The 55482-nt window shown below is 66.1% G+C and carries 58 protein-coding genes (1 of these 58 cut by a window edge); 17 read left to right on the forward strand and 41 right to left on the reverse strand.

Annotated elements, in window-relative coordinates; all coding sequences use genetic code 11:
* Positions 1 to 131: the 5' portion of a MarR family winged helix-turn-helix transcriptional regulator gene (locus NDN01_RS01125; RefSeq protein ID WP_272625305.1), read on the reverse strand. It extends 331 nt beyond the left edge of the window; only the first 131 of its 462 coding nucleotides appear in the window; the start codon lies at positions 129 to 131; the stop codon falls past the left edge of the window.
* A 154-nt stretch (positions 132 to 285) separates the two neighbouring features.
* Here NDN01_RS01125 and NDN01_RS01130 point away from each other — a divergent pair, with 154 nt between their 5' ends.
* Together NDN01_RS01130 and NDN01_RS01135 are read left to right on the forward strand one after the other, a co-directional pair.
* On the forward strand, positions 286 to 699 hold the full coding sequence (locus NDN01_RS01130) for an organic hydroperoxide resistance protein (protein WP_272625306.1): 414 nt from the start codon (positions 286 to 288) through the stop codon (positions 697 to 699).
* Between the two features lie 282 nt (positions 700 to 981).
* Positions 982 to 3243, forward strand: a complete 2262-nt coding sequence (locus tag NDN01_RS01135) for an NADP-dependent malic enzyme (protein ID WP_272625307.1) — start codon at positions 982 to 984, stop codon at positions 3241 to 3243.
* A gap of 41 nt (positions 3244 to 3284) precedes the next feature.
* Here NDN01_RS01135 and NDN01_RS01140 read toward each other — a convergent pair whose 3' ends face one another.
* Complete coding sequence (locus NDN01_RS01140; RefSeq protein ID WP_272625308.1) at positions 3285 to 4073, reverse strand: SDR family oxidoreductase; 789 nt, start codon at positions 4071 to 4073, stop codon at positions 3285 to 3287.
* 120 nt (positions 4074 to 4193) lie between these two features.
* The gene (locus NDN01_RS01145) at positions 4194 to 5354 is read right to left on the reverse strand and encodes an acyl-CoA dehydrogenase family protein (protein WP_272625309.1); all 1161 of its coding nucleotides are present in this window, start codon (positions 5352 to 5354) and stop codon (positions 4194 to 4196) included.
* A 199-nt stretch (positions 5355 to 5553) separates the two neighbouring features.
* On the opposite strand from NDN01_RS01145, the gene NDN01_RS01150 reads away from it, so the two are divergent.
* Complete coding sequence (locus tag NDN01_RS01150) at positions 5554 to 6384, forward strand: SDR family NAD(P)-dependent oxidoreductase (RefSeq protein ID WP_272628443.1); 831 nt, start codon at positions 5554 to 5556, stop codon at positions 6382 to 6384.
* Positions 6381 to 7856: an MFS transporter gene (locus tag NDN01_RS01155; protein ID WP_272625310.1), complete on the forward strand. Its 1476-nt coding sequence runs from the start codon at positions 6381 to 6383 to the stop codon at positions 7854 to 7856. The genes NDN01_RS01150 and NDN01_RS01155 overlap by 4 nt, the downstream gene beginning before the upstream one ends.
* Positions 7857 to 8052: 196 nt before the next feature.
* Here NDN01_RS01155 and NDN01_RS01160 read toward each other — a convergent pair whose 3' ends face one another.
* Complete coding sequence (locus NDN01_RS01160) at positions 8053 to 8511, reverse strand: hypothetical protein (protein WP_272625311.1); 459 nt, start codon at positions 8509 to 8511, stop codon at positions 8053 to 8055.
* 202 nt (positions 8512 to 8713) lie between these two features.
* On the opposite strand from NDN01_RS01160, the gene NDN01_RS01165 reads away from it, so the two are divergent.
* Positions 8714 to 9262, forward strand: coding sequence for a CHAP domain-containing protein (locus NDN01_RS01165; protein ID WP_272625312.1), 549 nt, complete (start codon positions 8714 to 8716; stop codon positions 9260 to 9262).
* Between the two features lie 36 nt (positions 9263 to 9298).
* On the opposite strand, the gene msrB is transcribed toward NDN01_RS01165, so the two are convergent.
* Complete coding sequence (msrB, locus tag NDN01_RS01170; protein ID WP_272625313.1) at positions 9299 to 9796, reverse strand: peptide-methionine (R)-S-oxide reductase MsrB; 498 nt, start codon at positions 9794 to 9796, stop codon at positions 9299 to 9301.
* A 237-nt stretch (positions 9797 to 10033) separates the two neighbouring features.
* On the opposite strand from msrB, the gene NDN01_RS01175 reads away from it, so the two are divergent.
* Genes NDN01_RS01175 through NDN01_RS01185 form a run of 3 tightly spaced genes read left to right on the forward strand, consistent with a single transcriptional unit; the run spans position 10034 to position 11784 of the window.
* The gene (locus tag NDN01_RS01175) at positions 10034 to 10498 is read left to right on the forward strand and encodes a carboxymuconolactone decarboxylase family protein (RefSeq protein ID WP_272625314.1); all 465 of its coding nucleotides are present in this window, start codon (positions 10034 to 10036) and stop codon (positions 10496 to 10498) included.
* 58 nt (positions 10499 to 10556) lie between these two features.
* Complete coding sequence (gene sigJ / locus NDN01_RS01180; RefSeq protein WP_443025273.1) at positions 10557 to 11381, forward strand: RNA polymerase sigma factor SigJ; 825 nt, start codon at positions 10557 to 10559, stop codon at positions 11379 to 11381.
* Between the two features lies 1 nt (position 11382).
* Positions 11383 to 11784, forward strand: a complete 402-nt coding sequence (locus NDN01_RS01185; RefSeq protein ID WP_272625316.1) for a hypothetical protein — start codon at positions 11383 to 11385, stop codon at positions 11782 to 11784.
* Between the two features lie 181 nt (positions 11785 to 11965).
* Here the strand turns inward: NDN01_RS01185 and NDN01_RS01190 are convergent, their stop codons facing one another.
* From NDN01_RS01190 to NDN01_RS01205, 4 genes are all read right to left on the reverse strand, one after another.
* On the reverse strand, positions 11966 to 14509 hold the full coding sequence (locus NDN01_RS01190; RefSeq protein ID WP_272625317.1) for a TonB-dependent receptor: 2544 nt from the start codon (positions 14507 to 14509) through the stop codon (positions 11966 to 11968).
* A gap of 494 nt (positions 14510 to 15003) precedes the next feature.
* Entirely contained in the window at positions 15004 to 16245 is a 1242-nt protein-coding gene (locus NDN01_RS01195) for a cytochrome P450 (protein WP_272625318.1), read from the reverse strand.
* 301 nt (positions 16246 to 16546) lie between these two features.
* Positions 16547 to 17788: an ABC transporter permease gene (locus tag NDN01_RS01200; protein ID WP_272625319.1), complete on the reverse strand. Its 1242-nt coding sequence runs from the start codon at positions 17786 to 17788 to the stop codon at positions 16547 to 16549.
* A complete protein-coding gene (locus tag NDN01_RS01205; RefSeq protein WP_272628445.1) occupies positions 17785 to 18720 on the reverse strand; it encodes an ABC transporter ATP-binding protein in 936 nt (311 codons plus the stop codon). Before NDN01_RS01205 ends, NDN01_RS01200 begins: the two co-directional genes overlap by 4 nt.
* Before the next feature lie 113 nt (positions 18721 to 18833).
* Here NDN01_RS01205 and queG point away from each other — a divergent pair, with 113 nt between their 5' ends.
* Together queG and NDN01_RS01215 are read left to right on the forward strand one after the other, a co-directional pair.
* Positions 18834 to 19955 carry a tRNA epoxyqueuosine(34) reductase QueG gene (gene queG / locus NDN01_RS01210; RefSeq protein WP_272625320.1) on the forward strand — a complete coding sequence of 374 codons (1122 nt, stop codon included), beginning with the start codon at positions 18834 to 18836 and terminating at the stop codon, positions 19953 to 19955.
* Between the two features lie 102 nt (positions 19956 to 20057).
* Positions 20058 to 20459, forward strand: coding sequence for an endonuclease domain-containing protein (locus NDN01_RS01215; RefSeq protein WP_272628447.1), 402 nt, complete (start codon positions 20058 to 20060; stop codon positions 20457 to 20459).
* Between the two features lie 20 nt (positions 20460 to 20479).
* On the opposite strand, the gene NDN01_RS01220 is transcribed toward NDN01_RS01215, so the two are convergent.
* Together NDN01_RS01220 and NDN01_RS01225 are read right to left on the reverse strand one after the other, a co-directional pair.
* Entirely contained in the window at positions 20480 to 20866 is a 387-nt protein-coding gene (locus NDN01_RS01220; RefSeq protein WP_272625321.1) for a hypothetical protein, read from the reverse strand.
* 13 nt (positions 20867 to 20879) lie between these two features.
* Positions 20880 to 21581, reverse strand: coding sequence for an EI24 domain-containing protein (locus NDN01_RS01225; protein ID WP_336298338.1), 702 nt, complete (start codon positions 21579 to 21581; stop codon positions 20880 to 20882).
* A gap of 76 nt (positions 21582 to 21657) precedes the next feature.
* Here NDN01_RS01225 and NDN01_RS01230 point away from each other — a divergent pair, with 76 nt between their 5' ends.
* A complete protein-coding gene (locus NDN01_RS01230) occupies positions 21658 to 22656 on the forward strand; it encodes an adenosine kinase (RefSeq protein ID WP_272625322.1) in 999 nt (332 codons plus the stop codon).
* Positions 22657 to 22745: 89 nt separating this feature from the next.
* Here NDN01_RS01230 and NDN01_RS01235 read toward each other — a convergent pair whose 3' ends face one another.
* From NDN01_RS01235 to hisB, 8 genes are all read right to left on the reverse strand, one after another.
* Entirely contained in the window at positions 22746 to 24335 is a 1590-nt protein-coding gene (locus tag NDN01_RS01235) for an amino acid permease (RefSeq protein WP_272625323.1), read from the reverse strand.
* A gap of 158 nt (positions 24336 to 24493) precedes the next feature.
* Positions 24494 to 24871, reverse strand: a complete 378-nt coding sequence (locus NDN01_RS01240; protein WP_272625324.1) for a histidine triad nucleotide-binding protein — start codon at positions 24869 to 24871, stop codon at positions 24494 to 24496.
* A gap of 109 nt (positions 24872 to 24980) precedes the next feature.
* Positions 24981 to 25301, reverse strand: a complete 321-nt coding sequence (locus NDN01_RS01245) for a phosphoribosyl-ATP diphosphatase (RefSeq protein WP_272625325.1) — start codon at positions 25299 to 25301, stop codon at positions 24981 to 24983.
* Between the two features lie 31 nt (positions 25302 to 25332).
* Positions 25333 to 25542, reverse strand: a complete 210-nt coding sequence (locus NDN01_RS01250) for a hypothetical protein (protein ID WP_272625326.1) — start codon at positions 25540 to 25542, stop codon at positions 25333 to 25335.
* A 137-nt stretch (positions 25543 to 25679) separates the two neighbouring features.
* Positions 25680 to 26450 carry an imidazole glycerol phosphate synthase subunit HisF gene (hisF, locus tag NDN01_RS01255; RefSeq protein ID WP_272625327.1) on the reverse strand — a complete coding sequence of 257 codons (771 nt, stop codon included), beginning with the start codon at positions 26448 to 26450 and terminating at the stop codon, positions 25680 to 25682.
* A 172-nt stretch (positions 26451 to 26622) separates the two neighbouring features.
* On the reverse strand, positions 26623 to 27357 hold the full coding sequence (gene hisA / locus NDN01_RS01260) for a 1-(5-phosphoribosyl)-5-[(5-phosphoribosylamino)methylideneamino]imidazole-4-carboxamide isomerase (RefSeq protein ID WP_272625328.1): 735 nt from the start codon (positions 27355 to 27357) through the stop codon (positions 26623 to 26625).
* Positions 27354 to 27965, reverse strand: a complete 612-nt coding sequence (hisH, locus tag NDN01_RS01265) for an imidazole glycerol phosphate synthase subunit HisH (protein ID WP_272625329.1) — start codon at positions 27963 to 27965, stop codon at positions 27354 to 27356. Before hisH ends, hisA begins: the two co-directional genes overlap by 4 nt.
* Positions 27958 to 28551 (reverse strand): imidazoleglycerol-phosphate dehydratase HisB, encoded by a 594-nt coding sequence (gene hisB, locus NDN01_RS01270; protein WP_272625330.1) that lies wholly within the window; start codon positions 28549 to 28551, stop codon positions 27958 to 27960. The genes hisH and hisB overlap by 8 nt, the downstream gene beginning before the upstream one ends.
* 86 nt (positions 28552 to 28637) lie before the next feature.
* Between hisB and NDN01_RS01275 the strand changes: the two genes are divergently transcribed.
* From NDN01_RS01275 to gmk, 4 genes are all read left to right on the forward strand, one after another.
* Positions 28638 to 29120, forward strand: a complete 483-nt coding sequence (locus tag NDN01_RS01275) for an SspB family protein (RefSeq protein WP_272625331.1) — start codon at positions 28638 to 28640, stop codon at positions 29118 to 29120.
* A gap of 123 nt (positions 29121 to 29243) precedes the next feature.
* Positions 29244 to 30629, forward strand: coding sequence for a class II fumarate hydratase (gene fumC, locus NDN01_RS01280; protein ID WP_272625332.1), 1386 nt, complete (start codon positions 29244 to 29246; stop codon positions 30627 to 30629).
* 223 nt (positions 30630 to 30852) lie between these two features.
* Positions 30853 to 31074: a hypothetical protein gene (locus NDN01_RS01285; RefSeq protein ID WP_272625333.1), complete on the forward strand. Its 222-nt coding sequence runs from the start codon at positions 30853 to 30855 to the stop codon at positions 31072 to 31074.
* Positions 31075 to 31125: 51 nt separating this feature from the next.
* Positions 31126 to 31791, forward strand: coding sequence for a guanylate kinase (gene gmk / locus NDN01_RS01290; RefSeq protein ID WP_272625334.1), 666 nt, complete (start codon positions 31126 to 31128; stop codon positions 31789 to 31791).
* A 30-nt stretch (positions 31792 to 31821) separates the two neighbouring features.
* Here the strand turns inward: gmk and NDN01_RS01295 are convergent, their stop codons facing one another.
* From NDN01_RS01295 to NDN01_RS01330, 8 genes are all read right to left on the reverse strand, one after another.
* Positions 31822 to 33228, reverse strand: a complete 1407-nt coding sequence (locus tag NDN01_RS01295) for a hypothetical protein (RefSeq protein WP_272625335.1) — start codon at positions 33226 to 33228, stop codon at positions 31822 to 31824.
* Between the two features lie 268 nt (positions 33229 to 33496).
* Positions 33497 to 34177 carry an ATP12 family chaperone protein gene (locus tag NDN01_RS01300; protein WP_272625336.1) on the reverse strand — a complete coding sequence of 227 codons (681 nt, stop codon included), beginning with the start codon at positions 34175 to 34177 and terminating at the stop codon, positions 33497 to 33499.
* A gap of 2 nt (positions 34178 to 34179) precedes the next feature.
* Positions 34180 to 34401 (reverse strand): hypothetical protein, encoded by a 222-nt coding sequence (locus NDN01_RS01305; protein WP_272625337.1) that lies wholly within the window; start codon positions 34399 to 34401, stop codon positions 34180 to 34182.
* Complete coding sequence (locus NDN01_RS01310; RefSeq protein ID WP_272625338.1) at positions 34398 to 35060, reverse strand: HAD-IA family hydrolase; 663 nt, start codon at positions 35058 to 35060, stop codon at positions 34398 to 34400. Before NDN01_RS01310 ends, NDN01_RS01305 begins: the two co-directional genes overlap by 4 nt.
* Entirely contained in the window at positions 35057 to 35668 is a 612-nt protein-coding gene (locus NDN01_RS01315) for an FMN-binding negative transcriptional regulator (protein WP_272625339.1), read from the reverse strand. Before NDN01_RS01315 ends, NDN01_RS01310 begins: the two co-directional genes overlap by 4 nt.
* Positions 35669 to 35744: 76 nt before the next feature.
* Entirely contained in the window at positions 35745 to 36848 is a 1104-nt protein-coding gene (locus NDN01_RS01320) for an RluA family pseudouridine synthase (protein WP_272625340.1), read from the reverse strand.
* The gene (gene crcB / locus NDN01_RS01325) at positions 36845 to 37222 is read right to left on the reverse strand and encodes a fluoride efflux transporter CrcB (protein WP_272625341.1); all 378 of its coding nucleotides are present in this window, start codon (positions 37220 to 37222) and stop codon (positions 36845 to 36847) included. The genes NDN01_RS01320 and crcB overlap by 4 nt, the downstream gene beginning before the upstream one ends.
* A gap of 135 nt (positions 37223 to 37357) precedes the next feature.
* Positions 37358 to 38128, reverse strand: coding sequence for a hypothetical protein (locus NDN01_RS01330; RefSeq protein ID WP_272625342.1), 771 nt, complete (start codon positions 38126 to 38128; stop codon positions 37358 to 37360).
* A gap of 136 nt (positions 38129 to 38264) precedes the next feature.
* On the opposite strand from NDN01_RS01330, the gene NDN01_RS01335 reads away from it, so the two are divergent.
* Complete coding sequence (locus NDN01_RS01335) at positions 38265 to 38486, forward strand: hypothetical protein (RefSeq protein ID WP_272625343.1); 222 nt, start codon at positions 38265 to 38267, stop codon at positions 38484 to 38486.
* A 76-nt stretch (positions 38487 to 38562) separates the two neighbouring features.
* On the opposite strand, the gene NDN01_RS01340 is transcribed toward NDN01_RS01335, so the two are convergent.
* The 14 genes from NDN01_RS01340 to NDN01_RS01405 form a co-directional block, all read right to left on the reverse strand.
* Positions 38563 to 39129 carry a glycine zipper 2TM domain-containing protein gene (locus tag NDN01_RS01340; RefSeq protein WP_272625344.1) on the reverse strand — a complete coding sequence of 189 codons (567 nt, stop codon included), beginning with the start codon at positions 39127 to 39129 and terminating at the stop codon, positions 38563 to 38565.
* 106 nt (positions 39130 to 39235) lie between these two features.
* Positions 39236 to 39664 (reverse strand): OsmC family protein, encoded by a 429-nt coding sequence (locus NDN01_RS01345; RefSeq protein WP_272625345.1) that lies wholly within the window; start codon positions 39662 to 39664, stop codon positions 39236 to 39238.
* Between the two features lie 88 nt (positions 39665 to 39752).
* Positions 39753 to 40064 carry a glycine zipper 2TM domain-containing protein gene (locus tag NDN01_RS01350; protein WP_272625346.1) on the reverse strand — a complete coding sequence of 104 codons (312 nt, stop codon included), beginning with the start codon at positions 40062 to 40064 and terminating at the stop codon, positions 39753 to 39755.
* A gap of 900 nt (positions 40065 to 40964) precedes the next feature.
* Positions 40965 to 41891 carry a bifunctional riboflavin kinase/FAD synthetase gene (locus tag NDN01_RS01355; protein WP_272628449.1) on the reverse strand — a complete coding sequence of 309 codons (927 nt, stop codon included), beginning with the start codon at positions 41889 to 41891 and terminating at the stop codon, positions 40965 to 40967.
* A 58-nt stretch (positions 41892 to 41949) separates the two neighbouring features.
* Positions 41950 to 43113: a dipeptidase gene (locus tag NDN01_RS01360; RefSeq protein WP_272625347.1), complete on the reverse strand. Its 1164-nt coding sequence runs from the start codon at positions 43111 to 43113 to the stop codon at positions 41950 to 41952.
* Between the two features lie 121 nt (positions 43114 to 43234).
* On the reverse strand, positions 43235 to 43720 hold the full coding sequence (locus NDN01_RS01365) for a dihydrofolate reductase (protein WP_272625348.1): 486 nt from the start codon (positions 43718 to 43720) through the stop codon (positions 43235 to 43237).
* Between the two features lie 54 nt (positions 43721 to 43774).
* Complete coding sequence (locus NDN01_RS01370; protein ID WP_272625349.1) at positions 43775 to 43909, reverse strand: hypothetical protein; 135 nt, start codon at positions 43907 to 43909, stop codon at positions 43775 to 43777.
* Positions 43910 to 44207: 298 nt separating this feature from the next.
* Positions 44208 to 45002, reverse strand: coding sequence for a thymidylate synthase (locus tag NDN01_RS01375; RefSeq protein WP_272625350.1), 795 nt, complete (start codon positions 45000 to 45002; stop codon positions 44208 to 44210).
* Positions 45003 to 45118: 116 nt separating this feature from the next.
* Entirely contained in the window at positions 45119 to 45487 is a 369-nt protein-coding gene (locus tag NDN01_RS01380) for a beta/gamma crystallin-related protein (RefSeq protein ID WP_272625351.1), read from the reverse strand.
* A 128-nt stretch (positions 45488 to 45615) separates the two neighbouring features.
* Positions 45616 to 46335 carry a class I SAM-dependent methyltransferase gene (locus NDN01_RS01385; RefSeq protein WP_272625352.1) on the reverse strand — a complete coding sequence of 240 codons (720 nt, stop codon included), beginning with the start codon at positions 46333 to 46335 and terminating at the stop codon, positions 45616 to 45618.
* The gene (gene prfB / locus NDN01_RS01390) at positions 46332 to 47459 is read right to left on the reverse strand and encodes a peptide chain release factor 2 (RefSeq protein ID WP_272625353.1); all 1128 of its coding nucleotides are present in this window, start codon (positions 47457 to 47459) and stop codon (positions 46332 to 46334) included. Before prfB ends, NDN01_RS01385 begins: the two co-directional genes overlap by 4 nt.
* A 197-nt stretch (positions 47460 to 47656) precedes the next feature.
* Positions 47657 to 50179, reverse strand: coding sequence for a penicillin-binding protein 1A (locus tag NDN01_RS01395; protein ID WP_272625354.1), 2523 nt, complete (start codon positions 50177 to 50179; stop codon positions 47657 to 47659).
* Positions 50180 to 50230: 51 nt separating this feature from the next.
* Entirely contained in the window at positions 50231 to 50623 is a 393-nt protein-coding gene (locus tag NDN01_RS01400; protein ID WP_272625355.1) for a hypothetical protein, read from the reverse strand.
* Positions 50624 to 50933: 310 nt separating this feature from the next.
* Positions 50934 to 52139, reverse strand: coding sequence for an N-acetylmuramoyl-L-alanine amidase (locus tag NDN01_RS01405; protein ID WP_272625356.1), 1206 nt, complete (start codon positions 52137 to 52139; stop codon positions 50934 to 50936).
* Positions 52140 to 52669: 530 nt separating this feature from the next.
* Between NDN01_RS01405 and NDN01_RS01410 the strand changes: the two genes are divergently transcribed.
* On the forward strand, positions 52670 to 55375 hold the full coding sequence (locus NDN01_RS01410) for an Rne/Rng family ribonuclease (RefSeq protein ID WP_272625357.1): 2706 nt from the start codon (positions 52670 to 52672) through the stop codon (positions 55373 to 55375).
* Positions 55376 to 55482 lie beyond the last annotated feature (107 nt).

Raw genomic sequence — 55482 nt, forward strand, 5'->3', positions numbered from 1 at the left:
TAGGTGAGGCCGAATTCCTCGAGCAGCGGCTTGTAGGCACGCCCGAACGCCAGGTTGGCCGAGTAGATCGAGAAGCACAGGAAATCGGACAATTTGAGGGTCGACAGGTCGACGGGAGCGGCGGCGGTCATGGCGGTTCCTTGACGGCGGCTTAGGTGCCGGACGTTCCTTCAATATAGATCGCATGCGATTAAATCGGAAGGGGGTTGACTCGACATTCTGCGGACCTATTTAGATCGCATCCGATTGAAACGGATACGATTGATATTGTGAAGGAGCCAGAGCATGTCCGAGACCAAGATTCTCTACACCGCCAAGACCCACGCCACCGGCGGCCGTGACGGCGCGGCGCAGAGCAGCGACGGCCGGCTGGACATCAAGCTTTCCTCGCCCGGTACGTCCGGTGGTGGCACCAACCCTGAACAGTTGTTCGCGGCTGGCTGGTCGGCCTGCTTCATCGGCGCGATGGGGCTGGTGGCGCGCGAACTGAAGGTCGCGCTGCCGGCGGATCTCGCGGTCGATGCCGAGGTTGACCTGGCGAATGATTCGAGCGGCTATTTCCTCCGGGCGCGGCTGAATGTCAGCCTGCCGGGCGTCGAGGGCGATGTGGCCCGTGCGCTGGTCGACGGGGCGCACCAGCATTGCCCCTATTCCAAGGCGACGCGCGGCAATATCGCGGTCGAGATCAACCTGATCTGAGTTTCCCCGTGTGGAGCGGGAAGGCGTGGGCGTCATGTGCCGTCCACGCCTTTTCTTATGTCGGGCGCAGGGGAGGAATCGTCATCGTCGTATCGGCGGTTACTTTTTGCCACTGACAGGCTTGTCCCGGCCAGCACCTTGCCGCAAGAGCCAGGGACCAGCATGCGCGGCAGGGTTGGCCCCGGAACGGGTCCGGGGTGACGTAGGGTCAACTTGCCTCTAAAGGCATTGATCCTATAGGATTCGCGCCCGCGTGATGGCGACGACGAAAGCGAGAGATGCATGGCCGAGGAATCGAACGTCCAGTTTTCCGAACGCGAGGCGCTGCTGTTCCATTCGGAAGGCCGGCCGGGCAAGATCGAGATCATCGCATCCAAGCCGATGGCGACCCAGCGCGACCTGGCACTGGCCTATTCCCCTGGCGTCGCCGTGCCGGTGCAGGCGATCTATGACGACCCCGCTACTGCATACGACTATACCGCCAAGGGCAATCTGGTCGCGGTGATCTCCAACGGGACCGCGATCCTGGGCATGGGCAATCTCGGCGCGCTGGCCTCCAAGCCGGTGATGGAAGGCAAGGCGGTTCTGTTCAAGCGCTTCGCCGATGTCGACGCGATCGACATCGAGCTCAAGACCGAGGATGTCGACCGGCTGATCGACGCGATCGAACTGATGGAACCGAGCTTCGGCGGCATCAACCTGGAGGACATCAAGTCCCCGGAATGTTTCGTGATCGAGCAGACGCTGCGCGAACGGATGAACATCCCGGTATTCCATGACGACCAGCACGGCACCGCGATCATCGCCGCCGCCGGCCTGATCAACGCGCTCCATCTGACGGGCCGCGACATCAAGGAGACGACGGTCGTGATGAACGGCGCCGGCGCGGCGGCGATCGCCTGCGCCGAGCTGATCAAGGCGATGGGCTTGCCGCACGACCAGCTGCTGATGTGCGACCGCACCGGCGTTGTCTTCCAGGGCCGCACCGACGACATGAACCAGTGGAAGTCGGCGCATGCGGTGAAGACCGACAAGCGCACGCTGGCCGAGGCGCTGGACGGTGCCGATGTGTTCATGGGCCTGTCCGCCGCCGGGGCGCTGCCCGCCGAACTGCTGATGAAGATGGCGGCCAAGCCGATCGTCTTCGCCATGGCCAATCCCGATCCCGAGATTTCGCCGCCCGAGGCGAAGCGCGCGCGGCCCGACGTGATCATCGCCACCGGCCGGTCGGACTATCCGAACCAGGTCAACAATGTGCTCGGCTTCCCGTTCATCTTCCGCGGCGCGCTCGATGTGCGCGCGACGACGATCAACGACGAGATGAAGGTCGCCGCCGCCGAGGCGCTGGCCGCGCTGGCGCGCCAGCAGGTGCCCGAGGAAGTGGCGGTCGCCTATGGCGTGCGCCACACCTTCGGCCCCGACTATATCATCCCGGCGCCGTTCGATCCGCGCCTGATGGAGATCGTGCCGGCCGCCGTCGCCAGGGCGGCGATGGATTCGGGGGTCGCGACCAAGCCGATCCTCGACATGGAGGCTTATCGCCAGTCGCTGCGCGCGCGGATGAACCCGACCACCTCGGTGCTGAGTCTCGCCTATGAGGGCGCGCGGGCGCATCCCAAGCGGGTGCTGTTCGCCGAAGGCGAGGAAGAAGTCGTGCTGCGCGCGGCGATCGCGTTCAAGGATGGCGGATACGGCACGCCGGTGCTGGTCGGGCGCGACGACGTGTATGAGCGGCTGAAGGCGCTGGGCGTCAGCGATCCGGAAAGCTACGAGCTGCACAACAGCCGCAACTCGCCGCTGGTGCCGAAGATGGTCGACTTCCTGTACAAGCGGCTTCAGCGGCGCGGCTATCTGCACCGCGACGTCGAGCGGATGATCAACCAGGACCGTAACATCTTCGGCGCGGTGCTGCTCCAGCTCGGCGAGGCCGATGCGATGATCACCGGCATCACCCGCACCTATGCGCATACCATGCGCGAGGTCCGCAAGGTGATCGACCCCGAGGTCGGCCGCACGCCGTTCGGCATCCATCTGATGGTGGGGCAGACGCACACCGTGTTCATGGCCGACACGACGATCAACGAACGGCCCACCGCCGAGGAACTCGCCGATATCGCCGAGCAGACCGCCCTGGTCGCGCGGCGCATGGGGCATGAGCCCCGCGTGGCGTTCCTGAGCTATTCGACCTTCGGCAATCCCGAGGGGCGCTGGCTGGAGAATCTGCGGGCCGCGGTGCAGGTGCTGGACGAGCGCAAGGTCGGCTTCGAATATGAAGGCGAGATGGCGCCCGACGTTGCGCTGAACCCGAAGCAGCTCGCGAACTATCCGTTCGCGCGGCTTTCCGGGCCGGCGAACGTGCTGATCATGCCGGGGCTTCAATCGGCCAATATCTCGGCGAAGCTGCTGCGCGAGCTTGGCGGGGATTCAGTGATCGGGCCGATGCTGGTCGGCATGGAGAAGTCGGTGCAGATCGCGCCGATGACCAGTACCGCGAGCGAGCTGGTGACGCTGGCGGTGCTGGCCGCGGGCGGGATCGCGCGGTAATCCCTAAAAGCCCCTCCCCTGAAGGGGAGGGGCTTTAAGTTTCAGGCGTCGATCGATGTCCCGAGCGCGGCGTTGACCAGGCCGCCGTCGACCGTGATCGTATCCCCCACCACATAATCGCCGGCACGGCTCGCGAGGTAGATCGCCGCGCCGGCCATATCCTCGTCGACGCCGATGCGCTTCGCCGGGATTCCCTTGGCGATCGCTTCGCCATGGTCGCGCGCCGCCTTGTTCATTTCGCTGGCGAACGCGCCGGGCGCGATCGAGGTGACGTTGATCGAATCGGTGATCAGCCGCGCCGCCATGCGCTTGGTGAGGTAGATCAACGCCGATTTCGAGGCGTGATAGCTGTAGGTTTCCCATGGATTGAGCCGCTGGCCGTCGATCGAGGTGATGTTGATCACCTTGGCCGGGCGCTCATGGCTGGCGGCGGCCTTCAGCGCCGGGTGGAGCGCCTGGGTGAGGAAGAAGGGCGACTTCACGTTGAGGTCCATCACCTTGTCCCAGCCTTTTTCCGGGAAGTCCTCGAACGGCTCGCCCCAGGCGGCGCCGGCATTGTTGACCAGGATGTCGAGCTTGTCGCTATGCTCGGCGAGCTGCGCGGCGAGCGCCTTGCAGCCAGCGACGGTGGAGACGTCCTGGGGCAGCGGGATGCATTTCTCCCCCAGCGCCTTCGCTGCCTCGAAACAGGCATCGGCCTTGCGCGAGGAGATGTAGACGGTCGCGCCCTGGGCGATGAAGCCGGCCGCGATCATCTTGCCGATGCCGCGCGAGCCGCCGGTGATGAGGGCTGTGCGCCCGTCGAGGCGGAAGAGGTTGGTCGTGTCCATGTCTGTCTCTCCATTTTCGTCATGCCGGGCTTGTTCCGGCATCCACCGCGCCGCAAACCAATCGGCCGGTGGAAAAGCTCAAGGGTGGACCCCGGAACAAGTCCGGGGTGACGGATTTTTCTATCCCCCGCGCCTGATCGTCTCGCGGGCGATGATGAGTTGCTGGATCTGGCTGGTCCCTTCGTAGATCCGGAACAGGCGCACGTCGCGGTAGAGGCGTTCGATGCCGTAGTCAGCGATATAGCCGGCGCCGCCGAAGATCTGCACGGCGCGGTCGGCGACTCGGCCGACCATCTCGCTCGCGAAATATTTGGCGGCGGCGGATTCCATCACCACGTCCTTGCCGGCATCTTTGGCAGCCGCCGTCTCAAGCACCAGCGCTCGGGCGGCCAGCGCCTCGGTCTTGGAATCGGCGATCATGCCCTGGATCAGCTGATGCTCGGCGATCGGCTTGCCGAACTGCTTGCGGTCGCTGGCATAGGCGACCGAGTCGGCGATCAGCCGCTCGGCCACGCCGACGCAAACCGCCGCGATATGCAGCCGCCCGCGATCGAGCACGCGCATCGCGATCTTGAAGCCCTCGCCCTCGGCGCCGAGCCGGTTGGCGGCCGGGACGGGCACGTCATCGAAGATCACATCGGCGACCTTCGCGCCCTTTTGCCCCATCTTCTTCTCGGGCTCGCCGATCGAGAGGCCGGGCAGATCGCGCGGGACGAGGAAGGCGGAGACGCCGCGACCACCCGCCTCAGCGCCGGTGCGGGCCATCACGGTGAACAGGTCGGCCTTGTCGGCATTGGTGATGAAGCGCTTGGTGCCGGTGAGGCGGTAGATGTCGACCCCATCGGAATCCGTGGCCTTGACCGCCCTGGTCTTCACGCTGCCCGAATCGCTGCCGACATCGGGTTCGGTCAGCGCGAAGCTGGTGACGATCTCGCCGCTGGCGATGCGGGGCAGCCACTGCGCCTTCTGCTCGTCCGAGCCCGCCATCACCAGGCCCTGGCTGCCGATGCCGACATTGGTGCCGAAGGTCGAGCGGAAGGCGGGGGTGGTGCGGCCGAACTCGATCGCGACGCGCACCTCCTCGCTCATGGTGAGGCCGAGACCGCCATATTCCTCGGCGATCGACAGGCCGAACAGGCCCAGCTCGCGCATTTCGCGGATGATGTCGGCGGGGATCGCGTCAGCTTCCTCCACCGTGCCTTCGAGCGGGCGGAGGCGTTCGGTCACGAAGCGGCGAACCGTGTCGATCAGCGCGTCGAAGGTTTCGGGATCCAGGGCCACCGTGCTCTCCACATCGTCGTCCACCGTTCCGCGGGCGCAAGCGCTCCCGGGGTGGTGCCCGGAACATGTCCGGGGCCATGGTTGGTAGTGAAGGGGAGCCCGTCTCGCAAGCGGTTCGCAAACCCAAAATTCAAAAAGCCTGCATTGACGGGGCTGAGGCCCATACTATGCTGCTCAAAACAGAGGATGCAGGAAGATGATGCGTTTTGCAGGCAAGCGCGCCGTGGTGACCGGTGGTGCCTCGGGAATCGGCCGCGCGACGGCGTTGCGGCTGGTTGAAGAGGGTGCCGAGGTGTGGGTCGGCGACATCGACGAGGCTGGCGGGCAGGACCTGGCCGCGACGTCGAACGGGCGAATCCATTTCCGGCGTACCGACGTGACGAAGGTCGAGGATATCGCCGCGCTGATGGCGGCGGCCGATGCGGCGGGCGGGCTCGACGTGGTGTTCAACAATGCCGGCGCGGGCGGATCGCGCGACCCGATCGGGGAGATTTCGGCCGAGGACTGGGACCGCACCCAGGCACTGCTGCTGCGGTCGGTGGCGATGGGCATCCGCTACGCCGCGCCGCTGATGATCGCGCGGGGCGGCGGCGCGATCGTCAACACCGCCTCGATCGCCGCGCTGCAGACCGGTGCCGCGCCGACCGCCTATTCGGTGGCGAAGGCCGGCGTGCTGCATCTGACGACCATGGCCGCCGCTGATCTGTCCCGTCACAATATCCGGGTAAACGCCGTCTGCCCGGGCTTCATCACGACCAACATCTTCACCGCTGCCCTGGGCATCGAAGGCGAAAAACGCGACATGGCGAATGGAATGATCCGGGGAATAGCGGCGCATGCCCAGCCGCTGCAGCGTTCCGGCAAGCCCGAGGACATCGCGGCCGCGGTCGCCTATCTGGCGAGCGACGACGCCAGCTTCGTCACCGGCACGCACATCACCGTCGATGGCGGCATGACGATCGGCCCGCGGCATAGCTGGGATGCGGAAGCGCCGTCGATGTTCGCCGCGCTAGAGCAGTTCGCGTCTTGAGCTTAAACCCAGCCGGGGCCACCATCGCCGCGCCGGCGCCGCGCAGGCTCGGCCTGCGCAGCCGGTTGTCGTTCGGGATCGGATCGATCGCGTACGGCGTGAAGGACAATGGCTTCGCGACCTTCCTGCTGCTGTTCTACAACCAGGTGGTCGGCCTGCCGGCCAGCACCGTCGGCATCGCCATCATGTGCGCGCTGGTGGTCGAGGCGTTCGTCGACCCGGCGGTAGGCTATTTCTCCGATCATACGCGCAGCCGCTGGGGGCGGCGGCATCCCTGGATGTACGCCTCCGCTTTGCCGGTCGCGATCGGCTGGCTGCTGTTGTGGAACCCGCCGGCCTGGTCGGAGACGGCAACGCTGTTCTACGTGTTCGGCAGCGCGCTGATGGTGCGGATCGCGTTGTCCGCGTTCGAGATCCCCTCCTCGGCGCTCGGGCCCGAGCTGAGCTCCGACTATGACGAGCGCACCCGGCTCTTCTCCTATCGTTACCTGTTCGGCTGGGGCGGCGGGCTGGCGATGCTGTCGCTTGCCTATGCCGTGTTCCTGGTGCCGGACGCCACTCACCCGGTCGGCCTGCAGAATGCCGATGGCTATTCGCGCATGGCGCTGTTCGCCGCGATCGTCATGGCGCTGTCGATCGTCATCTCGTCGATCGGCCTTCATCATGAGATCGAGCATCTGCCCAGGGTGCCGAAATCGACCGCGAGCTTCGCCGCGCATTTCGCCCAGTTCCGCGCGACCGTGTCGAACAGGGCGTTCCTGATCCTGATGGCGGCGGGTGTGTTCGCCTATACCGCGCAGGGCGTTTCCTTCGCGCTGTCCAATTATCTGTACAGCTATGTCTGGCGGTTCGAGGGGGCGGATTATCAATGGCTGTCGGCCGCGCTGCTGCTCGGCGCGGTGGGCTCCTTCATCCTGGCGCCGATGCTGACCAAGGGCGCCAACAAGCCGCGCGTCGGCATGATCCTGTCGTTCGTCAGCGCGATCCTGCTCGTCTCGCCTTATATCCTGCGCCTGCTCGGGTTGTTCCCGGAGCCCGGCTCGCCGGCGATGCTGCCGGTCCTGCTGGCGATCTTCATGGTCAACACGGCGTGCAGCGTTGGTGCGTTCATCCTCGGCGCGGCGATGCTGGCCGACGTGGTCGAGGAATCGGAGACGCGTACCGGGCAGCGATCCGAAGGCGTGTTCTTTGCCGGCGGCTTCTTCGTGCAGAAGATGGTCGGCGGGCTGGGCATCTTCATGGCCGGTGCGGTTCTTGCCTTTGCCGCGTTTCCTGCCGCGGCCAGGCCGGGGATGGTGCCGTCGGCGACGATCGACCGGCTGACCATCGTGTTCGTGTGCCTAGAGCTGTTGTTCTACGGCCTGGCTGGCCTTTGCTATGCGCGCTTCCCGTTCGGGCGGGCTGAGCATGAGGAGCGGCTGGCGCTGAGCATGGCGGCGGCTGAACGCGAAGGCGCGCCGCACGCGCCTTGAGAGCGCCAGCGTGGGTCAGGCAGTCGTCGTGTCGGGGTAGGAAGGTCGGGTTCACGCGAAGACGCGAAGGCGCGAAGGAGAGGTCCGGCGAATCTTCCTTCGACATCCCGGGCTCGTGCGGTTCGATCCGGTAGCAGGCTGGTGCGCCGCTTCCGTTACAGCGCTTCGTGTCTTCGCGTGGCCCGATCCAAGGCGCTTATCCGGCGATCAGGCGGATGAAGGCGCTCGATACCCAGCCCGATTTGCATGGTCCCGTATAGGCACGAGGAGATGCGACAGGCGCGGATACGCCGCAATCGGTATCCGGGGCTCCGGGCGGGGCTATGACGACGCCCATCCAGCGCTGGTCGATCGAGCGGGTGCAGACGCGGAGCTGTGCCCCCGCGTCGAGCCGCATCACCTCGTCGGCCTCGGCAAAGGGCGCCGCATGCACGGGCAGATAGGTCTCGCCCGAGGGCGGGTTCGTGACGCGCCCGATGCTGTTGCAGGCCAGGAAGGCGGGGCCGCCCTCGCCGATCCGCACCGGCAGAGTCCCGGGGCGCAGCGCGACCGGCGTTTCGTTTGCGTTCAGCAAGACGTCGTCATTACCGCCGGTGCCGCTCCGGTCCGAACAGGCGAGCAGGAGCAGGCACAGGGCCGGGGCGAGAGATTTCATGAGGCGATTCTAGCCGTCATGCAGCGAATTGGCGAGGGCGCATTGCCACACACGCGCCAAACGGCGTGCGGCGAAAGGCAGTCATCGCCCGGTAAACACGGTTCGTCCTAAAAGGTTCCATTCGTCGGGTCGCCGGGGTTCCCCATCCCGGCGCGAACTGCTTTGAGAGGCTCACGAATTTAGCGGGACCTGAGGGGGCCACATGAATTTCCGGGCGTTTGCAGCGCGTTTTGCGCTGGTAGTTTCGTGCAGCCTGATGGCGACGACCCCGGCGATGGCGCAGTTCTGGCAGTGCGCCCCTTATGCCCGCACCATTTCCGGCATCGAAATCCATGGCAACGCCAATACCTGGTGGAGCCAGGCCGCCGGCCACTACGCTCGCGGCCATGCGCCGAAGGTCGGTGCCGTCCTCGCTTTCTCCTCGACCGGCCGGATGCGCCTTGGCCATGTCGCGATGGTGAGCGAGGTCGTCAGCGACCGCGAAGTGCTGCTGACCCACGCCAACTGGTCGCGCCGCGGCGGCATCGAGCGCAACGTCCGCGCGGTCGACGTGTCGGAAGCCGGCGACTGGAGCATGGTCAAGGTGTGGTACGGCCCCAATGGCGGCCTCGGCACCAGCTCCTATCCGACCAAGGGCTTCATCTATTCGGATCGCGCGGCGGACAATGACTCGGTCGACACCGATACGCAGCAGCCGCTGGCGCGCATGACGCTCGCGTCGCTCAGCATGTCGGACGAGATCAGCTTCTGATATTTCGTCCTCTCCCTTCAAGGGAGAGGTAGAAGGTCATGCCTTCCCCAGCGCGAAAATCATCGCCACGCCGTTCATGCAATAGCGCTTGCCGGTCGGCTTCGGGCCGTCATCGAAGACATGGCCGAGATGCCCGCCGCAGCGGCGGCAATGGACCTCGATGCGCGAAAAGCCGAGCGAGCGGTCCTGGCGGGTCCGCACCGCGTCCTTCAGCGGCGCCCAGAAGCTTGGCCAGCCGGTGCCGCTGTCGAATTTGGTCTTCGACGAATAGAGCGGCAGCGCGCACCCGGCGCAGGAGAAGATGCCGGCACGGTGTTCGTTGTTGAGCGGGCTGGTGAAGGGCGTCTCGGTCGCCTCGTGGCGCAGGGTGCGATAGGCGGCTGGGGAGAGCTTCGCCTTCCACTGTGCGTCGGTCAGCGTCACCTCGAATGTCTCGGGCGGGCCGGCGGAGGCGCTGCCGCGACAGCCGAACAGCGCGAAAGCGGCGGCGCCGGTGCCGGCCAGGGTGAGGAAGCTGCGGCGGTCTGGGGTCATGATCTTCCTCGTCTCCGGGCGTATCGGTGAAACGGATATAGGTACGCGGCACCGGGTCCACGAGATGCACGCCGCCTGTCCCGGCCTCGCGCTTCCCTGCGATATTCGCGGAGCCGGCACGTCCGGTTACGGATGGGCCGGATGACGGCGCAAAAAAACTTGCGCCACCATGTCACACTCGTTCGGGCTATTCCGTCATGTCGGCATGCGTGCATGGTGCACGCCTGGAGACCGACCATGACCCCACGTTTGCGCAACCCGCATATTCTCGCCCCCGAGGGGATCAAGGCGATGATGGCGCTCGAGGCGAGCTTCGAATCGTCGAGCATCGAGTTCAGCGTCAAGGAGTTCGTGAAGCTGCGCGCGTCGCAGATCAACGGCTGCGCCTTCTGCATCCACATGCATTCGACCGACCTGCGCAAGGCGGGCGAGAGCGAGATGCGGTTGTACATGCTGCCGGCATGGCGCGAATCGACATTGTACAGCGAGCGTGAGCGTGCGGCGCTTGGCTGGACCGAGGCGCTGACCCGCCTTTCCGAGACCGGCGCGCCGGATGCGGACTATGCGCCGGTCAAGGCGAGCTTCGGCGACGCCGAACAGGTCCAGCTCACCTTGATGATCGGCGCGATCAATGTGTGGAACCGGCTCCAGGTGGGTTTCCGCGCGCCGCATCCGGTGGAGCGTGCCAGTGTCGCCGCCTGACCCGGCATCGGCATTGTTCGAGGCGCAGCGGCCGCGGCTGCTGCGTCTCGCCTATCGCATGCTCGGCTCGCTCTCCGAAGCGGAGGATATCGTCCAGGATGCCTGGCTTCGCTGGTCGCGGGTCGAGGAATCGGTCGACGTGCCCGCCGCCTATCTGACGCGGATCGTCACGCGGCTGTGCCTCGACCAGATGCGTTCGGCGCGGGCGCGGCGCGAGACCTATTACGGCGCCTGGCTGCCCGAACCGCTGGTCGGATCGACCGAGGACGAACAGGCCGACGACCTGACCCTGACCCTGATGCTCGCGCTCGAACGGCTTTCCCCCCTGGAGCGCGCGACGTTCCTGCTGCACGACGTGTTCGGCGTCGCGCTGAGCGAGGTGGCGGGCACGCTCGACCGTGATGCGGCGGCCGTCCGCCAGATGGCGGTGCGCGCGCGCAAGCATGTCCAGACGGCGCGGCCGCGCTATCCGGTCGAGCAGGCGGAGGCCGACCGCATTGCGCGCGCCTTCTTCGCGGCGGCGCGCGACGGCGATGTCGCGACGTTGCGGACGATGCTGGCGGAGGATGTAGCGGTCTATTCCGATGGCGGCGGGCGGGTGCTTGCCTTCCGCAATCCCATCCTGGGCGTCGCCAAGGTGCTGCGCATGTTCGCCGGACTGGCGCGCAAGCATGCCTATCGGCCGGTCATGCTGAAGCCTGTCTCGATCGACGGGCTGCCCGGCTATGTCAGCATCGATCGCGGGCAGTTGTTGCAGACCACCGCGCTCGAGATCCGCGACGGGCGGATCGCGGCGATCTACATCATGCGCAACCCCGACAAGCTGGCCCATGTCGCGCTCGCCTTCGGCCAGGCGGACGTCACCTCTCCGGGAGTATCATGACATGCGGAACATCGTTCCCGTTCTCGCCGCGATCCTCGGCCTTGGCGCGGTCGCCAATGGCCTGATCATGCTTGCCATTCCGGGCGACTGGTATGTCGCCGTGCCCGGGGTCACCACTACCGGCCCGTTCAACCAGCATTTCATCCGCGACATCGGGCTGATCTTCGTGCTGGTCGGTGCTGCCTATATCTGGGGCGCCGCGCGGCCGGCGATGCGCGTTCCCCTTTGGGGCGCGGCGACATTCTGGCTGGCCGGGCATGCGCTGTTCCATCTGTGGGAAGTGGCGGTCGGCATTTGCGGGGCATCGGCCATCGCGCGAGACTTTCCCGCGGTGACCGTGCCGGCGGTCATCGGTGTGGGACTCACGCTATGGGCGATGCGGGAGGCCCGGGCTCTCCGGTAGAGTCGACCTCGATGAGGTCGCATCCGCCGTCACCCCGGGCTTGTCCCGGGGCCCACCGTACCGCGACCCAGGGGCCGATAAGCTTGCGGAACGGTGGATGCCGGAACAAGTCCGGCGTGACGGCCGAAGTTGATCGGGAATGACTCCAGGTATTTGTTGTCGCCTCGTGCTGAGGCGTCGATCAATATTTCACCCGAAGCGTACCGCCGAAGGTGCGCGGCGCGCCGAGAAAGGCGTCGAGCACGCCGGTCGCGTTGGTCGGCACGTTCTGGAAGCCGGAATTGAACGCCACCTGCTTGTAGTTGGTGTCGAACAGGTTTTCCGCCCAGGCCTCGATGCTCCAGCGATCGTTGCTGGGACCGAAGCCGATACGGGCGTTGGAGACGACATAGCCCTTCTGGACCTTGCCCGGATCGAGATCCGAGCCGGTATTGTAGGAGGACGAATATTTCAGGCCCATGTTGAACCGGGCCTTATAGTTGTCGGAAATGTTGTGGGTGTAGGTTCCCGACAACGAGGCTGAATAGAGCGGGGCCAGCGACAGGCGCGAGTGCTGGCCGCCGAGGAAGCCGGTCTTGGCGGCCAGATCGGCGAGCTGAGATGCGGTCAGGTCATAGCGGGTGTCGGCGATGGTCAGGCCGCCCTGGAAGCTGAGCTTCGGCGTGGCGAACCACACGAAATCGGCATCGATTCCCTTGCTGACCACGCTTGGGATCGAATCCACCACGAAGACCAGCCCGTTGAAGGTGTTGAGCTGGAAATTCGAATATTTCTGGTAGAACAAGGTCGCGTTGAGCAGGAGCTTGCGGTCGAACAGCGTCGCCTTCTCGCCAAGCTCGAACGAGTTGTTGAACTCACCGGCGAACGAGGTGTCGAGGATCGGCGTGAGCGCCGCGGCGCTGCCCGGCGCGCAGCCGGCGGTGCCGATGACGCACTGGACCCGGTCGAGGTTGAAGCCACCCGCCTTGTAGCCGCGGGCGTAGGAGGCATAGACCAGCAGGCTTGGGCTGAAGCGGTAGGAGAGCTTCGCCGTGCCCGAGAATACATTCTCGCTCTCGGACTGGTGGTTGGTGAAGTTGTTGTAGCCGGGGCTGAGGAAGGGGAGGCACATCGTATTGTTGACCGCGGCAAGCTGCGCCGCCGCCGCCGGATTCGCCGCGTTGAGAATGGCGAACGCCGCGTTCGCCGATGCGCATCCGGCCCCGCCGCCGATATTGCTGCTGTTCTGATACAGCGTCTTGTCGTCGATATTGAAACGGACGCCGCCCTGGAAGGCGAGCTTGTCGGTGATGTGCAGCGTGTTGTCGGTGAAGATCGCATAGGTCTTGTCGGTCTGGCGATAGCGATCGACCGAGCCGGTATTCGCCGCGTAATTGACCCCGCCGACATAGGGGAAGGTCAGGCCAGTCTGAAGGAAGTTCGGGTCCGGCGTGCCCTCGACCAGCGACGAGAAGAGCAGGCCGAGATAGGGCGTGAACTGGCTGCCCACGAGGATGCTGGTGTTCTGCCGCAGCTTTTCGTTCGAGAAGAAGCCGCCGATCAGATAGTCGAGCTTGCCGGTGGTGCCCGCGTAGCGCAGTTCCTGGCTGAAGGTGCGGAACTGCGACGAGTTGCTGTTGTCCGAGGGCAGGTAATCGATATCGGCGGTCGAGAAATCCGCGTCGAACCCGCCGACCGTCTTCCAGTTGCGATAGGCGGTGATCGAGGTCAGCGTGCCGGGGCCGACATCCCAGTCGGCCTGGAGCGAGACGCCCTTGTCGACGACATGCTGTAGATCGGGGCGGTTGGCATAGGCGTTGCGGGCATAGGGGTTGCTCGGGTCGCCATCATTGCCGCCGAGCGCGGCGACGAGATTGTTGGCGAAATTGCCGGCGCTGGCGCGGGTGATCACCGCCATGCAGCAATGTTCGTCGCGGGACGACACGTCGCCGATCAGCCGCAATGTCAGCGTGTCGGTCGGCTTGGCGAGCAGCTGGCCGCGCAGGGTGTAGTAATTCTGGTTGTTGTCCCGCGTGTCGGTGCGCGGGCCGGGCCCGGTGTTCACATGGAAAAAGCCGTCGCGGGAATGATCGGCGAAATAGAGGCTGACGGCCAGCTTGTCGTCGATCAGCGGCCCGGTCGCCTCCGCCGACCCGCCGATCGCGCCATAATTGCCGACGGTGAATTCGGCATTGCCGCCCAGGGTGAATTGCGGCTCGGCGGTCAGGATGTTGATCACGCCGGCGGTCGCCGACTTGCCGAACAGGGTTCCCTGCGGGCCCTTCAGCACCTCGATCCGGTCGATATTGCCGAGATCGCCGAAGCCGACGCCGTTGCGCGAGCGATAGACGCCGTCGATCACCACGCCGACCGAGGATTCAAGCCCGGGATTGTCGCCGACCGTGCCGATGCCGCGGATGCGCGCCGTGGTGGAGGATTCGCTGGTCGTCGAGGTGACGAGCAGGCCCGGCGCGAGCAGCGCGAGATCCTTGATGTCCTTCACCCCGGTATCCTGGATGAGCTGGCGATTGACCGTGGTGACGACGATCGGGACGTTCTGCAGCGTCTCCGGGCGCTTGCGGGCGGTGACGATGATGTCCGCGACATTGGCGGGCGCGGCCTGGGTGGCCGGTTGCGCAGGCGGGGATGTCGGTGGCGGCGTCTGCGCGAGGGCAGGCATAGCCTGAAGAGCGACGGCGAAGGTGGAGGCGGACACGGCGAAGCGGGCTTTGCTACGGAATTTCATGCATCGTCTCCAAGTTTATTGCCCTGATTTTCACCCCCTTGCGGAAAATTGTGATCCCGCCGGCATGATGGTGCGATGACAGAAGCGTGAAACCGGCGCGCGATCTGTGTCCTTGCGGCAACAGATTCGGGGGTGTCAGGGTATTTCGTGTACCAAAGGCGGGAAAATCGCTGGAAATGCGCGTGGACGCGTCGACGCAGTCATACCTGGCGTTCGAATGTGCCTGAGCCTGACACTATGATGCGAGGCTTGGTGAGAGGGCCAGTCGCGGTAGGGCGTCCAGCGAGGGATCTAATCGCTGGCCCGGATTCGTTCCAGGAGCCACCGTGCCGCGTGCCAACCGCTTTCGACTCTTGGTGAACGGCGGATGCCGGAAAAAGTCCGGCCTGACGGGCTCGTCGTCCGGATCGGCCTCCATGGACGCGCGTCATCCATCGGCACGTGCGCGGGGCCATAGCCCTCTCCCGCGACCGCGGGAGAGGGTAGTCAGATGCTCAATATTTGCTGATCTCGACCGGCAGCTTGCGATAGCCGTGGACGAAGCAGGCAGCGACGCGTTCCGGCTCGCCGACCACGTTCACCCGCATGCGGCGCCGGGCCATTTCCTCCAGCAGCGTCGCGATCTGGAGCTCGGCGAGCCGGGCGCCGACGCAGCGATGGATGCCATGGCCGAACGCAAGATGCCGGCGGGCATTGGGGCGGTCGACGATGATCTTGTCGGCATTTTCGAACACGCTCTCGTCGCGATTGGCCGAGAGATACCAGAGCGCGAGCTTGTCGCCGGCCCTGATCTGCTGTCCTTCAAGCATTGTGTCCTCGGTCGCGGTACGGCGCATATGGGCAAGCGGGGTCTGCCAGCGGATGATATCCTGCACGGCATTGTGGATCAGCGACGGATCCCCCTCGAGCTTGGCGCGCTCGTCCGGGAACCGGTCGAGGCCATAGGCGGCGGCGGTCATCGAGTTGCGCGTGGTGTCGTTGCCGCCGACGATCAGTAGGATCAGGTTCCCCAGGAACTCCATCTGGCTCATCTCGGCCATCGCGTCCGAATGCATCATCATCGAGATGAGGTCGGGCGTCGGCTCCTTGCCGAGCTTCTGGTTCCACAGATTCTGGAAATAGCCGCCGCATTCATACATGTGCTTTAGGCGTTCGAGCCGGAGCTCCTCGGTCTTCACCAGCTCGATATCGCCGGCCCAGTCGGACCAGAAGGTCAGCTTGCGCCTGTCCTCCCAGGGGAAGTCGAACAGGATCGCCAGCATCTGGGTGGTCAGCTCAATCGAGACGGTGTCGACCCAGTCGAATTCCTTGTTCCACTCCAGGCTGTCCAGCACCTCGGCCGTGCGCATGCGGATATTGTCGGAGAGGCGGACCATCTCGCTCGGCGTGAAGGCAGGCGCGACGGTGCGGCGCTGGCCGGTATGCTTGGGCCGGTCCATCGCGATGAACATCGGCATGCGCACATCGGTCGGCGAATTTTCGATGAAATCGGCGAGCGTGATGCCGCCCGCCTCGGACGAATAAATGTCCGGAAGCGATTCGACCTCGACGATCGGCTTGTAGGTCGAGACCGACCAATAGGGGCCGAAGCCGGACTGCTCGACATAATGGACCGGCGATTCGGCGCGGAGCCGGCGGAAGGGTGCCTGCCACACATCGTCGCGATAGAGCTCCGGCCGGCTCACATCGAGCGGATCGACCGCCGTTTCGACCGCATGCAGTGCTTGTGTCGCCATTGTCCGCTCTCCTTATGGGCGCAGGAAAGCCTTAGCTGACACTTGTGTCAATTGTGTTTTGCAACGGGATCGCCAGGATGGTGGTTAGGAAAGGTCGAACGATGGCGTCGTTGCCGAAGGCAGGTATTGGCGATGTGCCCTTCAACCAGCCCGCAAAAGCACCTTCCCCGGCGAAGGCGGGGTCCAGTGGGGAAGGTTCAGGTAACGGCGCGCAACGCCAGCCAGAAATGTCCCACGACTGGACCCCGGCCTTCGCCGGGGAAGGAAAAGGAAAGGGGAGCCAACCGATGTTTCGGGCGCCTTAGCGCCCGATCAGCCCCTTCCAGTTGATCTTGCCGCTGCCCGACTGCAGCACACCGCGGCGGAAGGCGCGGGCGGCGACGGCGATAACGATCGCGACCCATAGCGATTGCCAGGCGAGCGCCGCGATATGCGGCCAGATCTCGGGTGCGTTGGCCGCACGGCCGGCCATTGCATAGGGCGAGCTGAACGGGAAAATCTCGACCGCGCGGGCGAGCCAGCTGTCGGGGCGGGACACCGCCTGGACCGAGGCGCCGAAGATCATGATCTGCAGGATGGTGATCGGCAGGGAGAGGAGCTGGAGCTCGCGCGGAGTGCTCGCCTGGGCGCCAACGCCCATGAACACCGCGCCGAGCAGCATATAGGCCATGGCGAAATAGGCGACGAACAGCAGCGAGAAAGCAGGCATGCCGACCGCTGGGCCGATGTCGCGGAACGCGGCACCGAGCGCATTGGGCACGAACACGTCGATCTGGCTGACCAGCGTGCCCCAGAAGCCGATGAACAGCAGCGCCGATCCGAACATGCCGATCAGCTTGCCGAAGAACACCGCCTCGAGCGGCACGGCGGCGGCAAGCACCTCGACCACCTTGTTGCTGCGCTCTTCCGCCATGGTGCCGACTGCCTGGCCGGCAAGGAACAGGGTCAGGAAGAAGATGCCGAACACCGCGAAAAAGGCCGAACGCTTGTTGCCGGTCGGCGTCGGCTCGGCGCGGGCGATCGACGTCAGGGTCGGCGTGCTGAGCGCGGCGGTGCCGCTTCTTTCCATGCGCAGCGTTTCCTCGGCGAGCTGGGCGAGGAAATTGGCGTCGCGGCGGCCGAAGCCGCCATAGAGGATGGTCGGGCGGGTAAGGTCGCCGTAGAGTGCGGCCGAGGCGTCGCTGCCCCGATCGCTGAACGCGACATGCGCCTGACCGGCGGGATTGTCGGTCGGGACCTGCATGACGAGGGCGGGTGGCCGGTCATCCCTGGCATAGAGCTGGCGCAGGCGCCTGTCGGCGGCGCGCATCGGTTCCTGCCGCGCGGGATCGACGATCGCGACAATGCTTGCCTTTTCAACCGAGGCGCTGGTGACCGACGAGGCCCCCATGCCGCCGATCAGGCCGAAGGAGAGCATCAGCACCGGGGTGAACAGGAACACCAGGAACATCGGCGTGAACACGGTCGCCACGAAATCGCGGCGGGCGATGGTCAATGTCTGGCGGAGGAGGCGGCGGAGATTGCCGGTCGGACGGGCGCTCATGCCGCGATCTCCGCATTCGGTTCGTCTTTGAGGGCATCGGGGCCGACGATTCGCACGAACGCGTCGTGAAGACCCGGCCGCTCCATCGACAGGCCTGATATGCCGTATCCAGCATCGATCAGCCGCTTCAATATGTCCTCAACACCACCATCGGGCACGATGAAACGCCAGCCATCGCCGTCGCGTTCGGCATCGGGCGGGAGCAGGGCGGCGATACCCTCTCCATCATGATGCGGCACATAGTGCGCCCGCATCGGCAGCATGCCGCGCGCGTCGGCCACCGTGCCTTCGAAACGGCGCTTGCCGCCGGCGATGATCGCGAGGCGGTCGCACAGCCGCTCGGCATGGGCCATGACATGAGTGGAGAAGAGGATGGTGGCGCCGCGGTCGCGCTGGCCGACGATCAGCGCCTCGAGCCGGTCCTGGTTGACCGGGTCGAGGCCCGAAAAGGGCTCGTCGAGCACCAGCAGGTCGGGCTCGTGCACGACCGAGCCGAGCAATTGCACGAGCTGCGCCATGCCCTTCGATAATTTGCGGATCTTGCTGTCCACCGCGTGGCCGAGACCGGCCCCCTCCATCAGGGCGACGGCGCGCCTGCGGCCGGTCTTGAGGTCGAGCCCGCGCAGCGCGCCCATGAAGGCGATTGCATCCTTCGCCCGCATCGCCGGATAGAGGCCGCGTTCCTCGGGCAGATAACCGACCCGGTCGCTCACCTCGCGCGGGCGCGCATGGCCGAGCAGGGTACGGGTGCCGCCATCCGGCTCGATGATGCCGAGCAGCATGCGCAGCGTGGTGGTCTTGCCGGCGCCGTTGGGACCGAGCACGCCGTAGATCATGCCAGTGGGCACCGCGATGTCGATGCCGTCAACAACGCGGCGGTCGCCGAATTTCTTGACCAGTCCGGTGGCGCTGATCGCCAGAGTGTCGGTTATCAAGTCTTGCCTTCCGTTCGTCCCGGGCGGAACATGCGCTCCAGATACCAGCGCTTCGTTAATGTGTCTCGACGGTGGATCACTTTTCCCGGCCATCGTGATAGCGGGTGCCGGTGAGCGACGACATCGCCCTGAACGAACGGCTGAAAGCGAAGGCGGTTGAACTTGGGTTCGCCGCCTGCGGGATCGCACGCGCCGACGCCGCGCCGCGTACCGCCGAGCGGCTGCACCAATGGCTTGGCGAGGGCATGCATGGCGACATGATCTGGATGGAGGCGCGCGCGCATCATCGCGAAAGCCCGGCCGGCCTGTGGCCCGAGGTGCGCAGCGTGATCTCGCTGGGCATGAGCTATGCGCCGGCCGTCGATCCGCTCGCGCTGGCGGGGGAGGGGGAGCGGGCGCGCATCTCGGTCTATGCCCAGGGCGCCGACTATCACGACGTGATGAAGCGTGCGCTGAAGGCGCTGGCACGGTGGCTCGTTGCCGAGGTGCGGGGCGCCGATGTGAAAGTGTTCGTCGATACCGCGCCGGTGATGGAGAAGCCGCTGTCGGAAGCCGCCGGCCTTGGCTGGCAGGGCAAGCATACCAATCTGGTCAGCCGGGATCATGGGAGCTGGCTGTTCCTGGGCGCGATCTACACGACGCTCGACCTGGCGATGGACGTCCCGGGACGCGACACCTGCGGCTCGTGCGATGCGTGCCAGGCGGCGTGCCCCACCGATGCGTTTCCGGCGCCGTACCGGCTCGATGCGCGGCGGTGCATCTCGTACCTGACGATCGAGAATGCCGGCCCGATCCCGCACGAATTCCGCGCTGCGATGGGCAACCGGATCTATGGCTGCGACGATTGCCTGGCGGTGTGCCCGTGGAACAAGTTCGCCGCGTCGGCAAGCGCGAACCGGGCCTTCGCGCCGCGGGCCGAGCTGGCGGCGCCTGCTTTGGCTGACCTGCTGGCGCTTGACGATGCCGGGTTTCGCGAGGTGTTCGCCGGATCGCCGATCAAGCGGATCGGACGGAACCGGATGATGCGGAACTGCCTGATCGCGGCGGGGAACAGCGGCGCGGATGCGCTGGTGGAGCCGGTCGCCGGGTTGCTGGGCGACGAGTCGCCGGTGGTGCGGGGGGCGGCGACCTGGGCGCTCGGGCGGCTGGATCGCGGGCGGTTCGAGTGGGAGCGGGAGGCGCGGCTGGCAGAGGAAATGGACGAGACTGTGAAGGCAGAGTGGGGCATTTAAGCAGAGCGGAGCATTTGAAAAGCCCCTCCCCTTCAGGGGAGGGGTTGGGGTGGGGAACGCTGAGTGGTTTCAGAAGCTGAACTTTTGAAGCGTGCACATGAGATGCGCCGCAATCCCACGGAGCCTGAAAAGCGTTTGTGGCGACACCTCTCCAACGGACAACTTGGAGCGTACAAGTTCCGGCGCCAGCATGTAGTCGCCGACGCCTACGCAATCTTGGATTTTTTCTGCCCGGCCATCGGATTGGGCGTTGAAGTCGATGGCGATACGCATAATGCTGAGGAAGACAGGAGGCGAGATAGTCGCCTGAAACATCGCGGCTTCACCATTCTGCGCTTCAACAATGCCGACGTTATGACAAACATCGAGGGGGTCGTTGAAACGATCTTCGCCGCTGCGCAATCACTCCCCTCCCGCTGGTCTGGCAGTCGGCGTCCCCCACCCCAACCCAGTGCAGCGGCTCTTTGCCCTGTCCGGGGGACAGGGCTGCCGCTGCACTCCTGAAGGGGAGGGGCTTTTTTGTGTTACCGCGCGCCCGTCCGTCCCAGGCTCAGCGCGCCGACGCAGCTTGCCCGGTCGATCGGACTGCCGTTGGTCTGCCGTGCGTCGACATAGGTGACGACGGGCTCGCCGCGACCTTTGGGGTAGAGATAGGCGTCGAGCACGCAGGTGGCGTTGCCGAACTGGAGCTTGCGCGCACTGCCTTCGCGGACATCCGCGGCGGGCTGGCCAAACAGGCCGACCAGCGTGTTGCCGGTCTGGCCGAGCACCCGGTCGAGCCCGGCCGCGCCGCCGGGGATGGGAACCGGAATCGGCACCGGCGCCGCGCGGACGGGGCGCGGGGCCACCCCCGTGGTACCGCATCCGGCGAGCAGCAGCGCAGGCAGGATCAGCAAGGCAAGTCTTTTCATTACGCAGGCACCTTCATACGCGTCGTCTACCATGGAACAGATGAGTCGCCATCGCGGCACCGAGCACCGGGGCGGCGAGGTTGAGGATCGGCACCAGGAACAGGGCGGTCCCGGCAAGACCCAGGGCAAAGCGCTGCATGCTGGTCGAGCCGCGCCAGCTCGTCATGCCCTTGTGGGGCACGTGGCGCGCGGCGACCATCTCGCCGAGATCCTGCCCAAGCAGCCAGCCGTTGACGATGAAGAAAAGCAGCGCCGTACCGACCCCGGTGATCAGCAACAGCAGATACAGCGGCGAAACCGCGAGGTTGATCAGGATCAGCCGGCCGGCCGAGCCGAGCCCCATCCTGACCGAGCGGCCGAACGGCACGTCGCGCGCCTCGGCCAGTGCCTCGGGATAATGTTTCGCCTCGACCGCCGCGACCACCTCGTCGGCGAAGATGCCGATCACCGCGATCGCGATCGCCCGGAACAGGAAAAAGGCAGCGCCAAGCCACAGCAGCACCGTCGCCGCGCTGACCCAGCCGCCCGCTTCAGCGCCCGCGCCCATCCGCGCCACCAGTCCCTGGGCGCCGTACCACATCGCGACGCCGAACAAGGCGAGCAACAACAGGGTCAGTGCGAGCGATTTCAGGAAGACCCGGATGATCTTCGGATCGCCGAGTTGGCCGATCGACAGGAAGAAGGCGCGAAGCATCGGGCCGGTGTAACTGCGCATGCCCCCAAGTCCAGACTGTTGCGCTCGCCTGCCCGCGCCTTTACGGCCAGCCGGTATTTCCATCCAGGAGACTGACTTGACCAGCCCAACCTATGACGTGGTTGCTATCGGCAACGCGATCGTCGACGTACTCTCTCAGGCTGACGACGCGTTCATCACCGAACAGGGCATGGCCAAAGGCTCGATGCAACTCGTCTTCTCGCCGGCCGAGGCCGACGCGCTCTATGCGAAGATGGGCCCGGGCATCGAGGCGAGCGGCGGCTCCGCCGCGAACACCGTCGCGGCGATCGCTGCGCTCGGCGGCCGGACGGGGTTCATCGGCCAAGTCGCCAACGACCAGCTTGGCGAAGTCTTCGCCCATGACATCCGCGCGAGCGGCGTCGCCTTCACTACCGAGACGCGCGATGGCGAGCCGACCACGGCACGCTGCCTGATCTTCGTCACGCCCGATGGGCAGCGCACAATGAACACGTTCCTCGGCGCGTCGCAGTTCCTGCCGGAGAGCGCGCTTGACCGCGACCTGATCGCATCGGGCGCGATCCTCTATCTCGAAGGCTATCTCTGGGATCCGGAGGAACCGCGCCAGGCGATGCGCGCCGCGATCGAGGTCGCGCGGAAAGCCGGGCGCAAGGTCGCCTTCACGCTCAGCGACGTGTTCTGCATCTCGCGCCACGGCGCCGATTTCCGCGACCTGATGGCCAAGGGCCTGCTCGACATCATGTTCGCCAACGAAAGCGAGATCCTCGCGCTGATGGAAGTCGAGGATTTCGAGGAAGCCGTGGCGGCGGCGGCGGCGCAGGTGCCGCTGCTGGTGGTGACGCGCAGCGAGAAGGGCGCGATCGCCGTTTCGGGCAGCCAGCGCGCCTCGGTCGGGGCTGAGCCGATCGAGAAGGTGGTCGACACCACCGGCGCGGGCGACCTGTTCGCCGCCGGTTTCCTGTCCGGCCAGGCGCAGGGCAAGAGCCTCGAGCAGTCGCTCCGCCTCGGCGCGATCTGCGCGGCGGAGATCATCTCGCATTATGGCGCTCGGCCGATGTGCGACATGAAGGCGCTGGTGGCGGAGAAGCTGGGCTGAGGCCCGGGCGCTACTCTCTCCGCGAGACAAACAAAAAGGCCGGGGATTACTCCCCGGCCTTTTTGTTGTGCCCGGGATCGGCTGGCCGGTCAGGCCGCGCCGGGCGGCGGGTTCGGGGCGATGCTGCTGACCTCAGCCTCATTCACCTCGACAAGGCCGCGCCCGACATGGCTCTTGCGATAGCCATAGGCGAAGTAGATCACGAGGCCGAGACCGCCCCAGAGCGGCAGCACCAGCATCGCGTCGACCGGCAGGTTGAAATAAAGGAAGATGCAGCCGACGATCGCGAGCGGCGCGACGAGCCACACGACCGGCGTGCGGAACGGCCGGCGGCGACTTGGATCCTTGACGCGCAGCACCAGCACCGCGATCGCCACCATGAAGAAGGCGAACAGCGTGCCCGAGTTGGAGATGTCGGCAAGCTGGCCGACCGGCAGCAGCGCGGCCGCGATCGCGACGCCGACGCCGGTGATGGCCGTCACGACATGCGGGGTCTTCCACTTCGGATGGATGCTCGCCAGCTTCTCGGGCAGCAGGCCGTCGCGCGCCATCACGAAGAAGATGCGGGTCTGGCCGAACATCATCATCAGGATGACGGAGGGCAAAGCGAGGTTGGCGGCGAGGCCGAGGGCGTTGCCCATCATCGGCCAGTTGATCATGCGCAGCACATGGGCGAGCGCTTCGTTGGAGCAGACCAGCCGGTCCGCATTCTCGGCGAGCGCGCAGGCGGCGACGAAACCGGCCGAGCCGGGGGCGACGGCCAGGCCGTCAGCGCCGATGACCGGCTGGGCGCCGATCGCGCCGACCGCGCCGGCAGCGACGAGCAGGTAGAAGACTGTGCAGATGGCGAGCGACCCGATCAGGCCGATCGGTACGTTGCGCTGCGGGTTCTTGGTTTCCTCCGCGGCGGTGGAGACCGCATCGAAGCCGACATAGGCGAAGAAGATCGAGGCGGCGGCGCCGACGACGCCCATGCCGCTGGTATGCTCCGGACCGAACCAGCCGTTCGGGGTGAAGGGGCTGAACTCACCGGTCTTGAGCACCGGCAGGGTGAGCGCGATGAAGATGGTGAGGGCGGTGACCTTGATCGCGACGAGCACGGCGTTGACCCGCGCGCTCTCGGTCGTCCCGATCATGAGCAGCCAGGTGACGCCGAGCGCGACGATGATCGCCGGGACGTTGATGATGCCGGTGCTGAAATCGGCATGGGGAATCCAGCCGTTCATGGTCCAGACCGGGCCGGCCGACAGCACGCCGGGGAGTTGCAACCCCGTCACGCTTTTCAACAGGCCCATGAAATAGCCGGACCACCCGACCGACACGGCGCTCGCGGCGACGGCATATTCGAGGATCAGGGCCCAGCCGACCATCCAGGCGAGCAGTTCGCCGACAACGGCATAGGTATAAGTGTAGGCGGAACCCGAAACCGGCACCATCGAGGCAAGTTCGGAATAGCAGAGCGCGGCGACGGCGCAGACCGCGCCGGCGATGATGAAGCTGAGCATCATGCCGGGGCCGGCCTTTTGCGCGGCGGCGGCGGTCAACACGAAGATACCCGTACCGATGATGGCGCCGACGCCCAGCAGGGTAAGCTGGACCGGGCCGAGCGTTCGGCTGAGCGATTTTTTCTCAGCCGTCGCCAGGATGGCGTCGAGCGACTTGATGCGTCCGAATATCATGAAACAGGGATCCCCCAGTAGCGACGCCCGGGCGTCGCCAGATTTCGCCAGTGGCGGTGCTCGGGCACCGCCGATTTTTCGATCGCGGGAGCCTAGCCTGAAATCAAGGGGGTGCAATCCCCCAATCGCCCCGGAACGTAGCGTCGCGGCGAAAAGCGTCAGCGGGCCAGCATCGGCCCCAGCGGCGCGCCCGCGAAGACATGGACATGGAGATGCGGCACCTCCTGCCCCGAATGCTGGCCGGTATTGGCGAGCAGGCGGTAACCGGGGGCGACCATGCCGGCATCACGGGCGACGGTGCCGACCGCGCGGACGAAGCCGGCGATCTCGGCATCGGAGCCGCGCGCGCTGAAATCGTCCCAGGAGACATAGGGGCCGCGCGGGATGACCAGGATGTGGGTCGGCGCCTGCGGGTTGATGTCGTGGAAGGCGATGGCGAACTCGTCCTCATAGACCCGGCTGGACGGGATCTCGCCGCGGAGAATCTTCGCGAAGATGTTCTGGTCGTCATAGGGCCTGGTGGCGTCGATCGGCATGCAACTCTCCTTCGTCACCCCTGGCTTGTTCCGAGGGCCGCCGCTCCGCAAGAGCCTCGGGCGAGATTCCTGCCGCACGGTGGATGCCTGAACAAGTCCGGCATGACGGTTAGTTTGTACGGCCCGCCTTTTCGTCGATCCCGGAGACGCCCTCGCGGCGGCGCAGTTCGGCGCGGACCTCGTCGAGTGGCACGTCGGCATCAGCGAGGAGGACGAGCAGGTGGAAGATCAGGTCGGCGGCTTCGCTGGTGATCTCGGCACGATTGTCCCTGATCGCGGCGATCACCGTCTCGGTCGCTTCCTCGCCAAGCTTCTGCGCGATCTTGGCGCGGCCCTTGGTGAAGAGCTTCGCGACATAGGAGGTGTCTGGATCGCCGCCCTTGCGGCTGCGGATCACGTTTTCGAGGGTGTCGAGGAAATCGTCGGCCATGCGCGCGGGCTGCCCCGGACTGCCGCGAAGGTCAATCCTTTAGGCTGTCGGCCCCTTTAGGCTGTCGGCCCCCACGCTTGGCGAAGCGGGCGCGCAGGGCCCGGCGGACCAGCCAGACGCCGATCGCCGCCATCGCGAACAGGGCTATGTCGGACAGTTCGGGGCTGGTGCGCGGTCTGGCCACGCCGCTGTGCGCGGCCCAGGCGGGGCCGGCGAGGAGAAGGGCGGGGAGGAAACGCATGGGCTTTCCTATCCCCGGGCTCCCTAACTTTCCGTTTGTGCGATACCCTGTCCCGTTCGTTTCGAGCGAAGTCGAGAAACAAGCCTCAAATGTTGGACGAGGTTTCTCGACTTCGCTCGAAACGAACGGATGGGGGTTCAGGCGGCCAGGGGTGTCCGCACCGGCACGCCAGCCGCCGCCAGCGCGGCATGGGCGTCGGCGATGCTCGCCTCGCCGAAGTGGAAGATGGAGGCGGCAAGCACCGCGCTGGCATGGCCCTCCAGGATGCCGGCGACCAGATCGCCGAGGCCGCCGACTCCACCCGACGCCACGACGGGCACCGCGACCTGATCGGCGATGGTGCGGATCAGCGACAGGTCGTACCCGTCGCGCGTGCCGTCGCGGTCCATCGAGGTGACGAGCAATTCGCCCGCGCCCAGCTTCACCAGCTTCAGCGCGTGCTCGACCGCGTCGATGCCGGTCTCGCGCCTGCCGCCATGAGTGAAGACCTCCCAATGATCGCCGACGCGCCGCGCATCGATCGAGGCGACACAGCACTGGCTACCGAAGCGGTCGGCGATGTCTGACACCACTTCGGGCCGCGACACCGCGGCTGAATTGACCGCGACCTTGTCGGCACCGGCGAGGAGCAGTGCGCGCGCATCCTCGGCGCTGCGCACGCCGCCGCCGACGGTGACGGGCATGAAGCAGACCTCCGCGGTACGGCGTACCACGTCGAGGATGGTGCCACGCGCTTCATGGCTGGCGGTGATGTCGAGGAAGCAGAGCTCGTCCGCGCCGGCCGCGTCATAGGCGCGGGCCTGCTCGACCGGATCGCCAGCGTCGCGCAGGTCGACGAAGTTGACGCCCTTGACGACGCGGCCATTCGCCACGTCGAGACAGGGGATGACACGAGCGCGGACGGTCATTTCCTGCCCTCTCCCGTTGAGGGAGAGGGTTGCGCAGACTTGGTTCGCGCTCTTCGCGCGGGCCTAGTCGAAGCTGGGAGAGGGTGATTCTTCTTTTGGGCCGCAGACGCGGCCGCCCCCTCTCCCATACCCTCCCCCCACAGGGGGGAGGGCGAAGAAAGAAACACGGCCCTCACGCCGCCGCCGCCACGCTCAACGCAGCCGCCAGGTCGAGCCGGCCGTCATACAGCGCCCGGCCGGTGATGACCCCTTCGATCCCGTCGACCGCGTGCAGCGCCAGGACATGGATTTCGGCAATGCCCTTCACCCCGCCGCTGGCGATCACCGGGATGCGCACCGCTCGGGCGAGATCGACCGTGGCCTCGACATTGCAACCCTTGAGCATGCCGTCGCGCCCGACATCAGTGAACAGGAGCGAGGCAACGCCGGCATCCTCGAAGCGGCGGGCCAGATCGATCACCTCGACGGTGGAAACGTCGGCCCAGCCGCGCGTCGCGACCATGCCGTCCTTCGCATCGACGGCGACGACGATGCCGCCGGGGAAATCGCGTGCCGCCTCGCGCACCAGCTCGGGATTCTCCAGCGCGGCGGTGCCGATCACGACACGCGACACGCCAAGATCGAACCAGCGTTCGATCGCGGCGCGATCCCGGATGCCGCCGCCCAACTGGACATGGCCGGGGAAGCGCTCGACGATCGACCTGACGGCGTCGCCATTGACCGAGGCCCCGGCAAAGGCGCCGTCGAGATCGACGACATGGAGATATTCAGCGCCCTGTTCCGCGAAGAGCATCGCCTGGGCGGCAGGATCGTCACCATAGACGGTCGCGCGGTCCATATCGCCCTCGGCAAGGCGGACGACCTGGCCGCCCTTGAGGTCGATGGCGGGGAAGATGATGAGGGTCATGGGCGCCATCCAAGGAAACGGGTGAGCAGTTCCAGCCCATAGCGCTGGCTCTTCTCCGGGTGGAACTGCACGCCGAGCATCGTGTCGCGGCCGATTGCCGCGGTCACCGGGCCAGCGTGATCGGTCGTGGCGATCACGTTTTCGCCTTCGAAAGCGTAGCTGTGCAGGAAATACGCCTCGCCGGCCTCGATCAACGGATGCGGGGTCACGGGAACGACATCGTTCCAGCCCATATGGGGGACCTTCGCCATCGGATCGGCCGGGTCAAGCAAGCGGACGGTGCCGCGTATCCAGCCGAGCCCCGCATGGGTGCCGGCTTCCTCGCCCGCATCGGCCATCAATTGCATGCCGACGCAGACGCCCAGGAACGGCACGCTGTCCCGCCGGACGCGCTGCTCAAGCGCCTCCACCATGCCCGGCACGGCGCGGAGCGCCGACGCGCAGGCGCCGAACGCCCCGACGCCCGGCAGCACGATCCGGTCGGCGCGCGCCACCCGGCCGGCGTCGGCGGTAATGTCGATATTGACGGCGCCGGCCGCCTTGAGCGCATTTGCGACCGAATGGAGATTGCCCGCGCCGTAATCGATCAGCGCCAGCGTCTCAGCCACCAAGCGTCCCCTTGGTCGAGGGAATCGCGTCGGCCTTGCGCGGGTCGATCTCGACGGCGGTGCGCAGTGCCCGGGCCAGGCCCTTGAACGCGCTCTCGATGATGTGGTGGTTGTTCTTGCCGTACAGCGTCTCGACGTGGAGCGTCAGGCCGGCGCTGCCGGCGAAGCTGTGGAACCAGTGCTCGAACATCTCGGTGTCCATCTCGCCAAGGCGTTTTTGCGAGAATTCGCATTTCCACACGAGATAGGGCCGCCCGGAGATGTCGAGCGCGACGCGGGTCAGCGTCTCGTCCATCGGCGACAGCGCGTCGCCATAGCGGCGGATGCCCTTCTTGTCGGCCAGCGCTTGCGCCACCGCTTCGCCGATAGCGATGCCGGTGTCCTCGACGGTATGGTGCTGGTCGATATGCAGGTCGCCGACCGCCTTCACGGTCAGGTCGATCAGCGAATGGCGCGAAAGCTGTTCGAGCATGTGATCGAAGAAACCGATTCCGGTTTCAATCGTGTAGCTGCCGGTACCGTCAAGGTTGACGGTCACGTCGATCGACGTCTCCTTGGTGGAGCGCGAGATGGTGGCGGTGCGCATCCGCATCCCCTTAGCGTCCTGTCGCACGCATGCAATCTTGCTCAGGCAATCTTGACGGGGTTCCAAACGCCGCTAGTCCATGCGCCATGAGCGATGGCCTGCCCGATAGCCTGATTCCCTATGACGAGATCGTCCAGGAGGCGTTGCGCGCCGTGGTCGGGCGTGTGCTCGGCTCGGTCGCGGAGAATGGTGGCCTGCCTGGCGACCATCATTTCTACATCACCTTCAAGACCCAGGCGGCCGGGGTCGACATCCCGCAGCGCCTGATCGAGCGTTTTCCCGACGAGATGACGATCGTGATGCAGAACCGCTATTGGGATCTGGTCGTCGACGATACCGGCTTCTCGATCGGCCTGAGCTTCAACCAGGTGCCGTCGAAGCTGGTGATTCCCTATGCTGCGGTGACGGGTTTCCACGATCCGTCAGTGAATTTCGAACTGCGTTTCCAGGCGCAGGAAGGCCCCGAGGGCCCCGACCCGCACGACGAGGCGGAGAATGACGGCCCGACCGTCACGCCGGTCGAGGATGGATCGAACGTCGTCTCGGTCGATTTCAAGCGGAAGAAGTGACGTCTGCGATCATGTGATCGTCACCCCGGACTTGTTCCGGGGGCCACTGCTCCGCACATCAGACAGCGCGGATCTTGCGGCCCGGTGGATGCCGGAACAAGTCCGGCATGACGGAAGGTGGACATGACAAATACTCGCACTGAAACCGATTCGATCGGCGCCATCGACGTCCCCGCGGACGCCTATTGGGGTGCGCAGACGCAGCGCTCCATCGAGAATTTCCCGTTCGGCGCGACCGAGCGCATGCCGATCGGCATCATCCATGCGCTTGCGCTGGTGAAGCAGGCGGCGGCGCGGGTGAACCGGGCACACGGGCTCGATCCGAAGATCGCCGACGCGATCGAGGCCGCCGCGGCGGAAGTGGCGAGCGGCAAGCTCGACGACCAATTCCCGCTGGTCATCTGGCAGACCGGTTCGGGCACCCAGAGCAACATGAACGTCAACGAGGTGATCGCCGGCCGCGCCAACGAGATGCTGGCGGGCAAGCGCGGCGGCAAATCGCCGGTTCACCCGAACGACCATGTCAATATGAGCCAGTCGTCCAACGACAGCTTCCCGACCGCACTGCACATCGCGGCGGCGATGGCGGCGACCGGGCGGCTGTTCCCGGCGCTCGACCGGCTGCACGATTCGCTGGAGGCAAAGGCCGTCGCCTGGACCGACATCGTCAAGATCGGGCGCACCCACCTGCAGGATGCGACGCCGGTCACGCTCGGGCAGGAATTCGGGGGATATGCGAACCAGCTCTATCGCTGCCGCGCGCGCATCACGCCCGGCGTGGTGCACGGTATGTGCCAGCTTGCGCAGGGTGGCACGGCCGTCGGCACGGGACTCAACGCGCCGAAGGATTTCGGGGAGGCGATCGCCGCCCAGCTCGCCGAGCTGACCGGCCTTCCGTTCTTCACGGCGGAGAACAAGTTCGAGGCGCTCGCGTCGAACGATCCGATCGTCCATCTGTCGGGCACGCTCAACACGCTGGCGGTGGCGCTGACCAAGATCGCCAACGACATCCGGCTGCTCGGGTCAGGCCCGCGCTCCGGCATCGGCGAGCTCGATCTGCCGGCGAACGAGCCGGGCAGCTCGATCATGCCGGGCAAGGTCAACCCGACTCAGTGCGAGATGCTGACCATGGTGTCGGCCCAGGTGATGGGCAACAACGCCGCGATCACCATTGGCGGGCTGCAGGGGCATCTCGAACTCAACGTGTTCAAGCCGTTGATCGGCGCGAACGTGCTTCGCTCGATCGACCTGCTGAGCGTCGGCATGGAAGGTTTTGCCGAACGCTGCGTCGACGGGCTCGAGCCGAATCGCGGGCGCATCGCCGAACTGGTCGACCGGTCGCTGATGCTGGTGACCGCGCTGGCGCCCGAGATCGGGTACGACAATGCCGCGAAGATCGCCAAGCATGCGCATGTCGAGGGGCTGACGCTGAAAGAGGCGGGGCTCGACCTCGGGCTGGTGGATGCGGCGACGTTCGACCGGCTGGTGCGGCCCGAGACGATGGTGTGACCTTCTTCAAAGCCCCTCTCCTTCAGGAGTGCAGCGGCAGCCCTGTCCCCGGACAGGGCAAAGAGCCGCTGCACTGGGTTGGGGTGGGGGAGTCCAGAACGCGATCTCACTTTTGGGGGAACCGAAAGGCCCCACCCCCAACCCCTCCCCTTAAGGGGAGGGGCTTAAGAAGGGAACCACATTTCCCCTCATGCGCTCTCACCTCCGAACGGAGGGACATCCCATGAAAGCAAGCACCATCATCGGCGGTCTGGTCGGCGGCGCGATCGACAGGCGGAAAGGCGACGACAGCAGCCTGGACGGTGCGCTGATCGGCGCCGGCGTGGTGGTTGCCGCCCGCGTGATCGTGCCGGTCGCGGTGACCTTCGCGGTTGGCTGGCTGGCCCTGCGCGGGCTGGGCAAGCTGACCGATTCAGTGCTTGGCCCGCGCCCCGCCAAAGGCTGATCTGCCGCAAGACGGGTTGACGGGAGGAGGGCGCCCGCGCCACTAGCGCGCATGGACGCCCCCGATTCCGATCCGCACGGCTTCAAACGCCGTGGCGTGCTGTTCGTCCTTTCCTCGCCGTCTGGCGCTGGCAAGTCGACGATCGCGCGCAAGCTTCGCGAGGACCAGCCCGAACTGGTCGTCTCCGTTTCCTACACGACTCGCCCGATCAGGCCCGGCGAGGTTGACGGCGTCGACTATCATTTCGTCGATCTCGAAACCTTCCGTGCGATGGTGGCGAACCACGAATTCCTCGAATGGGCGCATGTCTTCGGGCATCGTTACGGCACGCCGAAAGCGCAGGTGTGGAACGTGCTGGAGCAGGGGCGCGACATCCTGTTCGACATCGACTGGCAGGGCGCGCAGCAGCTCCACCAGCTCGCCGGCGGGGACATCGTCCGAGTCTTCATCCTGCCGCCCTCGATGACCGAGTTGCGCAGCCGGCTTGAACGCCGCGCGACCGATTCGGTCGAGGTGATCGACGCCCGCATGGACCGCGCGGCGAACGAGGTCAGCCACTGGGACGGCTACGACTATGTCCTGGTCAATGACGATGTCGACCATTGCTTCGACTGCGTGAAGACGATCCTCGCGGCCGAACGGCTCAAGCGCTCGCGCCAGACCGGCATTATCGGGTTCATCCGCAAGCTGATCCGGACATCACCCACCGGAGAATGAGCGGCCGACGGGAGAGTGATGCGCAGCGCCTCAGGGCTGCGCGTAGATTTTCTTGTCCAGGAATTCACGCATGACGGTGAACGCGTCGCTGACGCGGATGCGGTCTGCCGGAAGCGCCGCTGTCCCGCAGGCGAGCTGGAGCATCAGGCCATTGGGGGTATCGGGCAGCGCCGCCTGCCAGTCGGTCTCCCGCGAATCGAGTGCAGCGCCGTCCCGGTTGCTGAGATAGCGAAGCGCCTTCACGCGCAGGCCGGCACAATCGAAGCTGTTCGAAGAGACCATGTAATAAGGCTCCTTGTCCTTCAAGCCGACGACATAGCTGATCGAGCTCGCGCTTTTCCCGGTGCGCCGGATGGAGCCATAGTCGAGCAGGCCAAGCGAAGGGCTGTCACTGTCGCGGCGCATATCCATGATCGCCAGCTTCTGGGTCTTGCTGGTCGCGGGTAACGAGGGCACGATCCGCCGGCCCGAGGCGCATTGTTCGAAGAACCCCACGATCTGCGGCGTGACCTGGCGAAGATCGATCGATCCGCCCCAGCGGTCCGGGTCGCCATTCTCCAGCCAGACCTTCACCTTGCGCGTCTTGACCAGCCGCATCTGGTTTTCCTCGTCGAGCACCCTCGACAGATGCACCGCACCCTCCGCGAAGGTTGCGGCGCGCGGGCCGCGGCCGATCAATGCGGGCTGGTCGTCGAATTCGAAATAGGCCCCGGTCAGGCCCTTCACATGCGGTTCGCCGTCGCGGACGCTTTCGATCTCCGCTTCCATATGCAGGCGGCTTACCGAGCAGGCAAAGCCCAGCCTGACCTTCCTGTCGTAATGAACCTGCGTGATCATCAGCAGCGGCGTCATCTGCGCCAGCTCGATCCCGGCCGTCGTGGGAAGTGCGCCATTATTGGCGAAGCCAAGCCGTTCAGCGTCCTCCGACGAGAGGATGAGGAGCTCATCGGGCGCCGTCATCGATGCCAGCGTGAATGCCTCGGCATCGACGCCCATTTCGGTCAGGTAGGAGAGCATCAGGGCGGACATCGCCTGAACGTCGCTGGTCGGGGCCTTTTTCTTGTCGAGGTGGAATTGATGCAGGCCCAGGCTGCCGCTGTTATCGTCGAGGAAGCGCGCCTCGCCGCCGGCATAGGCATAGGCGCATGCGCTGGCGCAGATGGACGGCTCAGCGCCGGGGGTGCGCCGGGCGCCGACCGCGGTGTTGAAATGCAGCGCGCGGATCGCGCGGCCGAGCTCCATGCCTTCCAGGCTCAATCCGCCCGGGGAATCGAAATAGACCCTGGCCTGGGTGATGTTGTGGGCTTTCACCAAAGCGAGGAATTGCCTGGTCGTTCCGCTGGTGATGTCGCCGGTCGCGTAGATGGTCCGGTCGCCGTCCTCCAGCAGTTCCTGGCGCTGCCGGTCGGCGGGGCTGTCGGCGAGGACGAAGGTCATCGGTGTGTCGTCCGCCGTCTCCCGCGCGTCCGAGGGAGCCGCGACCGTTGCTGTCGCCAGGCCGAAACATACTGCGCTGATCGCGGCGACGATGGAGTCTGTGCGGCGGCGTGAGCGGCGGAGGCGCCCACCCGGGCAATGCCGTTTGCGCGAAATCCCGTCCCCCATCAGGCCCCCCAACCTATGGCGCCGATCAGTAAATGAGGATCGCGCGCCACGAGCTAACGGACCTTTTCCCCTTTTGTCCATGCCGTTGCGGGATTCGACCTCACAGGAGGGACAGAAACCGCGCCCCGGCGTCGAAATCGCGTCGGCGCGATTCAAGCGCATCCAGCGACAGCTCGTCCCGGCCCCATTGCTCGGCCTGCCAGTCCTCGTCGAGCTCGACCGCGCACCAGACCTCGTCAGCCGTCGCAGCCCCCTCGGCCAGCGCCAGCGCCGCGATCAGCGAGCCGCCGATGGTGATGATCGGCGAGAGCCCCGCCAGTTCCCACGCGGTGCGCGCCGACACCGCCTCCGCCAGCCGGGCGATCGTCGCCGGCGGCTGGGGGCGGTGAATCACGCCCGGGGCGATTTCGAAATGCACGTCGTAGCGTGTCCGCGCCCAATCGAGGATCGGATCCCACAGCGCCGCCTGCCGCGCGACCAGATCGTCCGGGCTTTCCGCGCGATAACAAAGCAGGTCGCTCTCGCCGAACGCGGCGAGGCCCATGGCGAAGGCAGCCGGCTCGATCCGCTCGATCGCTGCATTGGCGAGCCCGGTCAGCGGCATCGCCCGTGGGTCGATCTCAGCGCCTTCCCCGACGGCACGCCACTCGTCGGCGACCGCCTCGGCAAAGGCGAGGGTCGGGAGGACCAGCGGCTGCTTGCCCGGCGTGCGGACAGGCTTGCCATCGAGCCGTATGCCGCGATCCTCGCCGATCGCGACGGTTTTCCAGAATCGTTTCACCTTCAGGCCTCTGGCGGAGTGCGCCAGCGCCGGGCGAGCGAGCGCGGCACGATCGCGATCATCGCCAGCGCGGACAGCACGATCGCGACACCCAGGATCTTGGGGCCCAGCGTCTGCGCGCGGCCGAGCAGCACGACACCGAAGACCGCGCCGGCCGATCCGGCGAGCCGCGTGAGCGTGAGCGTGAGCCAGCGGTTGCGGGCGGTGATATCCGGGTCGGTCATACCGTCTCCATATGTTCGGGCAGGCTCGCCACCGTCACGGCGACGACATGTGCCCCGGCGGCGAGCAGTTCTTCCGGCGGATGATAGCCCCAGGCCACGCCCAGCGCCCGCGTGCCCGCCGCGCGCGCCATCATCATGTCATAGCTGGTATCGCCGATCATCACCGTCGTTTCGGGCGATGCGCCGGCTTCGGCCATGGCCAGCTCGATCATCGAGGGATGCGGCTTGGACGGGTGGCGGTCCGCGGTCTGCAGCGTGACGAAGCGGTCGGCGATCCCGTGATGCGCGAGGATTCGGGCAAGGCCGCGATCCGACTTGCCGGTTGCGACACCGAACAGCCAGCCGGCCTTTGCCAGCGCATCGAGCGCGTCCATCATGCCCTCGAACAGCGGCTCTTCGTCCATTGCGCCGGATGCGCGGAGCCGGAAGAAGGACGCCTTATATTCCTCGGCGAGCGCGCGGTGCCGGGCGTCGTCGAGGTCGGGGCTGAGCGCGGCGATCGCCTCGACCACGCTGAGCCCGATGATCCGCCGGATCGCGTCGCGGCGCGGCGCTTCAAGCCCGCCAAGCACGAATGCCTCCTCCATCGAGCGGCAGATATTCGCCTGGCTGTCGACAAGGGTGCCGTCGCAATCGAACAGGGCAAGGCGGTTGGTCATGCGTTCCTCATCAGGTCTGCGAGCGCGATATTGCCGGTATCGGCGAGGCCGTCGATAGCGCCATTGCGGTCGGTTTCGGACTTGTTCTGGCTAAGCTTGTTGGTGCCGCGCACAGCCTCGATCGTCACCTCGAAGCCGATAATCGCGCGCAGCATCGCACGGAAGCGGCCATCGTCCATCTTGGCGCGCGTCCACGGGTTTTCGGGGATCACGCGCGGCTCGTGGATCGCGGCGAGCGTGTCGAGTTGCTCGATCAATCCGTCCTCATCAAGGACACGGGCAGTCCCCTCGATCTCTACCGCGACATAGTTCCAGGTCGGCACCTGCTTGCTCGGGTCCACGTACCAATTGGGGGTAATGTAGCCGTCCGGCCCGGCGATGCTGAGCACCACGCGGGCGCCGTCGAGCAGCGGCGCGATTCGGTTGGCGCGTGCGATGTGGAACCGTACCGCCCCATTGTCAGGCTTGTCGCCGGCCGGGGCGATCGGCGCATGGGCGACCATCGGCCCGTCCACGGTCGCGGCAAGGACATGGGCAAACCCGCGCTCGACCGCCCAGTCGAGCATCGCGGCGTCGCTGTCGAAGCGAAAGGCCTTGTTCGGGTGCATGGCTTTGGCCGTAGCGTTGCGGACGAAGGAATCAATCGCAGCGCTGTTTCTTCCCTCTCCCGCCGGGAGAGGAAATTCAGCTGGCGCTCCCGCGGCTCCGCCGTTCGCCGCGCCGCGCCTTGCGGACCGTCTTGGCATGGGCCTTGGCCTGCTGCTTCTTCACTGCCTTGCTTGGCGGGGGCGGGGTGTCGAGGGGCATGTTGTTGCCGAGCATCTCGTCGAAGCCGAGTTGCTTCAGGCTCTCGGCGAAATGCTGGGGCAATTCGGCCTGGACGTCGATCTTGCCGCCATCGGGATGGTCGACGCTGATCCGGCGCGAATGGAGGTGCATCTTGCGGCTGATCCCGCCGGTCAGGAACGCTGCCTGCCCGCCATATTTGCCGTCGCCGACGATCGGGTGGCCGATCGCCGCCATGTGTACGCGCAACTGGTGGGTGCGGCCGGTATAGGGGATCAGCTCGACCCAAGCCGTGCTGTTGCCGGCGCGCTCGATCACGCGGTAGCGCGAGCGGGCCGGCTGCCCTTCCTTCTCGTCGACATGCATCTTCTCGCCGCCGCTGCCGGGCTGCTTGGCGATCGGCAGGTCGATCGTGCCGTCCTCGATCGAGGGCACGCCGACGATCAGCGCCCAATAGACCTTTTTCGCGCTGCGCGAGGAGAAGCTCTTGCCGAAGAACGCGGCCGCGCGGGTGGTCCGCGCGATCAGCAGGGCGCCTGACGTATCCTTGTCGAGCCGGTGGACCAGCTTGGGCCGGCTCTCGCCATCGAACTGGATGCCGTCGAGCAGGCCGTCGACATGCTCGATCGTCTTGGTGCCGCCCTGGGTCGCGAGGCCGGGCGGCTTGTTGAGCACGATCGCCTGCTTGTCGCGGTGGATGACGAGATCGCGGATGAAGTCGGTCTGCTCCTCGCTCAGCGGTGGGCGCTCGCGCTTCCTGGGCGCATCGGCATGGACCGGCTCGGCCGGTGGGACACGGATCGACTGGCCGGCGGCGATCCGGTCGCCTGGCGTCGCGCGCGCGCCGTCGACGCGGAGCTGACCGGTCCGCGCCCATTTGGCGACGGTGGTGAAGCTCGTGTCGGGCAGATGCCGCTTGAACCAGCGATCGAGCCTGATGCCGTCGTCATCGGCGCCGACGTTGAACTGGCGGACGTCGCTTTCGTTTCTCTTGTCGCTCATGCCGCCACCCGCACCAGCGAGAGGCCGGCGAACAGGGCGACGATCGAGCCCGCCACCGAGACCAGCGCGTACAGCACAGCCATGCCGAGATCGCCACGCTGGATCATGGTCACCATGTCGAGCGAGAAGGCCGAGAAAGTAGTATATCCGCCGAGGATGCCGACGCCGAGCAGCAGGCGCCAATTCTCGCCGGGGACTGACATGCGCGCCAGCGTGCCGACCAGCAGGCCCATGGCGAAGCCGCCGATCAGGTTCACGGCGAGCGTGCCGTAAGGAAAGGCCGGGCCGAACGCGGCAAGCGTCGCACGGCCGGTAAGATAGCGTGCGCCGGAGCCGAAGGCACCGCCCAGCATGACAAGGACAAGTTGGAACATCGGGGAGCGTTAGCGCGGATCGGGGGAAATGAGAACCTTGGGCCACAAGGCGACCAGTCAAACCCCGGAATTCTCTTCCATCGGGAAGGGGAGGGCCGGCGAGGCGATCGTCGTGACGATCCCGGGTGGCGGGGATCAGTTCCCGTTGTTCGCGACCAGATCGACGTCGGTGCCGCCATCCTTGCGGCTGGTCAGGAACAGGGCGAAGGCGCCGTTGTCGCGGTCGCGGGTGCCGCCCAGGACATGCTCGCCGCCATCGGCCTGGTGCTCGGCGGAATAGCCGGCGCGTGTGACGCGGGTGTAATACCAGTCGAGCACCGTCTGAAGCGACGCAGAGCTGGCAAAGCTGACGGCGCGGAGGGCGCAGCCGCTTGCCTCCGAGCCCGCGGCTTCAGTGACGCGCGCATCGGGATAAAGCGGCAGGTCGGCGGGCAGGCGCTGCGCCCAGCGCGCTGAATAGCGCATCGAGCCGGCGCAACCGCTGGTACGCTTGTCCTTCTGCTGCGCGGCGAGCGCGCCGAGGGTGAGCGATTCGCGTGCCGCGCGACACTGGGGGCAGCTGCCTTGCGGTGCCGGGGCTTTCCTGAGCGTCTCGCTGGTCGACGCGCCGGTCGCGGCGACCGCGCCGGACGGGGGAATGGCAACGCCGTCGGGCGGAACGGCGCCGGAATAGGGCTGGGCAGGCGGGCGGACCGCATCGTTATTCGCCTGTTGCGCGAGCTGCGGATCGACCATGATCTGGTCCTGCAGCGCGCTCGTGAGGGCGGGGTCGCGGCTCGCATTGCCGGCATCGACCAGTTCGTTGTCGAGCGAATCGAGATTGCGGTCGCCATCGCGCGGCCCGCAGGCGCTGAGCGCCACGGGCAGGACGACAAGGGCGAGGCCCCGAAACCGACTGCGCATCATTCGAACTAGAACTCCTGATCCAACCCACTGAGCATGGCGCATTTCCGGTTAAGGAAGCGTTGGTGATACCGGACCCGGCGATCGCCGCCCCTTCACCGTGCTTGCGTTGGCGCGCCGGCCCCGGCATGTTCGCGCCATGCTCAACATCCTCTCCATCCTTGTCGGCCTGCTGGTGCTGCTGCTCACCCTGGTCGGCTTCATCCCGTTCCTGGGCTGGCTAAACTGGCTGACGATCCCGATGGGCATTGTCGGCCTGGCGCTCGGGGCGCTGTCGTCGAGCAACATGGGGCGTAACCTGAACCTGGTGCTGATCATCGTCTGTGCGATCCGCCTGTTCATGGGTGGCGGCATCATCTGATCTTCACGCGTTTTGCGCGCCTATGAAAGGGCCCGGCGATCGCTCGCCGGGCCCTTCGTCGTTCCGGAACCGCCGGTTAGCGGCAGACTACCTGGCCGCGATCGATCGACTGGCCGAGCAGAGCGCCAGCTGCGCCGCCGAGCAGCGTGCCCAGCGTGCGCGACCCGCCGCCAGCGATCGAGTTGCCGACGACCGCGCCACCCAGGCCGCCGATGATCAGGCCGGTCGTGCCGTCGCTGCGCCGGCAATAATAGCGATTGTCGCCACCGCGATAGATGCGGTCGTTACGGCCAAGCCGGCGCGGCTGGTAATAGCGGCCGTCACGATAATAGCGGTCGGCATAATAGCTGCGCTGACCGGGTTCGAGCCGGTTGTAGTCATAGGTGCGATACCGGCGCCAGTCGCGGGTATCCTGGCGATAATCCCGGCGGGCGTCGCGGATATCACGGTTCCGGTCCCGTTGGGCGTCACGCAGGTCGCGTGCTGAATCGGCGTTGCGGACATCGCGGCGATAGTCGCGGTTCGCGTCCCGCACGTCGCGGCGGTAATCGCGGGCTGCCTCGCCCGGGGTGGACTGCGCCAGTGCCGGCACGGCCGGGACGGCGATGGCGGCGACAAGCGCGGCCAGCAAGATCTTGCGCATGGCTGTTCTCCTTGATCCTTGCGGTAGATCAAGAACCCGCACGGCCCCGTGAAGTTGCGTGAACGGAAAACTACGTTCCGTTCACGCAACCGCAATGGCGGGAGAATCAGGCGTTCAGGCGGTGCGTCAGCGTGATTTCAGCGTTGAGTACCTTGGATACCGGGCAATTCGCCTTGGCGTCCGCGGCGATCTCGGCGAACTGGTCGGCGTCGATCCCGTCGATCGTCGCCGTCAGATCAAGGTCTGAACGGGTGATGGTGAAACCGGCATCCTGCTTTTCGAGGGTTACCTTCGCGGTCGTCTCCAGCGTGCCGGCGGAAAAGCCGGCGCGGGCCAGGGCGAAGCTGAGTGCCATGGTGAAGCAGCTCGCATGCGCGGCGGCGATCAGTTCCTCGGGGTTGGTGCCCGGGCCTTCCTCGAACCGGCTGTTGAAACCATAGGGATTGTCGGCAAGCGCCCCCGATTGGGTCGACACATGGCCGGCGCCGTCCTTGCCGAAACCTTCATACCGGGCCGATCCGCTGCGAGTCGTCATTGTGGGTCTCCTGCGATTGGAAGACCCGGATACACGAAGGGCGCGGATCGCGCCGCGCCCTTCGCCAATTTTTTAGCTGAACGTCAGCTCAGCGGCAGCGACGCTTGCTGCCGCCGCGGTCGATCTCGCGTCCGGCGAGGCCGCCAAGGACTGCGCCGCCGAGCGTGCCGACAGTGCGGTCGCCATGAGTGTCGATCGTGCGGCCAAGCAGCGCACCGCCCACGGCACCGACGAGCAGGCCGGTCGTTCCGTCCGACTTGCGGCAATAGGTACGGCCGTCACGGCCACGCCATTCCTTGTACTTGTAATCCCTGCGCGCCTCGGCGCCGGTGACCGGGACCGCCATGGTTGCCGGAATCACAAGTGAAGCGGCGACAGCCGCCATCATCATCTTTCGCATTATTCTACTCCCGTGCCTTGAATCACTATCAGGGGCGTAACGCTCCCTTTGTGGCTGAAGTTGCATGAACGGGAAACAACGGACCGTTCATGCAGCGCAGGCCGGGGAATCTTCTCCACGATATCCACGTTATCCACAGCTTCGCGGTGTCGTTTGACCCTTTGCACGACTCGGATTCAATGACAGCATCATGACTGTAAGCGGACGATGCGGAAGCGAGAAATCGCAGAAATATCAGAAGCTTATGCTGGAATTTCGAACAGGTGCCGCAAGGAAACCGTTCATGTTCCAGGGGAATGTCAGACCGTGCAGGAAGGCCCGCCGTCGCGAAAGCGAGGGCTTGGCGGACAGGCAGGGAAGGGTGTTCCAGGCGCTCTCTCCCGTCCCCGCGACATGGAAAGGGCGTTGGCTGCGAAGACCGGAGACGCGCTGCCCGGCAACGGGTGGAAGGTGATCCAGAGATAGTGGCCAAGGCGCGATTGTCGGGTTTCGGCCTGACTGTCGAGCTGGCCGCCGGAGACCGCGGTGTTGAGGCCCGAAAGGGTATCGCGCCCGGCCCCGGTGACCGAAATGCGAAGCCTAGGGCCGTTCGCGGCGCGGGTGGAGCATGCCGCCGAAACCAGAAGGCGCAGGTGTCTCCCCGGAGGTGCCAAGCGGGTCGAAGTCCGGCGACAGGGGGTCGGCAGCGATGCCGGCCCCCATTTTGCGTCCGCGCATTCCCGGCAGTGCGGGCGCGCGGGCCCTGCGTGATGCTCACTTGTGCATCATATGCGCCTATACGGAAAATCCAGACTGCCATGTTACCCATGGGCTCCCTCAGCCTTCGCCGGGGAAGCATGAAGGGTATGTGCTGAAATAAGGCAGGCCGACCACGTTCCAGGTCGAACTGGCGCAGGAAACCTAACCCGCGAGCAATTCCTTCGCCCGCGCGCAATCCTTCTCCATCTGGGCGATCAGGGCGTCGAGCGAGTCGAACTTCGCTTCCGGGCGCAGGAAGTCGACCAAGGAGATTTCGATCGTCTGGTTGTACAGGTCGCCGGAGAAGTCGAAGAAATAGGGCTCGAGCAATTCCTTGGGCGGATCGAAGCTGGGGCGGACGCCGAGATTGGCCGCACCGTCAAGCACCCGCCCGTCGGGCAGCCGGCCGCGCACTGCGTAGATGCCGTAAGCCGGGCGCAGGTAATTGCCCATGTCGATATTGGCGGTCGGATAGCCGATCTCGCGGCCGCGCTTGTCGCCATGCTGGACCACGCCTTCGATCGCGAAGGGCCGGGTGAGCAGCCGCGCCGCGCCGCGCGGATCGCCGCCAATCAGCAGGTCGCGGATCCGGCTCGAAGAGACTTCCTCGCCGTCGAGCGCGACCGGCTTCACCGTGTCGACCGAAAAGCCGTTCTTCGCGCCGAGATCGGCCAGCACGTCGACATTGCCGCCGCGTGCCTTGCCGAAGGTGAAATCCTCGCCCGTCACCACCCCGCCGGCGCCGATCTTGTCGAGCAGACGGTCAGCGACGAATTCCATCGCGGTCAGGCCGGCAAGCACCGCGTCGAACCCGAACACGATCATGGCGTCAGCGCCCGCCGCGTCGAACAGGCGCTCGCGCTGGTCGAGCGTCGTCAGGCGAAAGGGCGGGGCGTCGGGTTTGAAATGGCGCACGGGATGGGGGTCGAAGGTGGCGACCAGCACCGGGCGGCCTTCAGCACGGGCGCGCTCGACCGCCCGGCCGACCACTGCCTGATGCCCCATGTGGAACCCGTCGAAATTCCCCAGCGCGACGATTCCGCCCCGAAGTTCGGGAGGTACCGTCGAACCACCGTCAAGCCGCTCCATGGGATTGCGCATAGGGGGCGAGCGAGCGGGACACAATCCTCCCCGATACGGGGAGGAATTACTGTGGCGCTATCCCCGCGCGGAGCAGGCGCAGCACGTTGCCGCCCATCACCTTGGCGATATCCGCATCCGAAAATCCGCGGTCGATCAGCGCCTGGGTCACCGCGACGACCTGGCTTGCGTCGAATCCTGTGGTCACCGCGCCGTCGAAGTCGGAGCCGAGGCCGACATGATCGATGCCGACGAGATCGCGGACATGGGCAATGGCGGCTGCCGCCGCGCGAGGGTCGGTCGAGCAGATCGCGCCGTCCCAATAGCCGATGCCGATCACACCGCCGGTCCGCGTGATGCCGCGAATCTCATCGTCGGTCAGGTTGCGGTTGACCTTGCAGGTCGCCTGCACGCCAGTGTGGCTGGCGACGATCGGGCGCTTCGCCATCGCGATCACCTGCGCCGTGGTGGCGTGGCTCGAATGCGCGACATCGACGATCATGCCGATCTTTTCCATCCGGCGCACGACCTGGATGCCGAGCGGGGAGAGGCCGCCCTTGGCCACGCCGTGCATCGACCCGGCAACGTCATTGTCGAAGAAATGCGCGAGACCGGCCATGCGGAATCCGGCGGCGTGGAGCCGGTCGAGATTGTCGAGCTTGCCCTCGATATCCTGCAGCCCCTCGATCGACAGCATGCCGCCCACGACCTTGTTGCCGGCGGCGCGATCGGCCAGCAGCTTGTCGAGGTCGGCCTGGCTATGGATGACCCGCAACTGGCCGTTCGAGGCGGCGGCATAACGATCGAGCTTGGTCGCGTGCCACAGCGAGCGCTGGAGCAGCGAGTTCCAGGTGCGCGTCGGCTGGAGATCGGCAATGACCAATTGGGTGATATTGTCGGTGTCGCCGGTGTTGGCGTCGTAATTCTGGCCCTTCGGGGTCTTGGTGACCGAGGAGAAGACCTGAAGCGCGTAATTGCCCTGGATCAGCCGGGGCAGGTCGACCTGGCTGCGATCGACCCGGTCGAGCAGGCTGCGTTTCCACAGCAGGGTGTCGGCATGCATGTCCGCGACCTGCAATGTCGCATGGAGTTCCCGGGCATGGGGCGAGATCTTCAGCGCGACTGGCCGAACCTTGTTCATCGAACGCTCGATCATCACCGGCGCGAGGGCGAAGAACGCGATCGCGGCGACAAGAACCAGGGCAAGGATGCCCCACAGCCATTTGCGCATTTGTCAGGCCCTCCGTCATGCCGGACTTGTCCCCGGCATTCACGGTGCCGCGTCGTCCGATGTCTGACCTATGCGGGACGGTTGCCCCCGGAACAAGCCCGGCCTGAGCTTGGCGAGAGATTCAGGCGCGAGCGAGCGTCACGAAACTATAGGCTGGCCTGTCGCCTTCAGCGGGGTGATCCTCGCGCATGATCTCGCGCCAGCCGGTGAAGGCGGGGACGACCGCGTCGCCCTCGGGTGCGGCATGGACTTCGGTCATTTCGACCCGTTCGGCACGGGACAGGAATAAAGCGAAGATCTGTGCGCCGCCGATCACAGCGATCTCGGGCGAATCGGCGATGGCGATCGCTGCATCGATGTCGCGCGCCACCTCGGCCCCCGGGGCAGACCAGTCGGGGTCGCGAGTCAGCACGATGTGGCGGCGGCCGGGCAAGGGCGCGGGGAAGCTTTCGAAGGTCTTTCGGCCCATGATCATCGGCTTGCCCATGGTCTGGGCCTTGAAGCGCTTCAGATCGGCCGGCAGGCGCCATGGCAGTCCGCCGTCGCGCCCGATCACGCCATTGTCGGCGCGGGCAAGGTGGAAGGTGATGCGGGGCGAAATCGACATTCGCCGCTTATGCGATGCGCGGCGCCGTGGTGCCACCGCCTTGTGCGGCGCAGTTCATGATGGAATCGCGATCGGAGGGCAGAGATGAGTCATCTTCAATTTGGGCTCCGCCTGGGGTGATTGCACCAGCAGTTGCAGCAACGCGGCGGCCAGCGTTGCCGTCACGATCGTGACCTGAATTTCCCGCATGTCCCTCTCCCTTGGTCCCTGTGTGACTACGTATGTAGTCGTGCGACTGAACGGAGGCTGAATCGGTCGTCGGGAATGGCGTCGATCGGGATGGCGAGGGCTATCGTATCGCGGTCGATATGATCGACGAACGCCGGGCAGATATCTGGCTCGCAACGGAGACCGGGCAACGATCAAGTCCGTCATGCCGGACTCGTTCCGGCATCCACCGTTCCGCCGGGGCCGAAGCCTGTTGGTACGCGGCGCAGTAGACCCCGGAACAAGTCCGGGTGACGCTTCAAGCGAGGTGGATCAAACCCTAGACCGCCACCGGCGCCTTGATGTGCGCCTGCGCCTCATAACCGACGAGGCGGAAATCCTCATAGTCATACTGGTCGATCCTGTCGGGCTTGCGCAGGATCTCAAGCCGCGGCAGCGGGCCGGGGGTGCGGGACAGTTGCTCGCGCGCCTGGTCGAGATGGTTCGAATAGAGATGGCAATCGCCGCCGGTCCAGATGAACTCGCCCGGCTCGAGCCCGCATTGCTGCGCCAGTATATGAGTCAGCAGTGCATAGCTCGCGATGTTGAACGGCACGCCCAGGAAAATGTCGGCCGAGCGCTGGTAGAGCTGAAGCGACAGCCGGCCATTGGCGACATGGGTCTGGAACAGGCAGTGGCAGGGCGCGAGCGCCATGGCGTGAAGATCGCCGGGATTCCACGCACTGACGATCTGGCGGCGGGAGGCCGGGCTGGTCCTGATCTGCTCGATCAGCTCGGCGATCTGGTCGATATGGCGGCCGTCCGCGGTTTCCCAGTCCCGCCATTGCTTGCCGTAGACGGGGCCGAGTTCGCCGGCCTCATCGGCCCATTCATCCCAGATGCTGACCTTGCGGTCGCGCAGCCACTGGACGTTGGTGTCACCGCGCAGGAACCATAGCAGTTCGACGATGATCGAGCGGAGGTGCAGCTTCTTGGTGGTGACGACGGGGAAGCCGTCCGCCAGATCGAAGCGCATCTGATGGCCGAACACCGAGAGCGTGCCGGTGCCGGTCCGGTCCATCTGTTGCGCGCCGGTATCGAGCACGCGCCGCATGAGGTCGAGATAGGGCTGCATCGACTTGAGATAGCGCGCGCGGCCCGGTGCGCCAAGCGTGCTCGGCTGCAGCCCGTCGGAGAATCGGAGACAGCCGCCGGATCAGGCCCGGCGGCTGTCCCGGCAGTCGCGTCGACTCAGCGCCAGCGCCGGCGCGGAAGCGGACGGATCGAGGAAATCTTGTCGTCCAGCCCCAGTCGCGTAAGACGCCCGATCGACCGGTCGATGACTTCGCAGCGCCCGCGATAATAATCGTCGACACAGACCTGCCACCTGCCGCTCTCGACACTGATGGAGGATATGCGATCTTCCATGCCCGTTGGGCCGAGGCGGCTGATCGGGCCAGTGATTTCCATGCTTCTGCCGCGGAAATCGTCGTCGACGAAGACAGTGATGTGAGGTCCATAGTCCCGACCGCGATAATCATCGCGATCCCGGTCCTGCGCGACGGACGGGGCCGCCGCAACTACCATCATGGTCAGTGCAACAAGCTTCAGCGTCTTCATGGTATTCTCCTGTTGAGCCGGGAATCTGCCGCTGTCCGGTTCGGTGCATTAAGCAGCAATTGGCGATCTGCGATATCGTGACTGACTGCGGAATGAACGCTCGCCATGATCTTTCCCGATGTCGTTCGTCAGGCGCTCAGCTTGCAGGGTTTTATCGCACGCGGCTCCGGCCGGGGGCCGACGGCGCGGAAGGTCGCGAGATAGCCGCCGGCGGACGGCATGTCGTACATCCCGACCTGGGTATAGCCGACCGCGGCGAATTCGCAGCGCAGCAGCCCGGGCGGGGTGCCGTGATTCTGGGTCGGCCGGTTGGCGTCGACCACCACGACCAGGCCATCGGGTTTCAGCGACGGGCGCATCCGCCAGAGGAATTCATAGGGCTGCTCGATCTCATGGTACATGTGCACCATCAGCACCCGGTCGAAGCTCGCATCGGGGAGGCGCGGATTGGCCGGGAGGCCGAGGCGCACGCTGACATTGTCGAGCCGCTCGCGCGCGACGCGTTCGGCCAGGGTGTCGCGGACCCCGGCGACGATGTCCTCGGCCAGCACGCGGCCCTCCTTGCCGACGCGGGCGGCTGCGCGGATGGTATAGTAGCCTTCACCCGCGCCGATATCGGCGACGGTCATCCCGGCCTTGAGCCCGGCCTTGTTCATTACCTCGGACGCTTCGTTCAGCCTGTCGCGCGCTTCCTCGGTCGACCAGCGTGACGAGATGATATGCGCAACGGGGCGATCGGCGGCGGGGAAGGGGCCCGCCTTGTCCTGCTCGTCGTCGACGCTCGGCTGGCCCGGCTCGCAGCCCGCGAGCAGCAATGCCGCGCACGCAAGGGCCGCGACGAGTCTCACTCGACGTCCTCCACCTCGACCGTCTCCCCGGTCACCCGCTGCGACAGCGCCGCGGCCATGAAGGGATCGAGATCGCCGTCGAGCACGTCGGACGGGCTGGTCGAGGTCACGCCGGTGCGCAGGTCCTTCACCAGCTGATAGGGCTGGAGGACGTAGGATCGGATCTGGTGGCCCCAGCCGATATCGGTCTTGGCAGCGTTCTCCGCATTGGCCGCCGCCTCGCGGATCTGCAGCTCGCGCTCGTAGAGCTTGGCGCGGAGCTGGTTGTATGCCTCGGCCTTGTTCTTGTGCTGGCTTCGCTGGTTCTGGCACTGGACGACGATGCCGGTCGGGATATGCGTGATGCGCACGGCCGAATCGGTCGTGTTGATGTGCTGCCCGCCCGCGCCGGACGCGCGATAGGTGTCGATGCGCAGCTCGCTCTCGTTGACCTCGACCTCGATATTCTCGTCGATGACGGGGTAGACCCACACGCTGGCGAAGCTGGTGTGGCGGCGCGCCGCGCTGTCATAGGGGCTGATGCGGACGAGGCGGTGAACGCCGCTTTCCGTCTTGGCATAGCCATAGGCGTTCTCGCCCTTCAGCAGCATCGTCGCCGACTTGATGCCGGCCTGCTCGCCCGAATGCTGGTCGACCAGCTCGACCTTCATGCCATGGCGCTCGGCCCAGCGCGTGTACATGCGCTGGAGCATGCCGGCCCAGTCCTGGCTCTCGGTGCCGCCGGCGCCCGAATTGACCTCGATATAGGTGTCGTTGCCGTCGGCCTCGCCGGCGAGCAGCGCCTGGATCTTGTCATGTTCCGCGCGCGCGGCGAGCTCGGCGAGGCTCTTCGTGCCGTCAGCGGCCATTTCCTCGTCGCCCTCGGCCTCGGCCATCTCGATCAGCTCGGCCGTGTCGGACAGCTCGCTCTGGATCGCGCGGGTGGCGTTGATCGCCTCTTCCAGGCGCCGACGCTCGCGCATCACCTCCTGCGCGAGCTTAGGGTCGTTCCACAGCGCCTGGTCCTCGACGCGCGCATTCAGCTCGTCGAGCCGACGCAGCGCGCGATCCCAGTCGAGGAAGCGGCGGAGCAGCGCGAGCGCGTCATTGATGGTGTCGACATGAGCCTGCGCTTCGGCGCGCATGGTAGGAACTCCGAAAGAATACACGTCATGCCGGCACATGCCGGCTCACTGGGATATAGGGCGGGCTAGTAGATTCCGCCCTCTCTTGGCAAGGAGCGGCGATCATTCGATGCGATTTAGCGCCTGTCCGGCGCGCCTGAAAGCCTTTCGGGCCGGGCGACGAACCCGCACGGAATGTACCCATGCGGGGCCCCGCGCTAATAGATGCCGCCCTCGCGCTGCAGGAAGTCGCTGTCGCGCGGGGCCGCTTCCCGGCGCTGGACCGGCTTTGCTTCCTTCGGCTTGTCGGCGGCGTCCTGTTCATTGTCGTGGCGGGCGGCGCGGCGCGGTTCGCTCTCCGGCTTGAACGCTTCCCAGATCACCGCCGCCTTGGGATCGGTGGTCGGCCAGGCGCCGAAGACCGGCTTGCCCGAGGCACGGTCGATCCGCACCATGCGGATGCCGGCGGGCGCGCGGAACGGGATCTTCTCCATTCCCTCATAGGCCTTGACCGCGAATTCCTTGAAGATCGGCGCGGCGATCGTGCCGCCCTGGGCATAGCCACCCAGGCCGGTCGGCGAATCATAGCCGATATAGACGCCGCCGATCATCTGCGGCGTGCCGCCGATGAACCAGACGTCGGTCGGCCCGGAATTGGTGCCGGTCTTGCCGAACATCGGCCGGTCGAGATCGCGCAGCACGGTCGCGGTGCCGCGCTGGATCACGCCCTCGGCGATGTGCACCATCTGGTAGGCACTCTGCGCGTCGACGATCTGGCGACCCCGGCTGACCGGGCGCGGCATCGCCTTGCCGTTCCAGTCGGGCGCGTTGCAGCGGTCGCACGGGCGCCAGCTCTCGGGCCAGATCACCTTGCCGTGACGGTCCTGGACGAAATCGATCAGGGTCGCCGGGTGGCCACGGCCCTGGTTGGCGAGGATCGCATAGGCGTTGACCATGCGCATCACCGTCGTCTCGCCCGCGCCCAGCGCGAAGGACAGATAGGGCGGATATTTGCCGACGCCGATCCGGTCCATCAGCGACACGACATGCTCCATGCCGGTCTGCGAGGCGGCGCGCACCGTCATCAGGTTGCGCGACTGCTCGACGCCCCAGCGCATGGTGTGCGGACCGGATCCGCCGCCGCCGAAGTTGCGGAAGCATTTCTGGCCGAGCCGGGCGCCCTGATAGACGCAGAACGGCCCGTCGATGATGATCGAGGCAGGGGTCATCCCGCCCTGAAGCGCCGCGGCATAGACGATCGGTTTGATCGTCGATCCGGGCTGGCGCATCGCCTGGGTGGCGCGGTTGAACGACTGGATGCTCGAATCGAATCCGCCCTGCATCGCCAGCACGCGGCCGGTCGCCGGTTCCTCGACGACGAAGCCGCCGGAAATCTTGGGGACCGAGCGAAGCGCGAAGGCGCCGCCCTCGGGCGCGACGGCCAGGATGTCGCCGACTTTCAGCGCGGCGAAGGCAGTACCGCCCTGGCCCCGGACGGGCATCTGGGCGGCCCAGCGCGGCAGAATGCCGGTCTGGCCGTTGCTGAAGCCGATCGTGGCCGAGTCGCCACTGATCGCGGTGACGATCGCGGCGCGCCAGTCGAGATAGTCGAGCCGGAGATTGGTGTTGAGCAGCGCCGACTGCCAGGTGTCGCCGCCGATCTCGACATGGCGCAGCGGCCCGCTCCAGCCACGGCCCCGGTCGAAGCGGAGCAGGCCGTTGCGGAGCGCGGTCTGCGCGTCGAGCTGAAGCTTGGTGTCGAGCGAGGTGCGCACCCACAGGCCGCCCGAATAGACGCTGTACGGCCCGGCCTTCTCGTCCTCGCCGAACTTGTCGATCAGCTGGCGGCGGACCTCCTCGACGAAATAGCCGGCGCCCGCGACCTCGGTCTTCGGGGTCTGGCGGGGCACGGCGCCGATCGGCTCGGCGCGCGCCTGGTCATATTGCGCCTGGTCGATGAACTCGTTCTTGAGCATCTCGCGCAGGACATAGTTGCGCCGGCCGAGCGCGCGTTCGGTGCTGCGGAACGGGTCGTAGTTGGACGGGCCCTTGGGCAGGATGGCGAGATAGGCCATCTGCGCCAGATCGAGCTGGTTCAGCTCCTTGTTGAAATAGGCATAGCTCGCCGCCTCGACGCCGAACGCATTCCGGCCGAGCGCGATCTGGTTGAGATAGAGTTCGAGGATCTGCGGCTTGGTCAGCGCGTCCTCGATCCGGTAGGCGAGGATCGCCTCCTTGATCTTGCGGGTCGGCGAATAGGTGTTGCCGATCAGCAGGTTCTTCGCGACCTGCTGGGTGATGGTCGATCCGCCCTTGGCGCGCCGCCCGGTGCCGAACTTCGTGGCATAGTCGATTACCGCGCCCGCCATGCCGGGATAGTCGACGCCGTGATGCTCGAAGAAGGTCTTGTCCTCGGCGGCGAGGAAGGCGCGGACGAGCAGGGGCGGATATTCAGCGTAGCTCAGCTCGACCCGGCGCTCGCGGGCATAGCTGTGGATCGGGATGCCGTCGACGCCGCGCACATTGGTGGGCAAGGGCGGCTCATAGGCGCGCAGCTTGTCGACCGAGGGCAGTTCGCTCGCGAAGATATACCAGAAGATGGCGTAGGCGATCGCGATCAGCACCGCGAGGACGGCAAGCACCTTCACCCACCAGCGCCCCCATGCACGCTGGGCAAATCCGCGAATCCCCTCCACTTCGCGGCGAAGGCGGAAATTCACGCTGGATTCGGTATCGGTCATACAGGGCCAAGGCTCTAGCAAGTTTCTCGGCGCTTGCCAGCCTGTGTGCTTTCAACCGTGCGTGTCACAGCCCGCCGGCCGCGACAGGACATAATAGACCGTCCCGTGGACCTCACCCTGCTTGGCGTCGAGCACGACGGACAACAGGTGCCCCGTCCGTCCGCCGGAGAAGACGATCATCCGGTATCCCGGAAACTTTCCGCCAGTGTCGTTGAGCAAGGGCAAATGATCGCCTTGTCCCTCGGCGAGATAGAAGCGCGCGACCTGATCAAGCCCTGCCCGCGTCGAGAATTTGAAATGCGTGCCGCAGTTCCTGGGACGCTGAGGTTCAGTGATGGTCGATCGCGGATAGGGCGCGCCGAGTCGAATGGCCGGCTGTGCGGCCATCGCTGTCTGCGCGGCAGCCAGGGCGCCGATCGCCGCCGCCACCCTTGTCGGGTTCATGCGCATGGTTCCACCGTCTCGATTTTCTTCGTCATCAGCTTCTGATCCCGCGAAATAGCCATCCGTCCAGCTCCTCTTCGCCAGCGGGCCGCACCGGCAGGCCGATTGGCTCGGGGGCGGCCGCGATTGTCATCGACCTGGCATGCCAGGCGTCTCGTGGCGCAATGCGGCGGTGGCATCGGAGGATGACGCCCTCCCGGGCTTTCCACGTGCCTGATCGTTCTAGCAGGGCCTGTGGCGGCTGTAACGGCCGCGCAATGGCGGAAGGCGCATTATCTCGCCCTCGTCAGGTCGCTTCGTGGACGGCGGCCTAGTTCGACGCGAGCCGCCTCGCGAAATGGATATCCACCGCGCGGCGGACGCTTTCGGCGATGCGCTGGCGGCCTTCGCGCGAATCGATGAAGGCGGCGTCCTTCGGGTTCGAGATATAGCCGGTCTCGAACAGGATCGACGGCATGTCGGGCGCCTTGAGCACCACCAGCGAGGCCATGCGGTGGAAATTCGGCTTCATCGGCATCAGCGGCTGCGCCTCGCGGCCGAGCAGGCGCGCGAAGCTGGCGGAGCTGTTCATCGTCTCGCGCTGGGTCAGGTCGATCAGGATCGAGGAGATGTCGGCCGAGGTCGAGGCGAGGTTCACCCCGGAGATGATGTCGGCCTTGTTCTCGCGCGCGGCGAGCCGCGCCGATTCCTTGTCGGACGCGACCTCCGACAGGGTGTAGACCGTCGCGCCGGACGCGTCGCCGCTGCCCACGCTGTCGCAATGCACCGAGATGAACAGATTGGCCTTCAGCTTGCGCGCGATGCCATAGCGTTCCTGCAGCACGAGGAACTTGTCGTCCTCCCGCGTCAGCGCCACGCGCACGCGGCCCGACCGAAGCAGTTCGTCGCGGATCGCCCGGGCGATCCGCAGCGTCACGTCCTTCTCGCGGCGGCCGTCGACCGGCGAGATCGCGCCGGGGTCCACGCCGCCATGGCCCGCGTCGATCACCACCAGGGGGCGGCTGTCGTCGTCGCCATAGATTCGCGGCAGCGCCAGGCTGCGGCTGGATTTCGGGACGGAGACCGACACCTCATATCGGCGCGCCGGTGTCACCATCCCCATGTTGAACGGCGGCAGGAAGCGCAGGCGTCGCTCCGCCGCGGCGCGGGCGAAGCTTGCATCGTCGACGGTGCGGAGCTCGAGCGTCAGCTCGCGGCCGTCCGGGCCGAACATGCCTTCGGTGACGATCGTCGGCCGGGTGAGGTCGAACACGATCCGCGTTCCATCCTCGCCGCGCGGGGCCTGGCGTACCGCGGCGACCAGGTCATTGCCCTCCACCGGCGCGCCCGGCGTGGCCCCCGCCACGTCGACCGCGATGCGCTGAGGCCCCCTGAGCACGAAGCTGGACGCGTCGGCCACGCTCTGGTCGAACCGGATGACGATGCGGTCATGCCGGATCTCGACACGCTCGACGGTCGCTGCCCAGGCGGGCGTGCCGCCGAGCCAGCAGGCCAGGAGAGCGAGAAGGAAGGACACGGGTCTGTAATGCCGCGCCGGTGTGGCAGCGGTCCAGCGAAAAGGCATGGGCGGGGGGTCCCATCGAGTACACAACAACAGCGTCCCGGGTAGCGGCCACCCCCTTCCGACACGGTGAAGCGACTGGGTTAACGTGCCGTTCGGCATAAAATTGCCGGCAACCCCGGCATGAACGTGCCGGTTGCTGCGCGAGGATAGCGGTGCTAGGCATGAAATTGCACCGGCAAGCGCCTCTCCTGGCGTCTGTTCGGTCCCATAGCCGGCCCGGCTTTTCCAGGGTGCGGCTCTTCAGGTTGACGTTCGCATGATGCATTTTCCCCGCCCCTCGTACCGACCGGTTACCACCGGCCGGGTCGCGAGCGCGCAGGGTGCCCAGGGCCAGATGCCGGGGCGTGGATCGCGAGCAGAGGCATTTTTCGAAACCACAAGCGGCACGGACAAGGGCGGCAATTCCGCCACCACGTCGCCGTATCACAATCGCGCGCGGCGGATGCCGCCAGGCCCCGGACCGCGCGCCCGGAGAATAATAAATGACCATGCGTATGCTGATCGACGCGCGGCACCGGGAAGAGACCCGGGTTGCCGTCGTCAAAGGGAACCGGATCGAGGAGTTTGATTTCGAGTCCGCCGAGCGCAAGCAGCTCAAGGGCAATATCTATCTAGCCAAGGTTACCCGGGTCGAGCCGTCGCTGCAGGCGGCGTTCATCGATTACGGCGGCAATCGCCACGGTTTCCTCGCCTTCTCGGAAATCCATCCCGATTATTACCAGATCCCCAAGGAAGATCGCGACGCCCTGCTGCGCGAAGAGGCCGAGCATGCCGCCGAAGAGGCTGCGCTGCGCGCCCAGATCGATGCCGAGGACGATCTCCATGCCGAAGAACATGGCGACGATCACGACGACGGTTTCGAGCCCGATGCCGAATCGGTCGAGCGGTTCGAGGATGATGGCGGGGCCGACCCCGAGGTAAGCGCCGGGGCGGAGAGCAAGGGCCGCGGCCGCCGCAAGCGCAGCGCCGCCGACGATGCGGTCGACGATCTTCGCGAGCGCCGCACCAACCTGCGCCATCGCTACAAGATCCAGGACGTGATCCGCCGCCGCCAGGTGCTGCTGGTCCAGGTCGTCAAGGAAGAGCGCGGCAACAAGGGCGCTGCGCTGACCACCTACCTGTCGCTCGCGGGCCGTTACTGCGTGCTGATGCCCAACACGTCGCATGGCGGCGGCATCAGCCGGAAGATCTCGAACGCGGGCGACCGCAAGCGCCTGAAGTCGATCATGGCGGACATGAAGCTGCCCCCGTCGATGGGCTGCATCGTCCGTACCGCCGGCCTCCAGCGCACCAAGGTCGAGATCAAGCGCGACTTCGACTATCTCGCCCGGCTGTGGGACGGAATCCGCGAGACCACGCTGTCGTCGTCGGCGCCTGCCCTGGTCTATGGCGACAGCGACCTGCTGAAGCGCGCGATCCGCGATATCTACAACCGTGACATCGACGAGGTGATCGTCGAGGGCGAGGCCGGGTATCGCCAGGCCAAGGAGTTCATGAAGCTCCTGATGCCGAGCCATGCCCGCAAGGTGAAGCATTATTCCGATCCGGTGCCGCTGTTCCAGCGCAGCCATGTCGAGGAACAGCTCGCCGCGATGTACCATCCGGTCGTGCAGCTCAAATCGGGCGGCTATCTGGTGATCAACCCGACCGAGGCGCTTGTCTCGATCGACATCAACTCCGGCCGGTCGACCCGCGAGCACAGCATTGAGCAGACCGCGACCGCGACCAACCTTGAGGCGGCGCACGAGATCGCCCGGCAGTTGCGCCTGCGCGACATGGCCGGCCTCGTCGTCATCGACTTCATCGATATGGACAATGGGTCCAACGTCCGGAAGGTCGAGAAGGCGATGAAGGAGGCATTGAAGAACGATCGCGCCCGCATCCAGGTCGGCCGCATCTCAAGCTTCGGCCTGATGGAAATGAGCCGCCAACGCCTGCGCACCGGCGTGCTCGAGGCATCGACCCGCCAGTGCCCGCATTGCGAAGGCACCGGCCTGGTGCGCACCGCATCGTCGGCCGGCCTGTCCGCGCTGCGCCTGATCGAGGACGAGGCGGCGCATGGCCGCGGATCGCAGCTCCTGCTGCGCGCCAGCCAGGAAGCCGCGTTCTACCTGCTCAACCGCAAGCGCGCCGAACTGGCCGAGATCGAGGATCGCTATGGCGTGACGATCGAGGTCGCGCCTGACGGCGAGCAGGAAGGCGCGCGCATGTCGGTCGATGTCTCCGGGCCGCCGCCGGCGCACGCCCCGCGCTTCGAGGCACCGATCGAGGAGATCGAGGACGATATCGAAGAGGATATCGAGGATGAGATCGACGAGGTCGAGGACGAGGAAGAAGAGGAGGCACCCCGCGAGGCGCGCGCTCCCCGCGAGCAGCGCGAGCGTGGCGAACGCGCTGAAGGCGACGAGGGCGGTTCGCGCCGCCGCCGCCGCCGTCGCGGTCGTCGCGGTCGCAATCGTCCTGAGGGCGAGGAGGGTTCAGCCCAGCAGAGTGATGGCGAAGAGGGCGAGGCCGAGACCGAGACTGATGCCGAGGTCGAGACCGCCGGCGAGGGCGAGGCCGAGTTCGCTGGCGAGCAGCCAGTGTCGGGCGAGGGCGCCGAAGGCCGCCGTCGTCGCGGACGGCGCGGTCGTCGCGGTGGCCGTCGCGGCGAGGGCGATCGCGCCGAGGGCGGCGAAGTCGCACCGGTCGACGCCGAAGCTGATCAGGCGGAGCCGATCGTCGAAGCGCCGGTAGCGGAAGAAGCGCCAGCCGAGGTCGAGGCGCCCAAGAAGGGCCGTCGTCGTCCCAAGGCACGCGAGGCCGCCGAGGTCGCGGCACCGGAGCCAGTTGTCGAGGCAGCACCGGTCGCCGTTGAAGCCGAGGCCAAGCCGGCCAAGCCGAAGCGGGCGCGTCGCACCAAGGCGGCTGCCGCGGCTGAGGCCGAGATGGCCCCTGAAGCGGTCGCCATGCCCGAGCCCGTCGCGGTCGAGGCACCCGTCGAGGCCCCGGCCAAGCCGAAGCGCTCGCGCAAGAAGGCAGCCCCCGAAGCGGTTGCCGCCGAGCCCGAGGCTTCGGCCATTCCGCTGGGCAGCGATGCCAATGGTGCGGCACCGGCCGACGAGATGGCTAATAGCGGCATCGATCCCGATCCGGGCGAAGCGGGTTCCCCCCGTCGCGGCTGGTGGCAGCGGACCTTCGGGCAATAATGCCGAACCGCTCGTCCTTTTCGGGGGCGGGCAGGGGTCGAAGTGGAAACGGCGGGGGCTCGATGCCTCCGCCGTTTTCTTTTGGCGCACTGAACCGGGTCCCCGGT

The sequence above is a fragment of the Sphingomonas sp. QA11 genome (assembly GCF_028473665.1).
GTDB lineage: Bacteria > Pseudomonadota > Alphaproteobacteria > Sphingomonadales > Sphingomonadaceae > Sphingomonas > Sphingomonas phytovorans.

Coding starts and splice junctions, on each gene's coding strand:
- NDN01_RS01320 (WP_272625340.1), bottom strand. CDS start 36,848: ATGAGCGACAAGAGAAACGAAAGCGACGTCCGCCAGTTCAACGTCGGC.
- NDN01_RS01285 (WP_272625333.1), top strand. CDS start 30,853: ATGAAAGCAAGCACCATCATCGGCGGTCTGGTCGGCGGCGCGATCGAC.
- NDN01_RS01295 (WP_272625335.1), bottom strand. CDS start 33,228: ATGACCTTCGTCCTCGCCGACAGCCCCGCCGACCGGCAGCGCCAGGAA.
- gmk (WP_272625334.1), top strand. CDS start 31,126: ATGGACGCCCCCGATTCCGATCCGCACGGCTTCAAACGCCGTGGCGTG.
- sigJ (WP_443025273.1), top strand. CDS start 10,557: ATGCTCGGCTCGCTCTCCGAAGCGGAGGATATCGTCCAGGATGCCTGG.
- NDN01_RS01330 (WP_272625342.1), bottom strand. CDS start 38,128: ATGATGCGCAGTCGGTTTCGGGGCCTCGCCCTTGTCGTCCTGCCCGTG.
- NDN01_RS01195 (WP_272625318.1), bottom strand. CDS start 16,245: ATGGCGACACAAGCACTGCATGCGGTCGAAACGGCGGTCGATCCGCTC.
- NDN01_RS01165 (WP_272625312.1), top strand. CDS start 8,714: ATGAATTTCCGGGCGTTTGCAGCGCGTTTTGCGCTGGTAGTTTCGTGC.
- NDN01_RS01245 (WP_272625325.1), bottom strand. CDS start 25,301: ATGGCCGACGATTTCCTCGACACCCTCGAAAACGTGATCCGCAGCCGC.
- NDN01_RS01395 (WP_272625354.1), bottom strand. CDS start 50,179: ATGACCGATACCGAATCCAGCGTGAATTTCCGCCTTCGCCGCGAAGTG.
- prfB (WP_272625353.1), bottom strand. CDS start 47,459: ATGCGCGCCGAAGCGCAGGCTCATGTCGACACCATCAATGACGCGCTC.
- fumC (WP_272625332.1), top strand. CDS start 29,244: ATGACAAATACTCGCACTGAAACCGATTCGATCGGCGCCATCGACGTC.
- NDN01_RS01160 (WP_272625311.1), bottom strand. CDS start 8,511: ATGAAATCTCTCGCCCCGGCCCTGTGCCTGCTCCTGCTCGCCTGTTCG.
- NDN01_RS01135 (WP_272625307.1), top strand. CDS start 982: ATGGCCGAGGAATCGAACGTCCAGTTTTCCGAACGCGAGGCGCTGCTG.
- NDN01_RS01220 (WP_272625321.1), bottom strand. CDS start 20,866: ATGAAAAGACTTGCCTTGCTGATCCTGCCTGCGCTGCTGCTCGCCGGA.
- NDN01_RS01250 (WP_272625326.1), bottom strand. CDS start 25,542: ATGCGTTTCCTCCCCGCCCTTCTCCTCGCCGGCCCCGCCTGGGCCGCG.
- NDN01_RS01240 (WP_272625324.1), bottom strand. CDS start 24,871: ATGCCGATCGACGCCACCAGGCCCTATGACGACCAGAACATCTTCGCG.
- NDN01_RS01150 (WP_272628443.1), top strand. CDS start 5,554: ATGCGTTTTGCAGGCAAGCGCGCCGTGGTGACCGGTGGTGCCTCGGGA.
- NDN01_RS01190 (WP_272625317.1), bottom strand. CDS start 14,509: ATGAAATTCCGTAGCAAAGCCCGCTTCGCCGTGTCCGCCTCCACCTTC.
- NDN01_RS01370 (WP_272625349.1), bottom strand. CDS start 43,909: ATGCGGGAAATTCAGGTCACGATCGTGACGGCAACGCTGGCCGCCGCG.
- NDN01_RS01310 (WP_272625338.1), bottom strand. CDS start 35,060: ATGACCAACCGCCTTGCCCTGTTCGATTGCGACGGCACCCTTGTCGAC.
- NDN01_RS01335 (WP_272625343.1), top strand. CDS start 38,265: ATGCTCAACATCCTCTCCATCCTTGTCGGCCTGCTGGTGCTGCTGCTC.
- crcB (WP_272625341.1), bottom strand. CDS start 37,222: ATGTTCCAACTTGTCCTTGTCATGCTGGGCGGTGCCTTCGGCTCCGGC.
- NDN01_RS01340 (WP_272625344.1), bottom strand. CDS start 39,129: ATGCGCAAGATCTTGCTGGCCGCGCTTGTCGCCGCCATCGCCGTCCCG.
- NDN01_RS01410 (WP_272625357.1), top strand. CDS start 52,670: ATGACCATGCGTATGCTGATCGACGCGCGGCACCGGGAAGAGACCCGG.
- hisB (WP_272625330.1), bottom strand. CDS start 28,551: ATGCGCACCGCCACCATCTCGCGCTCCACCAAGGAGACGTCGATCGAC.
- hisA (WP_272625328.1), bottom strand. CDS start 27,357: ATGACCCTCATCATCTTCCCCGCCATCGACCTCAAGGGCGGCCAGGTC.
- NDN01_RS01175 (WP_272625314.1), top strand. CDS start 10,034: ATGACCCCACGTTTGCGCAACCCGCATATTCTCGCCCCCGAGGGGATC.
- NDN01_RS01235 (WP_272625323.1), bottom strand. CDS start 24,335: ATGATATTCGGACGCATCAAGTCGCTCGACGCCATCCTGGCGACGGCT.
- NDN01_RS01360 (WP_272625347.1), bottom strand. CDS start 43,113: ATGCGCAAATGGCTGTGGGGCATCCTTGCCCTGGTTCTTGTCGCCGCG.
- NDN01_RS01380 (WP_272625351.1), bottom strand. CDS start 45,487: ATGAAGACGCTGAAGCTTGTTGCACTGACCATGATGGTAGTTGCGGCG.
- NDN01_RS01350 (WP_272625346.1), bottom strand. CDS start 40,064: ATGCGAAAGATGATGATGGCGGCTGTCGCCGCTTCACTTGTGATTCCG.
- NDN01_RS01365 (WP_272625348.1), bottom strand. CDS start 43,720: ATGTCGATTTCGCCCCGCATCACCTTCCACCTTGCCCGCGCCGACAAT.
- NDN01_RS01200 (WP_272625319.1), bottom strand. CDS start 17,788: ATGAGCGCCCGTCCGACCGGCAATCTCCGCCGCCTCCTCCGCCAGACA.
- NDN01_RS01215 (WP_272628447.1), top strand. CDS start 20,058: ATGCGCCGCAATCCCACGGAGCCTGAAAAGCGTTTGTGGCGACACCTC.
- NDN01_RS01305 (WP_272625337.1), bottom strand. CDS start 34,401: ATGACCGACCCGGATATCACCGCCCGCAACCGCTGGCTCACGCTCACG.
- NDN01_RS01315 (WP_272625339.1), bottom strand. CDS start 35,668: ATGCACCCGAACAAGGCCTTTCGCTTCGACAGCGACGCCGCGATGCTC.
- NDN01_RS01225 (WP_336298338.1), bottom strand. CDS start 21,581: ATGCGCAGTTACACCGGCCCGATGCTTCGCGCCTTCTTCCTGTCGATC.
- NDN01_RS01345 (WP_272625345.1), bottom strand. CDS start 39,664: ATGACGACTCGCAGCGGATCGGCCCGGTATGAAGGTTTCGGCAAGGAC.
- msrB (WP_272625313.1), bottom strand. CDS start 9,796: ATGACCCCAGACCGCCGCAGCTTCCTCACCCTGGCCGGCACCGGCGCC.
- NDN01_RS01130 (WP_272625306.1), top strand. CDS start 286: ATGTCCGAGACCAAGATTCTCTACACCGCCAAGACCCACGCCACCGGC.
- NDN01_RS01400 (WP_272625355.1), bottom strand. CDS start 50,623: ATGAACCCGACAAGGGTGGCGGCGGCGATCGGCGCCCTGGCTGCCGCG.
- hisF (WP_272625327.1), bottom strand. CDS start 26,450: ATGACCGTCCGCGCTCGTGTCATCCCCTGTCTCGACGTGGCGAATGGC.
- NDN01_RS01275 (WP_272625331.1), top strand. CDS start 28,638: ATGAGCGATGGCCTGCCCGATAGCCTGATTCCCTATGACGAGATCGTC.
- NDN01_RS01355 (WP_272628449.1), bottom strand. CDS start 41,891: ATGGAGCGGCTTGACGGTGGTTCGACGGTACCTCCCGAACTTCGGGGC.
- NDN01_RS01140 (WP_272625308.1), bottom strand. CDS start 4,073: ATGGACACGACCAACCTCTTCCGCCTCGACGGGCGCACAGCCCTCATC.
- NDN01_RS01375 (WP_272625350.1), bottom strand. CDS start 45,002: ATGCAGCCCTATCTCGACCTCATGCGGCGCGTGCTCGATACCGGCGCG.
- NDN01_RS01185 (WP_272625316.1), top strand. CDS start 11,383: ATGCGGAACATCGTTCCCGTTCTCGCCGCGATCCTCGGCCTTGGCGCG.